The organism is Steroidobacter sp., assembly GCF_036402275.1.
Taxonomy (GTDB): domain Bacteria; phylum Pseudomonadota; class Gammaproteobacteria; order Steroidobacterales; family Steroidobacteraceae; genus Steroidobacter.
In genome coordinates, this window is record NZ_DASWTF010000014.1 from 173,015 (window position 1) to 229,621 (window position 56,607).

The window sequence follows — 56,607 nt, forward strand, 5'->3', positions numbered from 1 at the left end:
TCACGACGGATCCCTCGCCGACCGCCGACGCTACCCGCTTGACCGAGCCGGCTCGCACGTCGCCCACGGCGAAAATTCCTGGGCATGAGGTCTCGAACTGGGTTCGCGCACCGGCCGCCTCGCCACTCAAAACGAATCCCTTGGAGTCGAGCTCGTATCGCGGCGACATGCGCATCGGCCAGCGGCACGCGCTTCATCGTTTCGAGGTCGGATCCGATGCTTTCCATCTCGTCATATTGCCGCCGCTGGAGATGACACGATAGCGTCAGCTCATGCAACACTGAGTCGCAAGATCTGCAACGCCACCGCATAGCTTTCTCGGATCGTCCGTCAGCCATTACCCTCAGCGTTAGTGGCGTCCACGGGGTCTAACCTAGTCGCTGCCGGGTATTCCTAGTGGTTTACAGCTTACCGCCGACTACGCTCAGGCCTACATCGACACAGCAAGGGGGCAACCGACAAGCCATGAGTTCGGCCGCGGTACCAGCGGCCGAGCCTCTGATCGAGATTGTCCGCGCGACGCTGAGGGATTTGCGACACGCGGAAGCGGACACGCTTCCGCTGACACTGGAGAGCACACTCGATCACGACCTCGGCCTCGATAGTCTCGCTCGAATGGAATTGTTCACGCGGGTCGAGGAGCGCTTGCGCGTTCGGTTACCGGATTCCCTGTTCGAGACCGCGGAATCTCTCGGTGACATCGCCGCCGCACTACGCGACGCACCGGCGCTGAAGCCACTCGCGTCCTATTCGGCTGCTGAAGACACGGCCGCGAAAACAATCGCAGCAGCGCCGCCGGCGAGCATGAGGACTTTGAACGAAGTGCTCCGCTGGCACGTAGAGCAGCACCCCGATTTCCCTCAAATCACGATCCGTATCGACGATCGTGAAGAAATCCTCACCTACGAGAGCCTGTGGCGCGACGCCATTGCGATCGGCAGCGGTCTGCAGAAGCAGCGACTGCAACCTGGCGAGCCGGTTGCACTGATGCTTCCGACCAGCCGCGATTACTTCGGCGCATTCTTCGGCATTCTGCTCGCCGGGGGCGTGCCCGTGCCGCTCTATCCTCCAAGCCGTCCGAGCCAGATCGAAGAACACGTCCGAAGACACGCTGGAATCCTCGCAAACGCGCAGGCCGGCACGCTGATTACTACACCCGACATGCGACGCCTGGCAGCTTTGCTACGCATGCACGCACCCGCTCTGCACCGGATCACGACCGCGGATGAGTTGAGGACTCTGCATGCGGAGCCAATCCGAGCCGAGCACCTGCACGAACACTCGACCGCCCTGCTTCAATACACATCCGGCAGCACCGGACAACCCAAAGGCGTCGTGCTGAGTCATGCCAACGTGCTCTCGAATCTGGAAGCGCTGGGCCGCGCGCTCGATATCCGGCGGGGCGACGTGTTCGTGAGCTGGCTGCCTCTTTATCACGACATGGGACTCATCGGCGCATGGCTCGGCACGCTCTATTTCGGCCTGCGGCTCGTGGTGATGTCGCCGTTGGCTTTTCTCTCCCGGCCGTTACGCTGGCTCGAGGCAATCCAAAGCCATCGCGGCACGCTGTCGGCGGCGCCCAACTTCGCGTACGAGCTCTGCCTGAGACACGTGACCGATGACGAGCTGGCCGGCCTGGACCTGAGCACGTGGCGTATCGCGATGAACGGCGCTGAATCCGTGATGCCGGACACCCTCGTCCGCTTTCAAGAAAGATTCGCGGGCTGCGGCTTGCGGCCCACTGCTTTGACGCCCGTGTACGGTCTCGCCGAATGTTCGGTCGGCCTCACGGTGCCACCGCTCGAGCGTGGACCGCTGATCGATGTGATCGAACGCGAATCGTTCGTACAGCACGGGACTGCAACACCTGCCAGCCCCATCGTCACCAACACGCTCTCGTTCGTCTCCTGCGGTCGGCCGCTCACGGGGCACGATGTGCGGATCGTCGACGACGCTGGCCGTGAGCTCGACGAGCGCCGCGAAGGTCGGCTCGAGTTTCGGGGACCGTCGACGACACAGGGCTATTACCGCAATCCGGAGGCCACGGGCAAGCTGATCCGCGAGGGCTGGCTGGATAGCGGCGATCGCGCCTACATGGCGAATGGCGAGATCTACGTCACCGGACGTATCAAAGACATCATCATCCGTGCCGGCCGGCACATCTACCCCGACGAGCTGGAAGCTTCGATTGGCGCGATTCCCGGTGTGCGCAAGGGCTGCGTCGCCGTCTTCGGTAGCACCGATCGCTCGGCCGGCACCGAGCGTGTCATCGTGTTTGCGGAGACGCGCGAAGAGAACGCCAAAGAGCGCGAGGAGTTGCGTCAGGCGATCATCGCTGCAATCGTTCAGATGATGGGCGAGCCCGCTGACGACGTTGTGCTAGCGGCTCCTCACACCGTGCTCAAGACCTCGAGCGGCAAGATTCGTCGAGCTGCGACCCGCGAACTATACGAATCTGGCCGATATGGGCCCGCGCAGCGGCGTGCAACGTGGATACAGTTGCTGCGCCTCGCGCTGAGCGGTACGCGTCCTGCGGCACATCGAGCTCTTCGTCAGATCGCGAATCTTCTGTACGGCGCGTATTTTTGGACGGTCTTTGGTTTGGTGGGCATCGTCACATTCTTGCTCACGCTGCTGCCCCTGTCCGCACCAGTATTCTGGACGATCGGTCATCGCGCCGCGAGACTCCTGCTGTTCCTTGCCGGAATCCGCCTTACCGTCATTCACGCCGACGCTTCCGCATTCGTAGGGGGCAGAATCGTCGTCGCCAATCATTCGAGTTATCTGGATGGCCTGCTGCTGATTGCTGCCCTTCCCCAGCCCTGCCGCTTCATCGCCAAGCGCGAGCTCGCACGCACACCGGTCATCGGCAGATTCTTGCGACAGATCGGCGCTGTGTTTGTCGAGCGCTTCGACGTGCGCGCAGGCGTTGCAGATGCGCGTCGCATAGCGAAGTTGGCGGCTCGAGGAGAATCGTGCATCTTCTTCCCCGAGGGAACATTCGGCCGCGGGCCGGGCCTCTTGCCGTTTCACTTGGGCGCCTTCGCGGCTGCCGTCGAGACGAACCGCCCCATCGTGCCGATTGCGCTCCAAGGCGCTCGCACCTTGCTGCCCGACGGTCGGTGGCTGCCGCGACACTCGCCTGTTACCGTCAATATCGGCCCGCCGATCGTACCGCCGCAGGCGCGCAATGCGTTTTTGGCAACGATTCAATTGCGCGATGCCGCCCGTCGTTTCATTCTCGATCGTTGCGGCGAGCCGACGCGATGAGTGCGCTCGTCGATCGACATCAACCGCAGGCGCGAACGACGGGCGTTCTCTCCCGCCACGGGAATTAGCCCTGAATCCAGTATTTCGCGCCACTCGCACGCAGAAAGCTTTCACTCTCCCTACCTCGCAGCATGGCGAGCGTCGTCAGCGTTCCGGCTTGTGTGCAGGTGTCCGCTGCAACTGTGATGGAATGAGGTGCGTCCGGGACCGGCCAGCCCGTCAGTGCGTCGATGATGTGTGAATAACGCCGCCCCTGATGAAGTACGAACCTGCGCGAGTCCCCGCTGGTCGCAAGCCCGCCGCGACTCAGGTGTACGACGTGTACAGCCGCACCGGCGCGCGCCGTTGCTTCGATTCCGACTCGCCACGGCTGCCCGTCACGTCGTGGATAGCGTACTGCGACGTCGCCACCGAAGTTGACCAGACAGCTGGACCCCGGTGAGATCTCCTCGATGCGCGCCGCTGCCAGATCCACCGCATACTCCTTGCCGATGCCACCGAGATCGATCTGCATCCCCGGCTGTAACTGCAGGACGGGTTTGCGCCATTGAACCTTGTGCCAACCCACACGAGTCATCAGGGCATCGACCTGCTCTTGCGTCGGAACGACGCTGCCGCCATCGAACGTCCAGGCTTTGCGCAGCACGCCGGAGGTGATGTCGAAGCGCCCTTCGGACATCTTCGTCAGCGTCGCTGCGAAATCGATCAAGGCGGCGGACTCTTCATCGAGCACGACCGCGCGACCCGCGTTCGAGCCGATCATGTGCACGACGCTATCGGATCGGTAACGGCTGAACTTTCGTTCGATGCGCCATGCGCAGCCAGCGGCGACATCGACGATCTGCCGAGCGAGCGCTGCCGGCGCCTCTTCGATGAGCACTTCGCACGGCGAAGCCATTGCCATGAAGCGCCCCACCCAGTGCCCCGCCTCACGGCCGAGTGTGATGGACGCGCTTTGCGGGGGAGTCTCAGACATGACGAGCTGACTCGCCTCGACGTTACAACCCGAAGCGGTACCCGAACTGCGCAATCACCGCCTTCAAGTCCGGGACCTGTTCGCGGGCGAACTGGTTCCCGATCAGCTGATCGCGGTCGATCGTGCCGCTTTGCTGATAGTACTCCACGCGGGCACTCCATTCGTTCCCGCCCATGGTTCGATGCCCGAATTTCAACCCGAGCGTGACCGCGTCGAACTCGCCCAAACGAAAATCCGCTGACGCATACGCCGGCAATGCCGCGCCCTGGACCAGGCTCGGGTGATAGAAGTCCGCTTGCGACTGCATGTAATAGCGAAGCTGCGGCTCGACGTAGCTCGTGTCGCCCACTGGCCAGCGCAGCCGGACCTCGGTCGTGTTCGAGTCGATCCCCCAATCGTCGGTCATGAACCGATACGAGCCGTACAACACCGGCGCGCCGAAGGCGTGTTTCATTTCGGCATACAGGCTGTGCTTCGCACGGGAATCGGGCCGGCCCTCGTAAAGATAGACACCGGTTGGTCCCAGCACACCCGGCGCCGGCGTGCGCAAGATCGCGTCGCCAGTGACGCCGTCGACGACGCTCAGGATCTTGTAGGGATCGTTCAAGTAGCCGCTCGACTGGCTGTAAGAATAGTTCACGCGCAGCAGCGTATTGCGCGACAGGACTTGAGTGACGCCGAGCAGCACGTCGATCACGTCCTTACTGTCGCTGGTGCGTTTGTTGCTCTGATCGCCCACATCGAGCATTTGCGACAGCGGCAGAGGAGCGCCGCCGACGGGATCGATGTCATCTTCCGAATAGGCCAAGCCGGCGGTGACGGTCGTGTTGCGTTTGTTGAAATCGCGTGCCAGCGAAACATTCGCGCCGAGATGAGTGTAGTCGTATTCCGTTGAGAAGCCGAGGCCAGCCGACAACGTGTATAGTCTCGCGAGCGGTTGACTCCAACCCACATTGAGCGCGAAACGCGTGTCCAGGAATGTGTCATCGAGCGGCGCCTTTCCGGCCGGGGTCGTGTAGACCGCGCGTCCGGAAGGGCTCGTGAATGTCTGCGGTGTATCGGTTGCGATCGCGCCGCTCGCAGAAGCGCCGGTGAGCGTATCGGCCGTCAGCGTGAGATTCAGTAGTCGCTCATCCTCGAAGGCGCGTTGTGCGCCGATGGTCGCGCTCACGTCCTGCACGCGATCGTCGCTTTCGCCGTAGTAGAGCAACGCTGTGTCGAACGACCAGCGTTCGGCCTCCTCCGCCATGACGGGCGCCGCAGCGCTGGCGCCGAGCAAAGCGCAGGTGGCCGCGGCGAGCGTGGCGCTCACATTGTTATCGTCGCTCATTTTCCTCGCCTCAATTACAGCCGCAGCCACCGCCGCCGAAGCCGCGCCCGCCGCTGGACGCCTCCTTGCTGAAATAGATGTGATCGTCGATGGCCGCATCCACCGGATTCGTATCCAGAGACATCTCGGGGCGCGCGAGTACGTCACGCTGCCACGGCTCCACTCCCACGCTCGCGCAGCCTTGGAGCGCAAGGCACGCCGCAAACAAACCGAATGCTTTCATGTGATTTCTCCCGTTCACTGATTCATTGCGCGAGTACGATCCGCGGCATCGGCAAGCAAGCGTTCCAGCTCCGCTTCGCGCTGCTCGCGCATGCCATTGCGAAAACCAATATGGACGTGAAGCTGCTGCCCATCCCGACCGATGACGTACGAGCTAGGCATGCCAGGCACCTGGTAGTGCTCGGCAAGCGAGCCCTCCGGGTCGTACACGATCTGGAAATCGGCGGGTGTCTGTTTCAGAAAACGATCTGCGTCGGCCCGCTCGCGATCGACGTTGACGCCGATCACCACCAGCCCGCGGTCGCGGTACTTGGCCTGCATCTCATTGAGCCATGGAAATGACTGCCGACAGGGCACGCACCACGAGGCCCAAAAGTCGATGAGCACGACCTTGCCTCGGAACTGCTCCAGGTCGAGAGCGTCGTCGGTCGCAAAGACCGCGGGCGCCAGGCAGGCGAGCGTGGCCAACACGATGAATCGAGAGAACTTAACACACGACAGGCGGGCGCCGGATGGGTTCATGATTTCCTGAAACGGCCGTTCATCGGTCGTTAGACGTAGCCCCGCGACAAATCAATCGCCGTCCGGTGTGGACGCAACTGGCACATCAGTCGCTCCAAGTCTGGTCGAGCGCGTCAAATCTCTGTCCGCGCGACTTCAGTATCAAGATGCAAAAGGCTCGCGCGGACGGCGCACTCGGCCCAGGCAAACCGCAGAAGATGAACGAGTGACCGAAATGCCGCTCACCGCGCCTTGGCCATGAGCTCCATCACTTCACGATGCCGTCCCTCGTCGGCGAGCTCGCGGCCAGGACGACGCGGCGCGTCGGCTGCACGTTGCAGGTAGCGCAAGGCGTCACGGCACTCGTCACGATCGCACAGATACTGCGCGTAGAAATAGTTCGCATCGACGCCGTCGGGATTGAGCTCGAGCGCTTTCGACAAAAACTCCTGCGCCTTGTTATCGTCGCCGAAGCCCAACGGAAAGCCCGGCACCTTCGCGTACAAAGCGCCGAGGCTGGTGTAGGCCGAACCGTCCAGGGCCTTGTCGTCGATCTGGAGCGCGGCTTCGAGCACGTCGCGGGACTTTTTGGCCAACTTCAAAGCGCCCAGGCCACCCTTCGCGCCCGCATAGGTGCTCAGCACGATCCCTTCCCAAATGAGCGGCTCCGCGCGTTGCGGATTCTCGGTGGAAAACTCGTGCGCCTCGGCGGCCAATGTCTCGAACGCCTGCACCTTCTCCTGCTTCGACGTGATCTGATAGTTGACAACGGCCCATTGCTGCTGGATGTGCGCGAGCTCTGTATCGAACGGAGTCTGCGCGTAAGCGACACCCACACTCAGGCCAACGAGCGGCACGATGCCGCGAAGTATGCGAACACTCATGAAAATTCCCTCGGCTTGGCGGTGCTGTGCACGAAGTTGGACGTTGGCCGTCCTACAGTTGCGGATGTGGATCGGCTGGCAAAATTTCGGATCGTGGCCAGCTTGTGAAGTAGCACCATGTCCACTACACGCGGCAGTACCGCGTTCACGCGAGCGAAAAACTTCTCGGGCCAGCCGATTACCTGTTCGAGCTTGTCGGCTTGCAGCGCCTGGACGATGTGGCGCGCGACCTCTACGGGGTCGTCCGAGGCGTTGCCGAGCATCTCGTTCAGATCGTTGAGCGCATTGCTGTTGAACGATGTGCGCGTGGCGCGCGGAGCGAAATAGTGGACCCGTATGTCGGTGTCCGCCAGCTCGCGCCGGAGTGCTTCGGAGAAGCCCCGAAGACCGAACTTCGTAGCGCAGTACACGGTGTTACCTGCGAAGCCGATGCTGCCGAATACGGATCCTATGTTGACGATGTGTGCTGCTTCGCTACGCCCGAGACACGCGCTCAGACGACGGCACAGATCCATCGGCCCGGTGAGGTTGGTTGCGATGGCGGTCTCCAGCGACTCCGCGGACTGGCTCATCAGCAAAGTGAAATCGTTGACGGCCGCGTTATTGATGAGAATGTCGATGCCGCCTCGCCAGCGCGACGCAAAGTCGCAAAGCCTGGCGCGGTCCGAAGCGCTGGTGATATCGGCGGCAAAGATCGCCGTGCGCTCCTGGTCCGGATGGTGCTCCACGACCGCCGACAATGCCCCATGATCGCGACCGCTCAGCAGCACCTGCGCGCCTTCGTCCAACAACCTGACGACCAGCGCTCTGCCGATGCCGCCGCTCGCGCCCGTAACGAGAACGCGCTTGTCTTGCAGATTCATGCCGCTCTCCCCTCGGTGGCGGTGACTGACCGCTCGTCCAGCTCACGGAAAATGTTTCCATAAAGACGAAACATCACTCGCGCGCATCGCTCGACAGCGTTCCGATCCTCCTCATCCGCCAACCGATTCAGGATGGCGTACAGATCCTGCACGTGCTGCTGATCCAGCTGGCCGTGACTGCGCAGGTAAGTCATGGCCTTGTTCGGCAGCTGCAGCGACGCCTGGATCCGATCCGCCGCGTTGGATGCGAGCGCCACGCTGGCGCCTTCGAGCACGAACACCATGCCGAAGAAACCGACGGGATTGCGGCGCATGGCGGTGTCATAGGCATACGAGACCATCGCATCGGTGGCCATCGAGGGTTGGCTGCTGGCCGCCGCCGATGCGTCAGCTCCCGCGGCTTCGATGTCATTCAGGATCCACTGCTCGTGACCCTCCTCCTCTTCGGTGTAATGAATGATTTCCTTGCGCAACCAGGCCAGCCGGGCCGGCAAGCGCGACCCGACCGCCATCAGCAGCGGCACCGTATGCCGTACGTGATGAAATGCCTGGGTGAGGAACGCAATGTACTCGTCGCGTTCGATCTGCCCGGCGAGCGCACGATGAATGATGGGTGCACTGGTCAGGTACTCGCGCCCCGCCGCGGTGCGCGACGCAAGCAGCTCATGAAATTGCAGGGACGTTGCGGCGTTCATGGTCATATAGGGAATCGATGAGTTGGTGATATTTCGCCGCGATCTCCGTGCGGCGCAGCCGGCCGTTCGCGGTCAGCAAACCGTTGGCGAGCGTCGGCGCTTCGGGGAACGACGCCCAGCGGCGCACGCGGGCGTAGTCGGGCAAACGAGAGTTGGCGCGCGCGATGGCCTCGTCGATCGAGTGTTCGCTCGTCTGTGGACTTGCGACCACGAGCGCTACCGGGTGCGGCTTCGCCTCGCCGCTGACCATGGCCTGCACGATCGCAGGGTCCGATGCGATCTCGCTTTCCACCCATTCCGGCGTGATGTTTCGGCCCATGCTGGTGATGAACATGTTCTTCATGCGACCACGCACATGGACGAAGCCGTCGGCGTCGATCTCTCCCAGATCGCCTGTGCGCACCTCGGCGTCCGTATGCTGTGAGCCGCCCAAGTAACCCACCATCGTCGCGCCGCCGCTGACGCAGATCTCTCCGTCATGATCGATGCGGACTCGCGCATGCGGCAACGGCCGCCCTACACTGCCGGGCCGGTCGTGACCGGGAATATTGAGACACACCACCGAGGCGCATTCACTCAAGCCGTAGCCCTGGAATACAGGCAGACCCACGCTGCGCCCTTCTTGCAACAGCTCCATGGACACAGCGCCGCCGCCGACTGCTATGAATTTGAGTGACGCTGGCGGGCGCCAGCCACCGCGAACAGAGTAAACGAGTACGCGTAACAGTTCGGGTACGAGAATCATGCTCTCAGGTGAAGTCGCGTCGATGGCTCGCAAGAGCAGCGGCACTTGCAATCCGGCGTAGCTCACTCCCATCGTATGACACGGCCGCGCCACCACCTTGGCGCCCATCGTCAGGGGCACGTACACGCCCGCGATGTTTTCGAGCAGAGTGGCTAGAGGGAGGATGCAAAGGTGAGTCCGTATTCCGAGCCCGGCTGTCGCCGCCACCAGCGACTCCGTCACGGCATGGATCGCGCTCTGTCCCAGGCATACGCCTTTCGCCGCGCCAGTGCTGCCCGACGTGTAAGTCATCTTGGCGATGCCCGCAGATTCAGCGACGGAGCGTCGGTCACGTTTCAACAAGGCGAGGCCGGTTCGATGAGAACTGGCGAAATACGAGAATTCCGGATGATCGGCGGTGAAGCGCCCCGATTGATCCGTAAGTATCCACTCCAGGTCGGCGTCGTTCAGTACGTGCCGGACTTGCTCGCGCGTGAAAAACGGAGGTAGCGGAACAATCATGGCCTCGCACGCAAGTAGCGCGAGATCGCTGAGTATCCAACGCGCGCCGTTCTCGGCGAGCAATGCACAGCGACGCACTCCCATGGACTGAAGCCAGCGCCGCTCGGAGTCGACCGAGCGCTGCACGTCAGCGTAGCTGAGCTGGAGCGCGCCATCGTCAATCGCGGGTAAAGAACCGGCCGCTTTCATCAATGCGTCGAGCAGCGTGATGGACATGTTCATTGCCTATGGCGACGGTGCAGACTCAGACCGTCCGGGAGATAGCCCGCCATGACTCGGGGATGTCTGTCGTAGTAGCGCCCCCAGTCGTCGCCCGTGTTCTGAGCACGGACCGCGGTCGCCACCGCGAGGTCGAGCAGCGGAGCGTGATAGCTCGTAAGCAGCTCACGCACTGTATCGGTCGCGGTGAATACGATCCAACGATGGCCGCGATCGAGCAAAATGCGCGGCAGGTCGAGCACCAGGCGCATCGCCGAGCGGCAATTGACGCCAGCGAGATTGCCCACTTCGACGATCTGCGAACGACCGATCTGCTGTCCGGAAGATGACGCGACGGCCTGCTCGATGGGAACGTCCAGATAACGCTCCAGGAACAACGCTTGGCCGGCGGCGCTGCGAAATCCCGCTGCGCTACAGACGGCGCCAGTCTCGTTTCGCAGGCCCAGCAAAGTAGGCATGAAGGAGCACACGTGCGCGCCATGCCTCGACGCGAAAACGTCACGTATGAATCGCTCCAGCTCTTCGCGCCGCGGATCGTCGGCCTGATACAGCGAGAGCTTCGTCATCTTTACGCCACCCAATGCTTGATTGCAGGGTAGGACGTGGCGCGCCGGCCCAATCAATCGGGCGCCGGGATGACAAATCGTTCGATGGCGGTGTCCGCGATGACCGACAGGCCCGCCGGCCCGTCAATCGTCCACGTGATCTCGCACCAGCAGGACCGGCGCAGGCGAGTGTCGCATCACGAGTTCGGCGTCGCTGCCCATCGCCAACCGTTTCAGCCCACGCCGGCCGTGAGTACCGAGCACGATCAAGTCGGCGCTCCATTCCATGGCCTGCGCGACAATCTCGTCCGCGGCGTGCGCGCCGATCTTCTCTATCATCTTATCCTCGAACGGCACCCCCGCCTCGCGTGCCCGAATAGCGGCATGCTCGAGGATCTTCCGACCCGCGCCGCGTATCTCATCCGCCAACGCCTGATAGTAGGCTGTCGAGGCGATCTCGCCCTCCAGAATCAGCGTATTCAGCACATGCACGAGCAGTAAGCGCGCGCCAGTGGCGTTCGCCAAGCGGATCGCTTCATCCAGTCCGCGCAGGGATGTCGCGCTGCCATCGATGCCGACGAGAATTCTTTGATACACGGTAGCTTGCCTCGGTGACGTGTCTCACGCCGATAACGTTCGCTGCAGCGTAACGGCACCGTCGGTGGCGCCATATCGGGAACGCCGCTTAACTACTCTCGGGAAAACCGCTCGCCGAAGGCAAGATCGAGGTTGCGAGTATCGATCCGGTGGTTGCGATGGAGCGGACTGGGAATCCCGCGCTCGCCGAAACCGCTATAGAAGTTCGCCGCCGGCTGGCGTACGTCATCGAGACATTACAATCGACGAATTGAGCGGATTCACGGCTTCTGTTCAGGCAGCCGCACCATCGAGGACCTTGCGAATGTGAGCCGACAGCTCTTCGGCATCCACTGGCTTATGAAATACGCGGCACGCAGTGATCGACGCGCAACGGGGGCTCACTCTCATCGTATCCCCGCTGAGCACCACCGCAGGGATCTCGCGGTGCTGGCGCTCGCGCAGCTTCTCGATCAAATCGGCGCCGCTGAGCGCTGCATTGAGCTGAAAATCGCTGACGATCACATCCGGTGACTGCTCCCATTGCTCCAATATATGGAGCGCGTCTTCGGGCGATCCGGCGGATCGCACTTCATGACCGTCCATCTTGAGGAACAGTGCGGTGGCGTCGCGCACCGATGCCTCGTCGTCCACCAGCAATATCCGGCCGGCGCGCACGCCGTTCGCCACGATCGGCGCCGGAGCCTGCACCGGCTGAAAGCTCGGAACCGCCGCATGCAGCTTCAAGCTGAAAGTCGTGCCCTCGCCGGGCCGCGAGCTCACGCCGATGGGAACATCCAGCAACTTCGTGAGCCTGCTCACGATGGACAGACCCAGGCCGAAGCCCTCGCGCCACTGCTGATTGCTATCGAGGATCGGATGAAACTCCTCGAAGATCCGCCCCAGCTGATCTTCGGGAATGCTTCGTCCAGTGTCGGATATTTCCAGTATAACGGCCTCTGCTTCACGCCGAGTGCGCAACGACACCCGCCCTCGGTCCGTATGACGAATCGCATTGGCGACGAGATTTTGGAGTATTTCACGCAGCAGGGTTGGATCGGTGCGCACAGCTTCGTTACATGCGGCGATCTCGAGTAGCAACTGCTTCGCGCGAGCTTGCGGAGCAAACTCGGCTTCCAGCGACGCGAGCAGGCCGGCCAGCAGCACATCCTCGGTATGAGTCTGAATTACCCCCGACTCGATCATGCTGATGTTCAACAGCCGGTTCACCAGGCTCGACATCGCGGCGAGCGAATCTTTCTGAGCAGCGACGATCGCCTGCGCGGGCCCGCTCAGCTGCTGACCGCTGAGCGCCGCGTTCAAAAGCGACAGGGAGTGCAACGGCTGGCGCAGGTCGTGACTGGCTGCCGAGAGAAATCTCGTCTTGCTGGCGGTCGCTTCGGCGAGCGAGGCGTTCAGCTCATCGAGTTGACGCATGGCCTGCGCCCGAGCCGCCATGTCTCGCTGGATCCTGAGCAGCATCATCAGCATGAGCGCTCCGGCGCCCGTCAGAAACGACACGATGATGAGAAAATTCCGCTGCAGGCTGTCCTGCTCCTGTTCCTTGCGCCGGCTCAGCAGGCGCTCCTCTTCTGCCGACATCGTCGCGAGGCTGCCGAGGACCTCTCTCATGGTGGCGATGTCCTGGTCCGTCTGGAGGTATGCGATGGCCGCTTCCATGCCCTGCGCCTTCCGCAAGCGTAGCGCGTGATCGAGCTGCGCGCGACGTTGGGCGACCGACTGTCGCAGGGTTTGCAGGCGCTGAGTTTGCCTTTCGTTATCGACGATCAAACGCTGCAGCTCACGCAACTGAGCGTCCAGCGCGGCCATACCGGAGCTATAGGGCTCCAGATAAAGTTCCCGACCGGTAAGCAAGTAACCGCGCTGCCCCGTCTCCATCTTGAGCAGCGACTCACGCACGGAATCGAGAGCGACTCGGACTTCTTGGGCGTGATGAGCCAGATCGGACGTGGTCCGCACTTCCCGCAGGCTCAGATGCGCCATCCACAGGACCACGGCGAGCAAAGCAACGCTGACGACGACGCTGGCGGCGTTCTTTTTCCCGAAACCCGTCAGTGAGGCAGACCACACGCGCATGTGAGCGAAGACCCTTTTGAGCATGACTTATAGCAATGCGCCTCTAACGCCACGACGCGACATCCACGGGGATCATCAGGTCTTCCCCTTAGCTGTCGCTCGAGCGACCAGGCGAAGCCTCCTAATCGGTGCTCCACCACTCCACGAACTCGCGGAAATCGATCAAACCGTCGCTGTCCGTGTCGATTTCATGGAAGCCGATGCGCAGGTCCGTTCCGGACATGCCTGCTTCCAGGCCCTGCATCAGGCGGGCGAATTCCTCGAAGTCGATGCGTCCATCCCGATCCTGGTCCGCCGACGCAAACTCCTCCTTCATCTCGCGACTGCCGGAGAGATGTCGACCTGCGGAACTGCTCGAAATAAACATGTGTAAACCTCTAATGAGCGACATGCGTGATGCTGCCGCCGGATTGTCTCTGCCGGTACGCGAGCGAGTAGCCGCGTGGTCGTTCGGCGCGTTCACGATACGTCCTGCGCTCGACAGGAGTCTTGAACCCGCGTGGCTTCACGACGAGCACATCGCAGCTGATCTTGTCGATCAGACGTTCCGCGGTGTTGCCGATAAACACCCGCTTCAGACCACGACGGGAAACCGCGCCCATGACGACCACGGCTGCTGCATGTTTCTTCGCGAGCCGAGGCAACTGAACGGCCGGATCGCCACGCACGAGCGCGGAGTTCTCGGCAGGAATATCTGCCTTCTTTTGCAGCCTGCCGATGGCGCGTTTGAGATTCTGTTCATGAGCCTGCTGCTCTTGCTCCGACATCGCGATCCAATACGCCTCGATGGGCGTGTCGACGATGGCGCCTTGAGGCAACTCGAATGCGTGACAGAGCACGACCTTGTCTGGGCGCGCACCGGCCGCTTCGATGGCCTGCGCGACGATGCGATCGTCGAGCTTCGCGGGCTTGGCGTGCGCATGCAAAGGATCCACTGCCGCGATGACCGGCGCACGTGGATTGAACTTCTCCGACTTGCTCAACCACAGCGGGCACGGACAGTTGCGGATCAGATCCCAATCGATGTTGCTCAGGAACAGCCGAGCCAACCGGCCCTGGCCGCGGGTCTCCATGACCAGCAATCGTGCGTGACAGTCCAGAGCTTCTCTCACTAGCGCATCCTGGACGGGATAGTCACAACGGACGGCGATACTCACGTCCAGGCCACGCAATTCCGTTCGGCTCGCGAGCGTTTGTAACCGTTCAGTCCGGTTGTCCAGATCGGCCTGAGCTGCTTGTCGAACAGTCGCCCCCGCCCGCGCCAGCGCACCCTGCGGTATCGCCAGCACGTGGACCAACCTCAGCGGCGCGTCATACAGCTTCGCCAACGACGCTGCCTTGCGCAGTACCGATCTTGCCGAGCGGTCAAGCGTCCGTACCGCGACGAGAATCGGGCGAGCGTTCCGGGTCCTCTTCATGCTTCTGCTCCAAGTAGCCATGGACGTGATTGCGGCTTGCCAACAGCGTAGCAACGCCCAGGAAAAAGCCATTAAGGAGACCCGCTTAACCGTTCTCGGGAACGTGCGCCTGCATGAGAAACACTCGAGTGGGAGAGCCACGGATCGACTGCGCAGATCCCCTGAGTAGTGCTCCCGATGCTGCACGGCTACGTTGCCTGTGTGGCTACTCCGCTGACATCGATGAGGCGCTTTCCCGAGGCGACATCCAACGAGCGATTACCGCTCGTGCTACTCCTGCTATTGATCGCAGTCTGGCTTGCGCTCGCCCTCGAACCGGTCAGCCGTCAGGACTGGCTCCTCGAAAACATTCTCGTGCTCGTGACCGTGCCGGTACTGGTCGCCACGCGACATCGCATGCGCTTCTCCAATGGCTCCTACGTGTGCCTGTTCATATTTTTCGTGTTGCATTCGATCGGCGCTCATTACACATATTCGCTCGTGCCGTACGATGCCTGGTGGCAGACGCTCACGGGCAGCACGCTGAATCAGATGCTCGGCTGGGAGCGCAATCACTACGACCGACTCATTCATTTCTTCTACGGCGTGCTGCTGCTGCAGCCGTCGGCCGAACTGTTGGGCCGCTATGCCCCGGCTCGCGGCGTCTGGCGATCGATCCTGCCAGTCCTTTTTGTAATGTCGCATTCGGTCGTCTACGAGCTGGTCGAATGGATCGCCGCTCTGATCGTCGCTCCGGAGCTCGGGGAAGCTTACCTTGGCACCCAAGGCGATCCCTGGGATGCGCAGCAGGACATGGCGCTGGCGACGCTCGGCGCTATCGTGACGACATTGCTCATCCGACTCACGCGCAAGTCAGATCAGCCCGGCCCTGCCCGATAGAACCAGTATTTGGTCAGCTCCGCCGCGGTGACATAGGCGGCGGTGATGGCGATCAACACGCCGAGCACCTCGATCGGGATCGGCACGAAGCCGAGAGCGCCGACGAATGGAAGGTAGGGAATGGCGGGGGTTAGCGCCGCCAGGATCAACGTGGCAACCAGCAGGACCGAGCCGGGCCTGCTCTTGAAGAAGGGGCCTCGGGTGCGCACCACCAGCGCGATCATCAACTCCGTCAGTAGCGATTGCACGAACCACGCCGTCTGGAACACTTCCGCCGAGGCGTGAAAGATCCAAAGCAGCGCGCCGAAACACAGCAGATCGAACAGCGAGCTCAACAGCCCGAACTCGATCATGAAGCGGCCGATGAAGCGCATGTCCCAGCGGCGCGGACGCTCGATCGCGTCGCGATCCACGTTGTCGTCCGCGATGCCTACGGCGGGAATATCGGAGATGAAATTGTTGAGCAGGATCTGACTGGCGGTGAGCGGCAGGAACGGCAGGAACAACGACGCGAGCGCCATGCTGATCATGTTGCCGAGGTTGGCGCTCGTGGTGGTCAGCACATATTTGAGCGTGTTTGCAAAGGTCCTGCGGCCCTCTTCCACCCCGCGGCGGATCACGTCCAGATCGCGCTCCAGTAACACGAAGTCGGCCGCCTCGCGCGCCACGTCGGCGGCCTGCTCGACGGAGAGGCTGGTGTCGGCCGCATGCATCGCGGGAGCATCGTTGATGCCGTCGCCCAGGAACCCCACGACGTGCCCGGCTCGCTTCAACGCCCGGATGATGCGCTCCTTTTGGTTCGGATCGAGCTCGACGAACAGGTCGGTGCGTGGCGCTTCACGCCATAGCGCCGGATCGTCCAGCTTGTCGATCTGCCCTCCGGTCAGCACGCGCTCGTTCTTCAAGCCTACCAACACCGCGACATGCTCCGCGATCAGCTTGGAATCGCCCGTGAGGAGCTTGATGGCAATGCCCAGCCCACGCAGACTCTCGATGGCCTCCCCGGCGCCTTCTTTTGGACGATCCAGGAATGTGAGAAAACCGGCGAAGCAGAGTTCGTGCTCGCAGTCGCGCCCGTATCTGTCACGTTTGGCGAGCTGCTTGGTGGCCACGGCAACCACTCTGTGGCCGCCTCGTCCCCAATCGTCGTAGCGCTTCTGCAGCTCGGATCGGACTCGCTGATCCAGCGGTGACCCATCCGCGAGAAACGCGCAAGCCTCGAGCACCTCGTGAAAGGCGCCTTTTGTGACCAGCAGAACTTCACCTTTGCGCTCGACGACCACGCTGACTCGGCGGCGCACAAAGTCGAATGGAATTTCTCCGAGCTTGCTCAGCTTGCTCACGTCCGGGCGACAGGCGTTCAGAATCGCGTCGTCCAGGGGGCTCGCCAGTCCCGTTTCGAGCGCCGCATTGATCGCGCCCAACTCGACGACAGCCTGGGACATCGCGCCATGCACGTCGTAGCTGCCTTCCAGACTGATGACGCCTTCGGTCAACGTCCCTGTCTTGTCGGTACACAGCACATCCATGCTGCCGAGGTTCTCGATTGCATTGAGATGGCGAACCAAAACGCCGCGGCTCGCTAACATCTGTGCACCTCGGGCCAGATTGACGCTCAGAATCGCCGGCAGCAGCTCTGGACTCAGCCCCACCGCCAATGCCACGGCAAACAGCAGTGTCTCCACCACCGGTCGATCTGCGAGCATGTGGGCCGCGAACACCAGGAGCACCATTCCCAGCATGGCGCTGGTGAGCAAATAGCCGAATCGCGCGACGCCGCGATCGAATTCTGTTTTCGGTGCTTGCAGCCCCAGCTGCTGCGCGATCGCACCGAACTGGGTGCTCATGCCCGTGGCCACCACCACGCAACGCAGAGTGCCGCTGCGAACGTTCGTGCCGAGATAGACGCAGTTGAACCGCTTGCTCAGCGGCGTATCGGCAGGCAGCACGCCCGCTGATTTCTCCACCGGAAAGCTTTCGCCGGTCAGCGCCGACTCGCTGACGAAACAATGGTCCGCTGCGATGACCCGCGCATCGGCGGGGACGAGACTGCCCGCCGACAGCAGGACGACATCGCCCGGAACGATCTCATCGATCGCTATCGATTGTTCCCGACCGTCGCGCAGCGCCTTGGTGCGCGTTTTTATTCGCTGGCCCAATGCCGCCGCTGCCGCGTGAGCCGTGTATTCCCGTCGATAGCCGATGACTGCGCTGGCAGCCAGAATGGAGCCCACGATCGCTGCTTCCACGAGCTCCCCGCTCGCCGCCGCGATTACCGCCGCGAACAACAGCAGCAACAACAGCGGACTGGCGAATTGGCTCAGTAGAATACTCAGGCGCGACAGTCGACGGGTGCTACGCAAGTCGTTGCGCCCAAACTCACGCAAGCGTCGTTGTGCCTGTTCGGAGCTGATCCCCGATTTCGTAGCGCCGAGTTCCTTGCAAACCTGATCTGGAGTCAGCACCCAGTATTCATGTAACGGCTCGAGCAAACCAGGCCCATTGCCTGTAAGCAGCCGCCGCGCAAGCCACTTGCCCGGCATGGTGGACAGCGTCGCGGCCTTGAACACAGCGTTCGCTCGAGCTTCGGATATCACCCGGTGGCGTACATGGCCGTGCGGCCCGCCAGGTTCAAGTAAGCGGACGCGTCGGAATGCAGCGATGCAACCCCGCTCGCTTGAGACCTCATCCGCCGCACGGTCTCCGTGACCCGGCGCGGCGTGCCGAGATCGCTCCAGCCGCACGCGGGCACTCTCATCACTCGTAACGAACTGGCGGAGTGTTGCAGGATGCTACGAGAGAAATCGATAGTCGGCGAACGAGCGTACAGATCCGCAAGCCGAGACGTCTGCGAAGAGGCCGGTACGGAAGTGACGATGTGCCGCATCTCGCCGACGAGATCCGGACAGGTTTGCTCGAAACGCCGCAACAGGCTCTGACCTCTCGCGGCGAAGATGAACGAGTTCCACATGCCGCCGTGCGCGATCAGCGAGCGCGCGGTAGAAACATCCGGCTTCTCCAGGAAATCGCGGACGGCACTCACGTCACCGGCTCCTTCAGCAACGATATATCCGAGTTCCGGGTCGGCCTCTTCGGCGGCCATTCCCAGCAGCAGGATGCCTTCTGGAGTCTCTATGATCTCCGCCATGGCCTCCCGCAGGCTGGCGCCCAGCACCAGCTCGTTACTCACATAGTGGTCGGACGGCAGGACTAGGATGCTGGCCTCTGGATCTCGATGCAGGATGTGAAGCAAGGGCAGGAGAATGCCCTGCGCCGTGCCGCGATTGCTGGGCTGACTGATCAGGTTCCGCGAGGGAACTCTCAGATTCAGGTCCTGCCACCAATGGCGATGATGCTCCGACACGGCGATGGTGATTCGCTCGGGCGATGTAACCAGACCCGCGCGCGCCACGGCGTCGTGCAACAACGAGCCGCTGTGACCCAGCGAGCAGAATTGCTTGGGAACCGCGATGCCCGACGCCAACCGGGTGAGCGCCTGCAGCCGCGTGCCCTCGCCTCCGGCCAGGACCAGCGCCCAGTTGTGGCCGGCGTCCCAATGAGTATCCCAACGCTCTTGTGACATCGAACTTCCCCTAGGTGTTGGCTGCAGGAGAGACTGTCAGCTCTCGCGCTAGCAAACACCCCCGGAAGGGCCGTGAGAGGTTACGTACTACACCGGAGCCGGTGCGTGAGTTCGACGGTGGATCCTCCGGCCACGACGCATCAAAGTATGGCCATGCTGCTATTCGCCCCTAAAGCCTCGTTGGCACTCGCTACTCGCATCGCCGAGGCGCTGGGAATGTCCCTGTCGCCCAGCGAAGAACGTGAGTTCGACGGGGGTGAGCACAAGATGCGTCCCATGGTCGAGGTAGCCAACGAAGACGTCTACGTCGTGCAAAGCCTGTGTGGCGACGCCAGCGCCTCCGCGAACGACAAACTGTGTCGATTGCTGTTCTTCGTCGGCGCTTTGAAAGATGCCGGCGCTGAACGCGTCACCGTGGTAACGCCCTATCTCGCATACGCCCGCAAGGACCGACGCACACAGCCGCGCGATCCGGTGACCACCCGGTACGTCGCGGCGGTCATGCAAGCCGTGTGCATCGATCGCGTAGTCACGCTGGAAATTCACAATGAGGCGGCGTTTGACAACGCCTTTCGGTGTCCCACCGTCCGCCTGGAGGCGGCCGACGTATTCGCTCCGGAGATTGCCACGGAAGTCGGAGATCAGCCGGTGATCGTGATGTCGCCGGATATCGGTGGCGTCAAACGCGCCCAAAGGTTCCGGGAACGCCTGGCCCGCACTCTGTCGCGGGAGGTCGATCTGGCGTTCATGGAGAAACGCCGCGCCAGCGGGGTCGTGTCCGGCGAAACGGTTGTCGGCGAACTGAGGGGCCGCGCGGTAGTCATTTACGACGACATGATCGCCTCCGGCTCGACGATTTTGAGAGCCTGTCAGGCCGCGCGCGAGGCCGATGCCAAATCTGTGTACGTCGCAGCGGCGCACGCCGCATTCCTGCCATCTGCTTCGAAACTGTTCGAAACACGCGCAGCGGACAGCGTTCTCGTCACGGACTCGATCGCACTGCGCCCCGAATTCAACCCATGGCTCGGCGCCGCGCTACGCGTGTGTTCGCTTGCTCCGCTCGTGGCCCGGACCATTCAGGATCTGGCGCGCCATCGCCCGTAGGCGGCTCCACCACTGAGAATTCGCTGCGATACTCACTGACCCGCTCAGGGAACCTCCTCAAGCGCTGCCCCAGTCATCCGCTATACAAAACTCCGGCGGATTCTTCGAAGGAGTTGGCATGAACACACGAGCCATGCTGTGCGGGTGCCTGGTGGCAGCGGCGCTAGTCACGCCGGCGCACGCGGACGACAAGGTCCCGCGTCACTGGATCGCACGCATCGGCGTGCATCCCATCAATCCCAAGCCGAACAATCATGCCGAGTTCACCGTCGACAACGCCGCGAGCTTGTCGATCGGCGCGACGTATCTGTTCACCAAGCATTGGGCGGTCGAATTGTTCTCGGCCTTTTCCAATGCGCACGACGTTCACGACCCGGATGATGGGCGAGCGGCGCGTTTCTCCATGATCCCCGCGAGCGCGACGCTGCAGTATCACATCACTGACGCCAGCGGACGCTTTCGCGCGTATGCCGGCGCCGGCCTCTCGTATGCCCACCTCGGGGATGAGCGGACCAAAGGTTCGCTCGGCGGCCAAACGCTGGCGCTCGACAATTCGAGCGGACTCGCGGCAGCGATCGGCCTCGACATGGACCTCGGCTCGAAATGGTTCGTGAATGTCGACGCTCGCTGGATGGATATCGACTCCTCCGTGAAGATCGACGGGCAGCCGCGCGGCACGCTCGATCTCGATCCTTACATGTTCGGTTTATCTCTGGGCCGACGGCTTCGTTAGGTGACCGCATGGACGTCAGGACTTGGGCGCTCGTTTGTCTGATGTTGCCGACCATGAGTGCGAGCGCCGAGCCCGAAACGACGGAAATGCGGATCGTCACCAAGATCCGGCTGAGCGACTGCTGCATCGAGTATGAGGGCCTCATCACCTCCGAGGCGAACGACGGTGTGTACGAGCTGTACCAGGATGCCTCTCCCAAACCGACGACGCTGATCATCGAAAGCAATGGCGGCGGCGCAGGGGCCGCCATGCAACTCGGCAACTGGATACTCGACCACGAGCTCGACGTGCGAGTCGACACTTTCTGCTATTCCAGCTGCGCGAACTATGTCTTTCTCGCCGGGCGCAACAAGGTGCTGGCCTCGCATGCTTCGATCATGTGGCACGGCGGCGTCACCCAGCCAATCGATCGCGCCGAGCTGGAACATCTGCTCGATGACATGCTCGGCGCGCTCGAAGAAGGGGCGCGCGATGAAATCCTGGCCGAGCGTTCACGGGAGCGCTTGCTCGAGCAGATGGAAGCATCGCGCCTCGAACTGGTCGCGCGCGAGACGCAATTCTTCCATCGTATCGGCGTCGATCAGCGCATCACCGTGCTCGGACATCTGTTCGAGCGCGAGTTGCTCGCCAACGATCATGACTACAACGGCTGGGACCTGTCGCTGTCGGACCAGGAGAAGCTCGGCGTGCACGGCATCGAAGTCGTTGGCGACGTGGCCTGGGAACCCTGGCCAGCGCGCGAAGGCTTGCAGGTCTATCGCGTCAGCCTCGATCGACTGCCCGGCTTCTCGCCCGTAACCCGGTGAGCGCTCACCAATGCAGTCCATGCATGACTTTGGCGAATGTGATGGCCGCGTCGGTCGGGGGCGCCTCCTGCGTCGCGCCTGAGGCTGCGGCCGAATCGGGAAACATGCGGAACGCCGCACTGTTCACGCTATCGGCAATCCTCGGTGCGAACAGCTCCAGTAGTCTCGCGAACATTCCCAAACGAGTCGCAATGCGCGGCGACTGGTGCACGATTGCATCCAGGACCAGCTCGGCTGCCTGTTCCGGCGTCAGCGCCGGCAGCTTCGTATAGGCCGTCGTAGGCGCAATCATCCGCGTGCGGACCAGCGGCATGTTGATGACGCTGAACCGCACGCCGCAATCCCGGTACTCGGAAGCCGCGCAGCGCGCGAAGGTTTCGATGGCCGCCTTGGATGCGGCGTAAGCGGAAAAGCGAGGAGCGTTGCTCAGCACGCCGATGGACGAGATCACGACCACCTGACCGCTGCCCTTCGCTGCCATTCCTGGCAAGAGCGCGAGGGTCAAACGTACCGCGGCGAGGTAATTCAACTTCATCAGGCGTTCGAAGTCGTGCAGGCGCTGGTAAGAGGCGGCAATCGAGCGCCGGATCGAATGCCCCGCGTTGTTGATCAGAATGTCCACGCCGCCGTGCTCGGCGAGCAAGCGCTGCACGAATGCATCGCAGGCGGCGGCGTCCGTGATGTCACAAACGTAGGTATGCACCGTACCGCCACGGCCCTGAATCTCTGCTTTGGTTTCTGCCACACGCTGCGGATCTCTGGCCACGATGATCGCGATCGCACCCGCATCGGCCAGCCTGAGCGCGGTGGCGCGACCGATGCCGGAGCTGCCGCCGGTGATCAACACCCGCTTGTTCGCGACCCTGCCCGCCAGACTCCGATCGTGCCTGAGATCGGGATCCAGATGGCGTTCCCAGTAGTCCCAGATCCGCCAGCCGTATTCCTCGAGGCGCGGCAAGGTTACGTCAGTGCCCTCCAGCAAGGACCGCGTGCGCCGGTTGTCGAATAGCGTCGGCATATTGACGAAGGTGAGCACGCTGCGCGGCAGATGCAGGTCGTCGAGCAGCTCATCCAGAATGGTCCGCAGCGGCTCGAAGGCGCTCAATGCCACCGAAAGATCGATCGGCAACGATCGAAGCAGCTCGGTATCGACCCGCAATCCCATCATCGGCGCGTGACCGGCGCGCGCGAACAGGTTCAGCACTTCGCCAGCATGGCGGGGCTGCGGATCGGTGAGATGAAAGCAGCGAAAGGCCTGATCCGGCAATTGCGACAGGCGCACCATGGCCGCCGCTACGTAATCCACTGGCACGAGATTGACGTAGCCTCCCTCGAAGCCGATCGTCGGCAGCCAGCTGGGAACGTGACGGCGCATGATCTGCAGCGCCTTGAAGAAATAATAAGGGCCATCGACTTTGGTGATGTGACCGGTGCGCGAGTCGCCGATGACCATCCCCGGCCGATAGATGCGCCAGGGAACGTGAGTCTGCCTGCGCACCAGCGCCTCGGACTCGTGCTTGGTGCGGAAGTATGGGTGTTCCAGATGACAAGCCTCTTCGAACATGTCCTCCGTGAACACCCCGTCGTAAAGTCCGGCCGAGGCGATCGAGCTGACGTGGTGAAAGTGGCGCGCGCCCATCGCCCGAGCGAACTCCAACGCATGCCGCGTTCCCTCGACGTTCGCCTGCGCCAGCTCCTCGCTGCTCGCTTCGATATCGTAGAGCGCGCCCAGATGAAAGAAATGTTCGATGGGCTGGCCAATCCGGGCACGCTCCGCTGGCGCGATCCCCAATTCGGGCTCCCGCAGGTCTCCTTCGATTGCGATGACTCTCTCTGCCCCCGCCCCCCACCATTGCCGCAGGTCATCGAGCTTGGGCACGGCGGACTTGCGAGCCAGTACGTACACCGGGCCGGTCACATGCGACAGCAGCTCCCGCACGAGATAGCGGCCGATGAAGCCCGTCGCGCCGGTGACGAAACAACTCATGAGTCCCCGCAAGCGATGCCGATGATCGCAGGCTAAGAAGCTCGCGCGAATTCAAACATCGGGACTAGCCCGTAACGACTCAGGGGCAGACGCGCTTTACATGCCAGGCCCGATGGCGGTTCCATGCGGCTATCAAGGAGCAGCATGAATCATGTCCGGCGAATCGATCAGCCCGGTGGATCTGGCATGGCTGCGCATGGACAGCCCGACCAATCCCATGGTCATCGTCGCCGTGCTGATCCTGAGCGAGCCGCTCGCCTATGCGCGGCTGAAGCGCGTGCTCGAACGACAATTACTGACATTCGAGCGTTTTCTGGATCGGCCCATCTGCGATGCGCTCGGTGGGCATTGGCAACGCGATGAGCAGTTCGAGCTCGCCTTCCACTTGCGTCGCCTGAAACTGCCACCCCGGGCAGGCGAGTCTCAGTTGCAAGCTGCCGCGAGCCGGCTCGCGAGTACGCCTCTCGATCCAACGCGCCCGCTTTGGCAGTTTCACCTGGTTGAACGTTTCGGCAAGGGCAGCGCCATCGTCGGACGAGTGCATCATTGCTACGCCGACGGCGTAGCGCTCATGCGTGTGCTGTTGTCATTGACCGAGGCGGCGCCCGGTGCGTCATCTGTTCCCTCACCGGCCAGCAAGCACGTGAACGAAGCGTCCCAAGCGCCACGATCCCTGCTCGCGCCCCTCACCGGCGTGCTGGGCTCGGCGGAGACGCTCGCCCAACGTGCGATCGAAACAACGGCTGAAGTCCTCAACACGTCCCTGCAGGCGCTGGCTCATCCCACTCAGGCGGCGAGCCGGGTACAGCGGATTGCCGACGCAACGCGCGAACTGGCGAAGATCGCGCTGCTGCCTCCGGATCCGCCGACGCCGCTGAAGGGCCGGTTGAGCCGGAACAAACAAGTGTCGTGGGCCGAACCGCTGTCTTTCGCGGAAGTAAAAACGGTCGCGCACGCGCTGGGCGTCTCCATCAACGATGTGCTGCTCTCGACGGTGGCCGGTGCGCTGGGCGCCTATCTGGAAAGCGGCGGGACCGCCATCGATTCGATGACACTCAAGGCGCTGGTGCCAGTGAATCTGCGCCCCGCGGACCAGACGCCGCGTCTGGGCAATGAGTTCGGCCTGGTATTCGCGAGTCTGCCGGTCGGCGAGCGCCATCCGCTCGCGCGACTGTATGCAGTGAATCGCGACATGGACGCCTTGAAACATTCCTCGCAAGCCGTCGTCGCATTCTGGTTGTTGACGGCGTTGGGCGTGTTGCCAGACATCGTCGAGCACGAAGCTATCGAACTGTTCACGACCAAGGCCAGCGCGGTCATATCGAACGTGCCGGGCCCGCGCGAGCCGCTCTACGTCGCCGGCGTACGCATCGAGCGCCAGTTCTTCTGGGTTCCTCAGGCAGGCAGTATCGGCTTGGGTGTCAGCCTGCTGACGTACCATGGCGCCGTGCACTTCGGCGTGATGGCCGATCGTCATCTCATTCCCCATCCCGAGCGGATCACGGCGCGTTTCGTCGGCGAATTCGAGCGCCTGCTGCTGCACGTCCTGGCCGGAGTTCCGCCTCCCGCGCCGCCCCGCCCTGCCGCGAGCACTCCGTAATCGCCCGTGGGTTTTCGCTATACCTTCGGTCGAGTCTCGACTCGCACACTCGGTCACGTTGCCTGCACCGCTGCACGCGCAACCAACTTAGATGCGACTTTTCTGGAGGATCGAACATGGCTACTCGAAAGAAGAGCAAAGCGAAGCGCGCGTCCGCTCAACCGGGCAGTGCTTTTTCGAACGTGATCGACGTCGGACAGCAGATCTGGCTCGCCGGGCTCGGCGCCGTGGCGCGCGCGCAGCGGGAAGGACCGAAACTTTTCGAAACGCTCGTGATGGAAGGCAGCGAGCTCCAGAGCACCCAGCGCGAAAACGTGCAGGAGCGCACGGCCGACCTGTGGAAAGGACTGCGCTCGCAACTCGACAGCCGCACCGCGGGCGTTCGTGGCAAAGCGAGTGAAACCATGGACAACCTGGAGGACATCCTGCAGGCGCGCGTTCTCAAGGCGTTACAGCAGCTCGGCGTGCCCACCTCGCACGAGATCGACGCTCTGGCCCGCAAAGTGAAAGAGTTGAACAAATCGGTGCAGGCGCTCACGCAAGCCAAGACCGGCAAGGACGGCGGACGCAAAGCTCCGACGCCCACCGACCAGCAGGGCGCCGCAGTCTGAGCGACGACCCATGTTGCAAGTGGAACCCGCCGCCAGGAAGCGACGCAGTCAGCAGCGCGTCGCTTTGGCGCTCGCTGGCGGCGGGCCCTTGGGCGCCTTCTATCAACTCGGCTGCCTGCATGCGCTGGCTGACTGCACCGACGGCCTCGATCTCACCCATCTGGATGGCTACGTCGGTGTGAGCTCCGGCGCGGTGATCGCCGCTGGCCTTGCCAACGGTATCGATACGGGACAGATGGTGCAGCTGTTCTTTGTCGAAGACGGCACGGAGCGCTACCCCTTGACGCCCGGCATGCTGATGCGACCTGCATTGAGCGAATATTGTGACCGCGCCATACGCCTGCCCTCGCTGCTCAAACGCATCGCCAGCAACCTCACGAAAGATCCGTTCGGCCAGAACTGGGCGGCGCTGCTCAGCCCCCTGGCCGAAGCCATCCCCACCGGGGTATTCGACAATCGTCCCTTCGAACACTACTTGCGGGAGTTGCTCGGCACCGGCGGACGCACCAATGACTTTCGCAAACTGCACGCGATGCTGCGGATCATCGCTACCGATCTGAACACGGGTGAGGAAGTGCGCTTTGGCGAGCAGGGCTACGATCGTGTGCCGATCTCCGAGGCAATCCGCGCCAGCACCGCCCTGCCCGGTCTGTACACACCCGTTCGCATCGGCGATCGCACACTGGTCGATGGCGCCTTGTTGCGCACGGCGCATGCGTCGCTGGTGCTCGAGAATCGCGCCGATCTGGTGATCACCGTGAATCCGCTCGTGACATTCTCCAACTCACGCAGACACAACGGCCATTCGCACGATCTTGCCGAGGGCGGGTTCATCACCGTGATGAACCAGACGTTCCGGGCATTGATTCAGTCGCGCATGCAGATCGGCATGGCCGCGTACCGCGAGCGTTATCCGTACAGCGACCGGCTGTTGTTCCAGCCGGATCGGGACGACGAAATCATGTTCTTCACCAACATATTCCGCTACTCGGAGCGCTATCGCCTGGCGAGCCATGCGTATCAAATGACTCGACACGATCTTCTGGAGCACGCCGATCCGCTGGAGCGCGTATTGAAGCGCCACGGCGTCACACTGCGGCTGGATCGCCTGCGCGATCCGCAGCGCTGGCTCGCACCACGCGGCGGCATCTCTCTTGGCACTGGAACGACAGCAGATCTGAGTCACGCGCTCGACCGCCTGTCGCATTGGCTCGACGCTCAGCAGGCTTCATAGCCGGGATCGCAAATTTCGGGGGGCTCGCGATGAACAAGCCATGGCTCAAACATTATCCACCGGGCACGCCCGCCGAGATCGAGCTGGACCCGAACGCAACGCTGATCGATATGTTTCTGGCCAGCTGCGTGCGTTATGCGACTCGTCCGGCGTTCCACAACTGGGGAACGACGCTCACTTGCTCGGAGCTGGAACAGCGTTCGCGGGCGTTCGCCGCCTGGCTGAGAGCGCATGGCTTTCACAAGGGCGATCGCATCGCCTTGATGCTGCCGAACGTTCTGCAGTATCCGGTCGCGATGTTCGGCGCCTTGCGAGCGGGACTCGTCGTCGTCAACACCAATCCGCTATATACGCCGCGGGAGCTGGAGCATCAGCTGCGCGACTCGGGAGCGGCGTGCATCGTGGTGCTGGCCAACTTTGCGCACGTGGTCGAGCGTGTGCTGCCGAATACGAATGTGCGCACCGTCGTCACGACCGAACTGGGCGACCTGCTGCGGTTTCCCAAGGGCACCGCCCTCAGCTGGGCCGCCCGGCATCTGAAACGGCTGGTGCCGGAATATCACATCCCGCAGGCGATTTCGTTCCGGCAGGCGTTGGAGACTGGCGCCCGCCTGACGTTCACTCCGCCTTCGATCGCGGCCGACGATCTGGCATTCCTGCAATACACCGGCGGCACGACCGGCGTCGCCAAGGGCGCGATGCTTTCGCATCGCAATCTCATGGCGAATCTGGAACAAGTGTCCACGCTGTGGCGCTCGTACATTCACGATGGCGCCGAGATCGTCATCACCCCGCTGCCGCTGTATCACGTCTTTTGTTTGACGTGCAATTGCCTGACGTTCTTCAAGCACGGCGGGCTGAACGTGCTCATCACGAATCCGCGCGACATTCCGAGCTTCGTCGCCGAACTGGCGCGTTGGCGCTTCACCATGATCACCGGCGTGAACACGCTGTACAACGCGCTGCTGGCGCATCCTCGCCTGGCTCACGTGAACTTCTCGAAACTGAGAATGTCCGTCGCGGGCGGCATGGCGCTGCATCCGGACGTGGCCGAACGCTGGCGCAAGCTCACTGGCAACACGCTCATCGAGGGCTATGGGCTCACCGAAGCGTCTCCGGTCGTCGCCTGCAATCTGCCCGAAGCCTCGCGTCTGGGCAGCGTCGGGGTGCCGCTGCCGTCGACCGAAATATCGATTCGCGACGAGGGTCGCGAAGTGGATCCCGGGCAGCCGGGCGAGCTACATGTACGAGGCCCGCAGGTCATGCGCGGGTATTGGAATATGCCGGAAGAGACCGCGCAGTGCCTCGATAAAGACGGCTGGCTGCGCACCGGCGATGTCGCCACGCTGGATGAGGACGGCTTCGTTCACATCGTGGACCGCAAGAAGGACATGATCATCGTGTCCGGCTTCAAAGTGTTCCCGAACGAGATCGAGGCGGTGCTGACCATGCACGAAGCGATCGTCGAGGCCGGCTGCATCGGCGTCCCCGACGATCGCTCCGGACAGGCGGTGAAAGCGTTCGTCGTGACGGAATCGACGCTGAGCACGGAGCAGATCATCGAGTTCTGTCGCGAGCGACTGACGCCCTACAAGGTGCCCAAATACGTGGAGTTCCGTGCGACGCTGCCGAAGACCAACATCGGCAAGATCCTGCGCCGGGCTCTGGTCGAGGAAGCGAGCAAGGAGTCCCATGGCGCAACCGGCACCGCTGATCATTGAATGGATCGCGCGCAGATCGATCGCGATCCAGAACGACGCGAGCGCCTGCGGGTGTTATAACCGTCGAGCCGCGCCGCCGTGAGCCACGCCATGTCCGCAACCGCCACCTACGACTTCATCATCATCGGCGCAGGCAGCGCAGGCTGCGTGCTCGCCCGGCGTCTGTCGGCTCAATCGCATCGCCGCGTGTTGTTACTCGAAGCCGGCGGTCGTGACGTGAATCCGTTCATTCACATGCCGGCGGGACTGGCTCAGCTGGTGCACAACCGCCGTATCAACTGGAACTATTACACCGAGCCGGAGCCCGAGTTGGAGAACCGCCGGCTGTACTGGCCTCGCGGCAAGGTCCTCGGCGGCTGCAGTTCGATCAATGCGATGTGTTATGTGCGCGGTCAGCCCGAGGACTACGACGATTGGGCTCGCGACGGTGCGATCGGCTGGGGCTACGACGATGTCCTGCCGTTCTTCCGCAAGGCGGAGCATCAGCAACACGGCGCATCCAGATATCACGGCGGCAGTGGCCCTATGTGGGTTGAGAACCTGCGCTCGCGCAACCCGCTTACGGATACGTTTGTCGCCGCCGCCGTGGCCAGCGGCCTGCCTCGCAATGACGACTTCAACGGCGAGCGGCAGGAAGGCGCCGGTTACTATCAGGTCACGCAGCGTGGCGGCAGGCGATGCAGCGCCGCCACGGCATATCTAAGAGCGGCGCGTAAACGGCCGAATCTCACAATACTCACGCATGCACTAGTCGAGCGCTTGTTGATAGACCGCCGGCGCGTAGTGGGCGTGGATTACCGCATCGGCTCCAGGCGTTATACCGCCTTCTGCGAAAGCGAGGTGCTGTTGAGCGCCGGAACGGTCAACTCACCGCAATTGTTGATGTTGTCTGGCATCGGCCCGGCGGATCATTTGCGCAGCCTCGGCCTCGATGTGATCCTCGATCAGCCTTCGGTCGGCGAAAATCTGCAGGATCATCTCGATATCTGCACTCTCTACAAGAGCACCCGGCCGGTCACCTACGACTTCAACCGGCTGCAGGAACTGCGAGTGCTGTTTCAGTACTGGCTGAAGAAACGAGGCGCTGGCGTATCGAACATCGCCGAGGCCGGCGCCTTCGCGTGCAGCTCCAGCGCGGCTCGCGACAGGCCCGACATTCAGATGCACTTCGTTCCGGCGCAACTGGACGATCACGGGCGCAATCGTCTTCCCGGACACGGCTTCACGCTGCACGCCTGTCACCTGCACCCTCGCAGCCGCGGTCGCATCGGGCTGCGCTCGAACCGTCCCGACGAGGCGCCCCTGATCTACGCCAACTATCTGCACGATTCGCGTGACATGCAGGTCATGCTGGAAGCGCTGCGCTTCTCCCGTCAGATACTGCGATCGCAAGCGTTCGACGAGCTGCGCGGCGAAGAGATACTTCCAGGCATCACCGACGGCAGCGACACGGAGCTGACGCGCTTCATCCGCCACAAGGCGGAAACCGTATATCACCCGGTCGGCACTTGCCGCATGGGCGGCGACTCCAGCGCGGTCGTCGACGCAACGCTGCGCGTCAGAGGAATCTCCGGACTGCGCGTGATCGACGCCTCCATCATGCCGAAGATCGTCAGCGGCAACACCAACGCGCCCACGATCATGATCGCCGAGAAGGCGGCGGACCTGATCCTCACCTACGGCTGAGCGCGCCGCTGAACTTCGGCGCTGACGAACGCCGCCGCCTTGGCCAGGCTCGCCAGCTCCCGGTACTGCGTCTCGGGTATCTCGATGCCGAACTGCTTGTGCAAGCCGATGGCGAAGTTCAGCGTGTCCATGGAGTCGAAGTCGAACTGATCCCGGAAGGGCACGTCGCGCTTCAGGCGCGAAGGATCGACGTCTGGCGCGACCTGCAGAAACACCTGCAGTACCTTTTGCTCTATCGCGGAGGCATTCATAGCTGCTCCGGCGCCTGCAGGGCGTTACGGATCGTCGCCAGGAAACGCGAACCGGCTCGCCCATCGGTGACGCGGTGATCGGCGGCCAGCGAAATCGGCACGGTGAGCTCCGCCCTCACCTGCCCGTCGACCACCCAGGGCCGCTCGCGAACGGAGCCGATCCCGACGATCGCGACCTGTGGCGGATAGATCACGGGAATCACGAAGTCCACGTCCTCCTCGGCGAAGCTCGTGACCGTGATGGTCGGCATCGACAGCTCGCTCGAGCGCATGTGACCGGCGCGCACGCGCGTAGCGAGGTCACGCAGCTCGGTCATGATCAAAGGAAGAGACTTCTGGTCCGCATCGAGAATGGCCGGGGCGACGAGGCGGCCGCCGCGCATAGCGATGGCCACGCCGAGATGCACATCGCTCGAAGCCTTGAATGCATCTGCTTTGTAGAACCCGTTGAAATCGGGCATAGCCTTCGCGGACTGCGCGACAGCCTTGAGCAGCACGGCCGCCGGTAGCAACCGCGATTCGATATCGACCGTCGCGTTATACCGATCCAGAAAGTCCCGAGCCTTCGCGAAGCTGCACACCAGCGACAGATAGTAATGAGGAATCTCCCGTTTCGAACGAGACATTGCACGCGCGATGATCTGTCGCATGTCGTGTGCGGGCTCGGCAACGGCGGGCTTGGCCGCCTGTGCCGCCTTCAGCACATCCTCGATAGTGATGGCATGCCCCATCCCCGTCCCCGCCACTCGATCCAGATCGACGCCCAACTCGCGGGCACGCGCGCGCGCGGCGGGAGAAATCTTGCGGCGATGTGATTCAGGCGCCGGCGCAGCGCTGACCGATGTCACTGATGGCGCTGACGTCGCCGGCGTTGGCGGAGTGACTGGTGGAGTCGGCACAGCTTCAATGATCTCGTGGGCCGGCGCCGCGCCACCATTCAACTGCGCGAGCACTGTGCCTACCGCCACGCGCGCGCCTTCGGAAACGAGCAATTTATCGACCACGCCATCCGAGAAGATCTCAACGTCGATGATGCCCTTGTCCGTTTCCACCAGCGCAACGATATCGCCACGCTTGACGGCGTCGCCCGGCTTGATGCGCCATTGCAACAAGGTCCCGGCTTCCATGTCGGGCCCGAGCGAGGGCATGCGGAACTCACCCGGCATGCTTCACCATCGAGGCTGCGAGCGACACGATCTGCTCGATCTGAGGCAGTGCCGCCTCCTCCATGTGCTTGGCGTAGGGAATCGGCACTTCCACACCGCAGATACGCTCGACCGGCGCGTCGAGCTCGTAGAACGCCTGCTCCATGATTCTCATGCCGACCTCCGCGGCCACACCGACGCTGCGCCAGCCCTCATCGACGATGAGGGCGCGATGGGTCTTCCGCACGGACGCAAGAAACGTCTGCTCATCCAGCGGGCGCAGGACGCGCAGATCGATCACTTCCGCATCGACCCCTCGAGCTGACAGCCGCTCGGCGGCGGCAAGACATTTATAGAGTGAGGCGCCGTATGTGATGAGCGAGATATCACGACCCGCGCGACGCACGGCTGCACGTTCGATGTCGGCCCGTTCGGCCTCGGCCGTCAGCTCGCCCTGTAGGTTATACAGATTCATGTGCTCGAAAATGATCACCGGATCGCGAAACGCGAGCGCCGCTCGAAGCATCCCGGCAGCATCGTCGATGGTCGCCGGCGTGACGATGCGCAGCCCCGGAATGTGGCTATACCAACCTTCCAGGCTGTGCGAGTGCTGAGCAGCGACTTGCCGGCCCGCGCCGGTGGCCATGCGGATGATGAGCGGAACCGCGCACTGGCCCCCTGACATGTGACTCAATGTCGCCGCCGTATTCAATATCTGATCGAGCGCGAGCAGGCTGAAGTTGACCGTCATGATCTCCACGACCGGCCGCATGCCGGCCAGCGCCGCACCGATGCCGGCGCCTACGAAGGCGGACTCGGAGAGCGGAGCATCACGGATGCGCTGCTCGCCGAATTCCTCCAGCAAGCCCTTGGTGACTGCGAAACAGCCGCCGTACTTGCCGATGTCCTCACCGATCACGAAGACATCCGGTTGGGTCAGCAAGACCGAGCGCAATCCTTGTCGCAGGGCCTCACGATACGTCATCGTGTGGACCGTGCCAGGCAGTGCGCTCATGCCGGCTGCTCCGCGTATAGGAAGCGTGTGAGGTCCTCCACGCGCTCTAACGATCCGTGCTCGGCAAACGCCACTGCTTCGTCGACCTCGGCGTTCGCGGCCCGTTGCAGCTGCAGGAAGTCTGCTTCGCTCATCAGATTCGCAGCCTTCAATCGCTGCGTCAGACCGATGATGGGGCCTTTGCTCTCCCACTCCTTCACCTCGGCCTTACTACGATAGAGCTGCGGGTCATACATCGAATGGGCGCGAAAGCGGTACGTACGCGCTTCGAGGAAGGCGGGCGACCGTTCGTTGCGCACGTAGTCGACCAACTCGCGGGCCCGTGCTTCGACCGCAAGGACGTCCATGCCATCGACGCTCTCGGCGCGCATGCGATAGCTGGAGAGCTTGGTCACGAGATTCGTTTCCGCTTCCGAACGGTCCAACGCCGTGCCCATGGCGTAGTAGTTGTTCTCGCACACGAACAGCGCCGGCAGGCGCCACAGCGAGGCGAGATTCATGGATTCGTGAAACTCGCCCTCGGCCATCGCGCCTTCGCCGAAGAAACATACGACGACGGCGTTGCGGCCCGTCAGCCGTGCTCCCAACGCAAGGCCCACCGCCAGCGGCAGGCAGCCGCCCACGATGGCGTTGCCGCCGTAGAAGCGCCGCTCCCGATCGAAGATATGCATCGATCCGCCCCGCCCTCGGCAACAACCTTCGAGCTTGCCGTAGAGCTCCGCCATGATGGAGCGCATCGGAATGCCTCGCGCGATGGCATGCCCGTGCTCGCGATACGTGCCGGCGATGTCGTCTTCGGACCGAAGTGCTTGCATGACACCAACCGCGACGCCTTCTTCGCCGTTGTACAGATGCAAGAAGCCGCGGATCTTGCCGGCGCTATACAGCTCGGCGCAGCGATCTTCGAAACATCGGATGCGCAACATCTCGGCAAGCAGATGCAATCCGTGCTCTCGAGTCGGAAGTGCGCTCACGAGGTTGGCTCCAATGTGGAGAGATCGCCTTCGGGCTGTCCCAACGCTCGCGCGCGCAACAGTCGTCGCATGATTTTGCCGCTCCGGGTGCGAGGCAACGAGACGACGAAATCGATGCCTCGTGGCGCAATCGCGGCTCCGAGCAGCCGTCGGCCGTGCGCCGTGATGGAGCGTCGCAGTTCGTCATCGACGGCGTAATCGGGCTTCAGCTCGATGACTGCTTGCACGATCTGGCCTGCGACCGGATCGGGCAAGCCGATGACCGCCGATTGCATCACTGCCGGGTGCTGGTTCAGGGCGCATTCGACTTCGAACGGGCTGATCAGATGCCCCGAGGATTTGATGATGTCGTCGCTGCGGCCGACGAACCAGAAGTAGCCCCGCTGGTCGCGATACGCCTGATCGCCCGAGAAGTACCAGCCGTTCGCGAAGCTCTCGCGATACCGCTGCTCGTTGTTCAGATAGGCAGCGAACATCGACGGCCAGCCCGGTCGCAGCACGATCTCGCCCACCACATCGGGGCCCAGAATCTCGACCGTTCCATCGTCGCGACGGCGTCCGATCTCGGCGTGAACGCCGGGCATCGCGAGTCCCATGGCGCCGGGCCACACGGTCTGCGAAAGGAGGTTCGCGATCATGATGGCGCCGGTCTCCGTCTGCCACCACGTGTCGTGCACGGGCATTTCAAACGCCTCCATGCCCCACATGACCGCTTCGGGATTGAGCGGTTCGCCAACGCTCGCGATCAGCCGCAGAGCCGGGTATTTGTGCTGCTTCACTGGCTCGCGGCCCGCCTTCATCAGCATACGAATGGCAGTGGGCGCCGTGTACCAGACATTGACCTGGTTCTCCGCCAGCAACCGATACCAGCGCTCGACGTCCAGCTCTTCGCGATCCACCAGCAAGGTGACGCCACAGCTCAACGGTGCGATCACGCCATAGGAAATACCCGTCACCCAGCCAGGATCGGCCGTGCACCAGAACACGTCCCCGGGACGCAGATCGAGGGCGAGCCTGGCGCTCGAGTGATGGGCGATCACAGCGTCGTGAACGTGCACCACGCCCTTGGGCTTGCCCGTCGTGCCACTGGTGAAATGCAACAGCGCCGGCGTGTCGGGACTCAGGGGAACCGTTTCGAACGTTTCAGAGAGGCCGGACAGCGCTTGTGCGAGATCCTGCGTGCCGAACGGCAGTTCCCCTTCTGCTTCCTCACGCACCAGAAAAACGTGTTGCAAGGACGGCAGGGTATTCCGGATGGGCGCGACCTTGCGTTCATACAGATTCTGCGTCGTCACCAGCACTCGAGCACTGGCTAATTCAAGTCGCGACCGCACCGGCTCCGGCCCGAAGGCTGAGAACAGCGGCGTGAACACCGCGCCACATTTCAGCGTACCGAGCACTGTCGCATACAACTCGGGACAGCGGCCCAATAACGATGCGACCACCGTTCCGGGCTCGATGCTCGACAAGCGCAGCAGATTGGCGAAACGATTCGCGCTGCGTAATAGCGCGTCGTACGTCAGCTCGGTGCGCGCGAACTGCGCATCGACGAAACGCAATGCGAGTTTATTGGGCGTGAGCTTGGCATGCCGGTCGATGGCCAGCATCGCCATGTTCATCTTGTCGTCGTTACGATCGAACAACTCGGCGCGCAACCGGTCCCACGAGAAATGCCGGTACATCGCCCCGTAGTCCCACAAGTTCGCCGCGCGAGCCGTGCCCAAGGACTTCTCGATCGGCCCCGAATGCCCAACGGCGGTGTTTGCAGGCTGCATCGCCACTCCTCCACCAACCCGCTGCTACTGTCCCGCCGACCGGAGACGGATCCCATGCGGAACTCCTCGGAAGCACTGCGGGGAGTCGCGTAACCCGCATGAGAGACGCCGTGTGCACGACTTTCCGGTCAAAACAGCGTCAGGGCGCGCTGACGACAAGGACTTAACAATTGATACAAGTGGCGATGGTTGTATGATCTGCCGTGGGATTCATGCCTGCCGGCTCGCCGCCGCAGGAGACGAGCCGATGACCATCCACCAGCCGTTGCTCGCAGACCTGGTCGAGTTCGCCCCCGACGCCATGTTGATCGTCGACGCCTCGGGGCAGATTCTGTACGCAAATCAGCGGGTCACCGACCTGTTTGGCTACTCCCGCGAAGACATCGTCGATCGCAGCGTCGACCTGCTGCTGCCCGAGCGCTTCCGCGCTCGACATGCGAGCCATCGTCGCAATTTCAGGGAAGATCCGCGGACCCGGCCGATGGGCGCGGGGCTCGAGTTGCTGGGCCGTCGCTCGGATGGTAGCGAGTTTCCGCTGGAGATCAGTCTGAGTCCGCTGCGCGATGGGATGGCAGCCGCTGCCATTCGCGATGTCACCGATCGTAAACGGGTCGAACAGGAACTCATCAACGCCCGCGAGGCCGCCGATCTGGCACGTGAAGAAGCCGATCGCGCCAACCTGAGCAAGAGTCGTTTTCTGGCAACGGCGAGTCACGACCTGCGCCAGCCCCTGCAAGCGCTCTCGATGCTGCACGGCACTCTCTGCCGGATGAACCTGCCTGACAACAGTCGCGAGGTGCTCACTCAACAGGGCCGCTCCATCGACGCGATGAAACGCCTGCTCAGCGCCCTGCTCGACATCAGCAAACTCGAATCGGGCGCCGTGAAACCGCAGCTCTCGGAATTCCCGATTCAACAGTTGTTCGAGCTGCTGAGCACCGAATTCTCCACCGCCGCCCGGTCCAAAGGTCTCACTCTGATCGTGGAGCCCACGACCCTACATACCTGCACCGATCATTCCCTGCTAGAACAACTGCTACGCAATCTGATGTCCAACGCCATCAAGTACACCAGCTCCGGCGCCGTGACACTGCGGGCGAGCCGAACCGCGACCGGCGTGCGCGTCGAGGTCCGGGATACGGGCGTCGGCATTCCCGAGGACCAGCTCGCTTATATCTTCGATGAATTCTTCCAGGTCGGCGTCGCCAGGAATACGACGCGCGAAGGTTATGGGCTAGGCCTCGCGATCGTGCAGCGAATCGCCAGGCTGCTCGGCTTGCGCATCCAGGTGGAATCGGAAGTGGGCAAGGGCTCCGCTTTCATGCTCGAGTTGCCGCGCGTCCAGCAAACGGAGCAGGACAGCTCCGTGCATACCTCCGGATCCGGTGCTCAGCTCGTGCGGCACGCACCGAGCGGCAAGATTCTGGTGACCGAAGACGAACCCAGCGTGCTGCACGCGACGCGACTCCTGCTGGAACTGGAAGGCTATCAAGTCATCGCGGCCAGCAGCCGTGACGAAGCCCTTCAGCGCGGTCGCGACCATCCCGACATCGACTTACTGGTCAGCGATTATCACCTTAAGGAAGATCAGACCGGATTGAATGTCATCGCCGGCGTCCGCGAGCAACTGTCTCGAAATATTCCGGCGATCCTGGTGACCGGCGACACTTCCACCGCCATGCGAAAGCTGCCGAGCGATCGCCAGCTGCGCCTGGCCAGCAAACCCATCGATGCAGAGGAACTGCTCACGCTGATGGACGAGCTGCTGAAAGCACAGCGCACGGCCTGATCGTCGGTCGTCCGTCAGGCGCCGCTCCGCGCGACCAGCCGCGTTCCCTCCCCGATCCGATCGTTGGGATGCAAGACGATGCGCTCACCGGTCGTGAGGCCGCTCGCGACTTCCACGTGCGTATCGTTGTATTGCCCGACCGCGACGTGACGTAAGCGCGCGATATCGTTCTCGACCACGAACACAGCCCAGCGCTCTCCATCTCGAAACAGCGCCGGCTGCGGCACTTGAACCGCCCTGTCGCTTTCCCACACGACGATGCTCGGCTGCACACGATAGCCATGACCCAACCGGCGCCAGCGCTCGCGCGGCTCGGTCAGGTCGATCAGCACGTTCACGCGCTGTTCCTCGATGCCGAGCGCCGATACTTTGGTGTAGGCAAACGGCTCCACGCGTCTCACCACCCCGGCGAGCGCGCCCGGGCCGCCCCAGCCCTTCACGAGCACTCGCTGACCGGCGCGCACGCGGACTGCCTCTTCGGACAACAGATCCACTTGAATCTCCATGTTGGCCGGATCGCCAATCTCCAGGATCGGCGTGCCCGCGGCCACGACCATCTCGCTCTCCTGTAACACGCGCAGCACCGATCCGGACACCGGTGAGTGGACGATGACGCAGTCGCAATCCTTGGCCGCCTTGGTGACTTTGGTGGGATTCAGCAGCCGCGCCCGCGCCTGTGCATACTCGGACTCTCGCATACGCAGGCTTGCGTTGGCTTCTGCCACTGCCGCGATCGCTGTCTTCGCGCGGCGCTCGGCTGAATCGAGATCGTTCTGCGAAATGCTCTGCCTGCTCGCCAACGCACGCAGCCGCCGCAACTCCGATTGCGCGAAGTCTCGCTCTGCTTCCGCGCGCCCCAACTGCGCTTTGGCGAACTTGGTGGCTGCATCGGCGGCATCGACGCCTGCGCGCGCCTCGGCAAGCGAACGCTCATCGAGAAACATCGGCACCGACGGCTCCAACCGCGCGATCACGGTTTGGTTCGGGATCACATGATCGCCCGCCTTCAGCTCCACTCTGCGCATCAACCCGGCCACCGGCGCGGACACCACGAACACGTCGCGTACGCGCGCCTCGCCTTCATCGCTGATGGTGACTTGCAGAGCCGCCTGCCGCACTTCGGAAACGTCGACGGCGACTGGTTTGGGCCGGAACAGCCACAGCAACGCCGCCACCAGCAGAAGAACGAGCGGCGCCCAGATGATCATTCGGCGAACGTTGGTGGCTGCCATGGGTTATTCGCGAGTCTTGAGTACAGCGATGAGGTCGAGGCGATCCAGGCGACGGCGGACCAGCACCGCCGACAGCGCCGCCGATGCAATGGTAATGATCATGGCCCACGCGTAGCTGGAACCGTCCAGCACAAACGGCACCCGGTACAGTTCCGTTTTGAATCCGGCAACGATCAGCCGCGCCAGCATGCGGCCGATGAAACAGCCGAGCGGCAAGGCAAGTGCAGCGAGCAAAGCGATCTCACCCAGCAACAGATATGAGATCTCCGCTCGCGTGAACCCTAGGACGCGCAGCGTGGCAAACTCTCGCCCCCGCTCCGACAGAGCAATGCGGGCGGCGTTGTATGTGACCCCGACCGACAGCGCGCCCGAGAACACGATGAAGAACGAGACGAATATCATGAGCGTGCGCGCCATGGTTTCATCGAACATCTGAATGTTCGCCGCCCGCAGCGACACCGCGCTCAACCTGGGCAGAGTCTTCAATTCCGCCAGCAGCGCTGGCAGCTGCAGTGAATCCACCCGCAGATGCATGGCGGACACCGTCTGCGATTCCCGAAGCAGGCGCGCCAGCGCCCGCTCCTCGATGTAGGCCGGTGAGCCGATATATGTTTCGAACGTGCCCGCCACCGGAATCTGCAGCACCTCGCGGCGACCTTCGAGGATCTCCACCGTAACCCGGTCGCCGATCTCTACCTGCAGCATCTCGGCGAGCATCGAGGAGATCATCAGCCCTTGCGGCGGCAACGTCAGGGCCTTGCCGTTCGAGTCATACACTCGATACAAGCGTTGCTGCATGGGCAGCGCCTGCAGCGACTCGCGCTGCTCGCGCCATCCGTATCGCAGCTTCGCCGGGACGACGCGCATCGGCTCGACGACTCGCACGCCGGGAAGGCGCGCCACATCGTGAGCGACTTCGATCGAGCGCGGCTCGGCGAAGATCATGGTCACATCCTGAGATTGGGCCTGCCGGAAATACACATCGACCATGTGATCGATGGCGTCCAGCCACTGAAACGAGGTGATGAGCACGGCCACGGCCATGGCAATGCCGCCGCACGTAGTCAGGGTCCGGACCGGCCAGCGCCAGACTTGACGAATGATGATTCGTGTCAGCTGCTCCAGCCGCTGCGCAAAGGCATATCGGGCGATGCCCAGCTGACGGAACATCGGCGGCGCGGGTGGACGCATCGATTCCGCCGGCGGCAGCGACGCCGCTGAGTACACCGTGCGCAATGCGCCTAGCAAGGCGGCGCCAAAGCCGATCAGCGCCGCAATCACGAACGCCGTGGGCGCCGGTCGATACAGCAGGAAAGGAAAGTGATAGAACTCGCCGTACAGATTCGTTTCATACCAACCGAGCCAGTAGCCGGCCACCCAGCCCAGCACCACGCCGAAGGCGCCGATCGCCAGCACGAACTTGGTGTATTGCCAGGCGATCTGCCCTCGCGTGTACCCGAACGCTTTCAGCAGACCGATCTCGCTGCGTTCGAGCGCGATCAGGCGCGCCAGCACCATGTTGGTCAGAAAGGCCGCGACCAGCAGGAACACGGTGGGCAGAATCCGGGACAAGGTCCGCAGCTGCTTGATCTCGTTCATCAGGAACCAGTTCGAGAGCTGATCGGCGCGCTCGTAAGCGCCGATTCCGCCGTAGCGATCGAGAATCCGATCCATGGCCTCGATGACATCCTGCGTGCGAGCGCCGCGCAGAAGACTGACGCTCACATCGTTGAAAGCGCCTTCGAGGTCGAACGCGGCTTGCAAGGCAAGCTCCGGCAGCCACAGCACACCGAAACGCCTGTCATCTGGCATCAGCGCCCCCGGGCCGATCGCATAGACGAATTCGGGAGACAATGCCGTACCCACCACCCTCAGCTCGCGCCAGGTGCCGTTCAGCACAGCCTTGATCGTATCGCCGGCATATAACGACTGCGCGCGCGCGAACGGCTCGGAGATCAGGACCTCATCGTCGGAGTTCGCCGCCGGCATCCGTCCGCTGCGCAACATCAGCAGGTTCAATCGTGAAGTCGTCAGAGATGGTAGTGAAACCAGCTGCCCCACGACCGGCTCGTTGAAGCCTTCGATGTCGAGAATGGCGCCCTCGACGACCCGTCCTTCGACTGTCTGCACCCCCGGAAGCGCTGCGATGTCCGCAAGTAGCCGAGTCGGCGCACGCTTGACTCGTGCAAACACGTGAGCAAAGCGATACCGCTCGTAGTATGCGCGAGCCGTCTCATCGAGAGCCTCGACGGTGGAAAGGCCCATGACCAGCACGCCAATGCCCGAGGCCATGATCAAACCGATCGCAAGCACCTGCCCTCGCATGCGCCATAGATCGCGCCAGAGCTTCTTGTTGAGCGCGCTGGTCACCACGACAGCTCCTTGGCGGCGCGGCGTGTCGTGTTTCGAACCTCATGATGAATCTGACCGTCGCGCATGTAGAGGACGCGGCTCGCCATCTCCGCGATGACCGAGTTGTGGGTGATGAGCGCCGTCGTGGTGCCGAGCTCGGCATGAATGCGTTCGATGGCCTCGAGGACGAGTACCGCGGTGGGACTGTCGAGCGCGCCGGTCGGCTCATCGCACAACAAGAGATCGGGCCGCTTCGCGATGGCGCGCGCGATGGCTACGCGCTGCTGCTCGCCGCCAGAGAGCTGTGCGGGAAAGTGATGTAAGCGCGCGCCGAGCCCGACCAGCTGCAGAGCGTCTTCCGGCGGCATGGGGCGTCTTGCGATCTCAGTGACCAACGCGACGTTCTCGAGCGCCGTCAGGCTGGGAATCAGGTTATAAAACTGGAACACGAACCCGACGTGCTCCCGGCGATAACGCGTGAGCGCAGCATCGTCGAACGCAGTGATGGGCTCACCGAGAAAGCGAACCTCCCCGCTGGTCGGCGTATCCAGGCCGCCGAGGATATTGAGGAGCGTCGATTTGCCGCTGCCGGACGCGCCGAGCAGGACGATCAGCTCTCCAGAGGCAAGGTCCAGATTCACCCCACGCAGCGCCTGGACTTCGACTTCGCCACTGCCGTAGATCTTGCTCAGCTCACGCGCCTGCAAGACCAACTGCGCATCGATATCGGCAGCTTGCGTAGACATCCATGACCTCCCTTTTCTCAATGTGCGCGGGCGCGAGCTTGGTCGCATTCCGGAACTTCCGGCAGTGGACAGGGGATATCGCGGAGGGCGCCGGGCCGGCCGGACGCGTAGATAAAGGACAGGTTTTTCCGGAAGCGGCAGCTATGAGCGACTTCAGAGACCGAATCGACGCGGGCCAGACGCTTGCCGCGTTGTTGGCCGCCTACTTCGAACGTGAGGATGCCATCGTTCTGGGGCTGCCCCGCGGTGGCGTGCCAGTCGCCTTCGAGGTGGCAAGAGCACTCCACTTGCCGCTGGACGTGATGGTGGTGCGCAAATTGCGGGCGCCTGGCCAGCCCGAGCTTGCGATTGGGGCCATCGCGTCCGGCGGCATTTCCATCCTCAACGAGGACGTGGCGCCACTACTCTGCGATGCGGTCCAGCTGCGCACCGAGCTACAACACCAGAGTCACGAACTGCAGCATCGCGAACGGCTGTACCGCAACGATCGCCTGCCATTGGCTCTCAAGGGACGCGCTGTGATTCTCGTCGACGATGGATCGGCGACGGGCGCATCGATGCGAGCAGCCATCCGAGCCGCTCGAAAACTGGGCGCGGCTCGCGTGATAGCCGCGGTTCCCGTCGCATCCTCCGAGGCCCTGCGCCAAATGCGCGCCGAGGCGGATGAAGTCGTGTGCGCGCTCGAGCCCAATCTGTTTCAATCGGTCGGCCAGTGGTATCGCGACTTCGAGCAGACGGACGATAGCGAGGTTGCCGCGCTGATCGCTCAGTCCCGGGCCAAACCCCATCGGGTGGCAGTCGAACACTAGATCGGAGCGACCGCCGATCTCGCGTAGCGCCCGGCCAACTCGATGTATGCACGCGCTTTCTCGGTCCACGGAGCAAGCGACGCGACCGTTGGATCCAGGACGTGCCAGGCGAGGATCTTGGCGCGCACCAGCGCCCGGCAACCCAGATAGACGTCGAGCAAGGAGCGCGAGAACACGTCGCCAGAGACATTCTGATAAGCGGTCACGACCTGATCGGCCACCTCAGGCGCGCCAGCCACATCGCATTCCAGGCGCAGGAACGCGAGCTCTTCGGCCGGATCCAGCGTGCGCAGTTCACGCGAGAACTCCAGCGAGTCGATGACACAAGGCGGCGCGAGACAGATGTGCTCGGGCCGCAGATCGCCGTGACACTCCACGACCCTCCCCTCCACCGCCCGGGATCCCAATTCGAGTTGTAAGGACTCGAGCGCTGCATCGACGCTCGCAACCGCCGTGGTGACCCTCGTCGGATTCAGGTTCAACTCCGGAGCCAGCAAAGTCTGGCGCTCCGTTGCTGTCCGCTCACGCAGCCGGGAGACGTAGTAATCCGCTGGCATGAAATATCGTTGCTGTCGCTCGTAGAATTGCGCGAGCAGCGATCCAACCGCGGCGAGCGCCGCTGGCGTGACTGTCTTGTCGACGATCGCGCGATCGAGCATGCAGTGCGAAGGCAGTCGTTTCATCCACACCAGCCAATCGACCACGCTCCCCTTGCCCCCGACTCTGAGCTCACCCTGCTCATCGAGGATCAGTGGCACGGCTCCGAGATAAACATCAGGCGCGAGACGCCGATTCAGACATACCTCATCCAGGCAGTTGCGATGGCGGTCCTCGACGGAGCGCAGGTCCAGCAACGGATACGCAGCCGGCTTTTTCATTTTGTACGCATGCTCGCCGACCAGAAATACCCAGGCGAAATGCGTTTCGATCAGCTCCACCGACGCCGCCGGCACCGGATACGACGCAACGTTGCATAGCGCAGCCAGCTTCTGCGAAGTGCCCAACCCAACGGTGCTGTCGTCGGCGGCGTACATGCGCCTCAACGGAGATACGCCTCGGTCGCGTACCGGCGCATCATGCGATGACTGTTGAAGTAGGATGCGTTCTTGCTGATGGCCCCCTTCATGATCCGGAGCCAGCCGGTGCGATCGTCGGCGTAATACAGAGGCAACACGGCGCTTTGCAGCTTGTCGTATAACGAACCCGCGTCGCCGTCGGCGACGCCGGAGGTCCGCACCGCCCAACCAGTGGCTCCCTCGATGCAGCCTTCCACCCACCAGCCATCGAGCACCGACAGGTTCGGCACGCCGTTGAAAGCCGCCTTCATGCCGCTGGTGCCCGACGCCTCGAACGGCGGCAGCGGCGTGTTCAACCAGACATCCGCGCCCGCCACCAGCAAACGCGCCAATGCGAAATCGTAGTTCGGCAGATAGACGGCCTGGATCACGTCGGCTACGTCCTGCAGACAACGATGAATGGTCTCGATCAACCGTTTGCCGCCGTCGTCGCGGGGATGAGCTTTGCCGGCCAGCACGATGTGAAACGGCTGACGGCGTGCGATGGCTTTGAGCCGCTGCAGATCGTTGAACAGCAGGTCCGGCCGCTTATAGGCAGTCATTCGCCGCGCGAAGCCCAGTACCGGCAAGCGCGGGTCGAGCGCCTTGCCGGTGTTCGTTCGAATGTAGTCGAGCAGTTGTTGCTTTGTCTGAAGGTGCGCGTTCCATACCTCGTCGTCGGGGATCGCCCCATCCGCCCTCACCAGCAGTTCCGGCTCGTGACACCAGCTCGGGATGTAACGATTGTAGAGTTGACGGAAGCTTTCGCTGGTCCAGGTGAACGGATGGACGCCGTTGGTGATCGCGTGGACCCGGTAGCCAGGAAACATTCGTCTGGAGACCTCGGCGTGCCGCTCGGCGACGCCGTTGACGTACTCGCTGAGATTGAGCGCGAGCCGCGTCATGTTCAAGTCGCTGTCTCCAGCGAGACGCTTGAGTGTGCCGAGCTCGACGAACTCGGCGCCGAGCATGTGGGCGACCAGATCGTAGCTGAAGCGATCGTGTCCCGCGTCGACCGGCGTGTGCGTGGTGAACCGGCATTGGGCGCGCACCGGCGGAATGTCGTAGCGACACTCTCCGGCCCGCAGATCTTCCGGCGGATACGCATGTCGCCTCAGCAGCTCGAGGCCGAGCAAGGCGCTGTGGCCCTCGTTCATGTGATATTGCCGGATCTGAAATCCCAGCGCGTGCAGCAGCCGCACTCCGCCGATCCCGAGCACGATCTCCTGCTTGAGGCGGTACGACTCGTCGCCGCCATACAAATAGTGAGTGATCTGTCGATCCTCGGCCGCGTTCTCCGGCAGGTCCGTGTCGAGCAGCAGCACGGGCTCGCGCGCGCCCCACTTGCTTTCGAGCACATACAACCAGGCGCTCACCCACACCAGGCGCTTTTCGATGGACACCGCCACCTTCGCTTCCAGCGCTCGGGCCCAGTTGCCCGGCTCCCAAGGATCGGGCCGATCGACCTGCCGGCCCTGCGCATCGATCTGCTGACGGAAATAGCCCGAACGACTCACCAAACTCACGGCAACGAGGGGCAGGCCAAGGTCCGCGGCGGATCGCATCGTGTCGCCCGCCAGAATCCCGAGGCCGCCGGCATATGTCGGGATCTCGTTGCGGAGCGCGATCTCCATCGAGAAATACGCCACCCGCGGCTCGTATATGAATTCATCGACCATCGCGGGACTCGCTCTCTATCGCCCATCACCTCAAGTTACAGGACCAGCAGCTCCGCGAAGTTCGGGCTCTTCACGACCAGCATGTCGCACGGCAGTTGTTCCAGCACGGACTCCGCCATGGTGCCGATCAGTAGCCGCTTCAGCCCTCGCCGCGAAATTGCGCCCATCGCCATGATGTCGATTTCGCATTGGCGCGCGAGACGGCAGAGCACCTCGATGACTCCGCCTGCTTCCAGATGAATGTGTGTCTCTGGCAGCCGATAGTCGGACGTGAGCGCGGTGAGCTCCTTGAGTTTTTCCTTGCGTTCCTCCGACAGAGCCTCGGCGGGAATATCTATCACCAGCGGCGGCACGGACACCGTGGCCGCCGCGATCATGGCGGCGGGAATGTAAGCGTGAATGGCGTGCACCTCGCCGCCGAGAGCCTGTGCAAATCTGGTGGCTTCATCCAGGATGCACCGATCCAGGAATCTCGGCTTGTCATCCATGTGGCCTGGATCGAGCGCCGCGCCGATGCGGTGCGCCTGCGACCAGGGCGCAGGCTTCACCAGCAGCAACGGAACCGGGCAGCCACGAATGAGCTCCCAATCCGTATTGGTCAAGAACGTGCGCTGCGCGATCGTGTGATGGTGAGTATCCTTGATCACCAGCTCCGCGCACGTATGTTTGACTCGATCGACCAACGCGGTGTGCAGCGGATCCGCGGCCACGACTTCCGTCGTTACATCCAGACCTCGACGCCGCAGCGGCTCGGCGAGGGACTCGAGCCAGGATGCGAGTGTCGGTTGGGATGGCGCTTGCGGCAACTCTGGCAGAAGCTGCGCCAGCCGCATGTTTCGCGCTGCCTTGGTGTCACAAATGAAGAGATCGAGGCGCGCGCCGAACTTTTCCGCCAGTAACGCGCCTTTGGCAACCGCCGGTTGTTGTTGCGCCGTGGGATCGACGATCGCCAGAATATTGCGGACCGGGTTCATGATCCATCCTCGATGGTTTAGCGCCAATGATCCGCTACGAGTCTCATCCGGGCCGGACAGCACCGGTACCGGTGGTTCCCCCTAAACTACCCGCACAACCCCAGGGTGATGCCTTCGCCCACGTGCGTGGAGACTGCAACCATGGCTGTCGAACACTCCATTTGCATGCGGCTGCATCGTCCCGGAGAAACATTGGTGCTGGAACGACGGCCAGTCCCCGACCCGGGGGCGGGCCAGGTCTTACTGAAAGTGAGCGCCTGTGGCGTTTGCCGCACGGACTTACATCTGATCGAAGGCGAGCTGCCGGAGCCGCGGATGCCTGTCGTGCCTGGCCACGAGATCGTGGGCACGGTGGTCGCTTGCGGTGAGGGCGCGCACTTCAGTCCCGGCACGAGACTGGGCGTCCCCTGGCTCGGTTACACCTGTGGGACCTGTCAGTTCTGTGTGAGCGGCCAGGAGAATCTTTGTGACAGGGCGGCGTTCACCGGATATCAGCTCGATGGCGGTTACGCCGAGCATGCCGTGGCGAACGCGCGCTATTGTTTCGAACTGCCCACGGCTCTGGATGACGCGCACGCCGCACCGTTGCTGTGCGCGGGACTGATCGGTTATCGATCCTGGCGAATGGCGGAACACGCGCGGCATTTGGGAATATATGGGTTCGGCGCTGCTGCCCATCTGGTGGCTCAAGTCGCGAGCCACAAGGGCCAGAGCGTCTATGCGTTCACACGGCCGGGCGATGTCGTCGCCCAACAGTTCGCCCTGCAACTCGGCGCGCGTTGGGCCGGAAGCAGTGGCGATCGCCCTCCAGTGCTCCTCGATGCCGCCATCATTTTCGCGCCAGTGGGCTCACTGGTTCCGGCGGCGTTGCAGGCGGTGCGCAAAGGCGGCGCCGTGATCTGCGGCGGCATTCATATGAGCGACATTCCCTCGCTGCCCTACTCGTTGCTCTGGGGCGAGCGGTCGATTCAATCGGTCGCCAATTTGACGCGTCGAGACGGCGCGGAGTTTCTGGCGCTCGCGGCCGAGATCGGCATCCGGCCGCAGATTGAGACCATGCCGCTGGCTCGCGCCAACGAAGCACTGGCGCGACTGCGCGCCGGCGCGCTCAGCGGCGCAGCAGTCCTGATTCCCTAAGCAAAGCTGCGCTGCTGGGCTTCGGCAACTTCCATCTCGGCCGCGTACCAATCTTCGAGCTCATGCCCCGGCTCGAAACCACGCTTTTCCGCCCGGAGATAAGCGGCGATTGCAATCATCTCTCGTCGCTCGGCCGCACGGCTTGCCGCTTCAGCTTCAGCCATACGGACGATCTCCGCGTGATCGACCTGCTGTTTGCGTCGAGTCCTGGCCTTCGGCACAACCGTGCCGGCCTGTGCCTCGCGTAGGCTCTTCGGTTGCGAGCTCATGACATCTCCTCCTGTGGGCGGCAGGCGGCCGGCTCCGCCTGCCGACGCAATGAATCATTTCACTTCGACGGCAATGGGCTGCTCGGGCTTGGTCGGTGTGGTCTTGGGGATGCGAACGCGCAGCACGCCCTCCTTGCACTCGGCCTGAATGGTCTTGGCGTCGATATTGTCGGGCAACGAGAAGCTGCGGGAGAAAGAACCGTAGAAGCTTTCCACGCGGATCTGGTTCTCGTCCTTCTGCTTCTTTTCCTGACGACGCTCGCCGGAGATGGTCAGCAGACCCTGCTCGAAGGTGACCTTCACGTCCTCCTTTTTCACTTCGGGCAGTTCGGCCTTGATCAGATATTCGGTATCGGTCTCGCTGATGTCGGCGACCGGGCGCCAACCTCCCTCGTCGGCTTCGAAGCGGCGCATGGCGCGCGAGAAGAAAGGCGAATATTGCCGAAACATATCCTCGACTTCGCGGAAGGGTTCCCAACGTGTGATGTTCATGTCGCGTCTCCGATGAGTGTGGTCCGACGATCAGCGAGCCGAATGGTTGGCTCACGCAGGAACGCTCACCATTCGGGGAACGCCGTAAGCGCTACGTGATCCTTGCGAGCCGCGCCGCGACTTGTCGCGATCGTCTCAGCGGATCTCCGGATGAGCAGATCCACGCGCACTGCGACACTTGGCGCCTCGGAGCAGCCTGCAGAGAGCCGCGGTGACACGTCAGATTCGCCTGGGAATCGTCGCGATCGGTGCATTGTTTGCTGTGGCGGCGGCCACTGCCGAGCCGTTGCTTTGGGTAAAGAACGGCCGGCCCACGGCGCAAGCGGAAGAAATGCGACGAGTGCTGAGCGAAGCCGAGCAGCACGGGCTGCCGTCCGCCGCGTACGGAAGTACTTTGTCCGGCTCTGAGCTGCAGTCAGTGACCCGTGGCGACGCCGATGCGCAGGTGCTGACGCGATACGATGCCGATCTGTCCAACCTCACTGCCCGGTTCGTCACTCATCTGCGCTACGGCCGGGTAAGCGCCCGTGCGGCGGGTTTCGACTTACCCGCCGTGACTGACACCGCCGACGCGGCGGCAGCCGCCCGGCGGCTCGCCTCCTCGAAAAGCGTCGATGCCGAATTGGCGTCGCTGGAGCCGCGCCCGGTTCCCTATCGCCTCTTGAAACAAACATTGTCCCGATATCGACGACTCGCCGAGCACCGGACGAATCGGCCCCTGCCGCCGCTTTCCGGCGGGAGCCTGCGAGCTGGCGATGAATATGCCGGCGCGATGCAGTTGCGCCGCCAGTTGCTCGCCCTTGGCGATCTGGCAGCGATCGAAGCCGATGCAGACTCCGCCACTCTCGATGCTGCCCTGGTGGAGGCGCTGAAACGTTTTCAGAGCCGGCACGGTCTGGCGCCCGATGGCGTGCTCGGAAAACAAACGTTGGCGGCTTTGAATGTCCCGCTGCGCCAGCGCGTGCGACAGATCGAGCTGTCCATGGAACGTTGGCGCTGGCTGAGCGCGCTGCCGCGGCCCGAGGTTGTCATCAACATCCCTCAGTTCATGCTGTATGCGCTGCCTCGGCCGTCACGCCCCGACGAGCAGTTGCTCGAGATGACGGTGATCGTCGGTCGTCCAAAGCACCGCACGCCAGTCTTCACCGCCGCGATCGAAGAAGTGGTTTTCAATCCCTATTGGGACGTGCCGTCGAGCATCATGCGTAACGAGTTGCTGCCGAAGATCCGCAAGGATGTACGGTATCTGGAGCGCAATCATTTCGAGATCGTACGCGGCGGCGGCGATGACGCCCGCGTTCAACCGCCCACGCCAGCGGCCATCGAGGCGTTGGCGGCGGGCCAGTTGCGGCTGCGACAACGGCCCGGGCCTGATAACGCACTCGGACCCGTCAAGTTCGTGCTGCCCAATCCCTACTCGGTCCGCTTGCATGGAACCGCGGAGCCCGACCTGTTCGCGTTCCCTCAACGCGCCTTCAGTCACGGCTGCATCCGGGTCAGCGATCCTGCGGCGTTGGCCCAATACGTGCTCGTCAACGCCCCCGGCAACTGGGACGCAGAGGCCGTCGAAACTGCTTTATGCGGCACGCAGCCACGACGCATAAAGCTCAACGCACCAGTGCGCGTCATCGTTTTCTACGCGACCGCTGCAGCCACGGTGTCACGCGGTGTGATGTTTTCGCCCGATCTCTATGGCCACGATGCGCGTCTGGAGAAGTTGCTGGCCAGCGCTCAGCAGTCGTAGACGATTGATGGGAAGTCAGGCCGCGCGCTGGCCGAGCCGCCGCATCCGTTGTAAGCAGGCATGTCGTTGCGCACTGGACAAGTTCGCCACGTTACCGATCAATGTGGCGCGCACCCGCCGGAAACCGACGAAGTGCAGAATGTTCCTTTGCAGGCTGCGCAAGCTGTGAGCGCGAAAATACCAGCGATACAGCCAGCCAGGCATCCCCATCGTGATCACGATGCGCGCGCTTTTGCCGGACTGCAGTTTCACGGGCCACCGCCCCTGCTGCCTGGTGCTGAATGCAAAGCCGGGCCGCAATATTTGTTCGAGTAGGGCCTTGAGCATCGCGGGCATCGAACCCAGCCACAGCGGATACACGATGACCACATGCGTGGCCCAGTCCAGCATGGACTGACAATCGCGGATGGGCTGCGACGGTTCGCCCTTCTCATAGTCGGCCTGGGTCCGCAGCAGCGGGAATGAAAGATCCGCCACTCGCAACGTCATCACCTCGTGCATGCCGAACTCGGCGCCCTCCCGATAGGCCTGGGCCAGCGCATGCACCAGCCGCTCGCCTGCCGGGTCCGGGTGACCATCGATGATCAGGATACGTTTAGTCATGGAGGTGTCGAGCGCGCCGGTTTCGGTGCGTCTTGTTCGAAGTTGGCCAGAACGTCGCCAGCCATCGGCAGACGCGACGCATAGTCTGCGATGGCGCTGAGCTGGTCATAGGAAAGTCGCTGCAGCGTATCCACGATCTCCAGGTCGACGCTATAGCGATGCTCAGCCGACAAGTCGCGCATCTGCATCAGCAGATATGAATAGTGCTGCCGGCGTAATGCGGGAGTGGCGCGGGCTTCGTTTCCTCCGCCTTGAGCGCCATGACAGTAGGCGCACAAGCCCTGGTAATAACGCTTGCCCATTGCCAGTTGCGAGCCGTCGCCGGTTTGCGGCTTGGGATTGGGGTCGAGTGTTCCGAGATAGGCCGCGATGTCACTCAAGCCTTGCGGCGTGCTCACCGGCTGTTTCGCCGCGATCCGATGCATGTCAGCTGACGTGCGCGCCCCCTCGGCCAGATCCACCAGCTGTTTGATCACATAGATGGGGAGCTGCCCGGCGAGTGACGGGATCACCTCGTCGGCGTTCCCATACGCGTTCGCTCCGTGGCACGCGCTGCAGTGCTCGCGATATATCCGCTTCCCAGCCTCCATATCCGGCTTTGCCCTCAGCGCGCGCTCGATGATCTCGGTGCTGCGTAGCTCCTGGCCAACAACAGGATTCGCGAGCAGCGCCGCGATCACCATCGAAAGCTTTAGCAGTGTTGCACGCATCAACGCTGGCCACAGTATTGGCACATCGACGCCTGAGGCACGGCGGCGAGCCTCGCGGCGGAGATCTCCTCTCCGCATGATTTGCAGAAGCCGTACAGGCCGCGCGCCATGCGATCCAGCGCGACATCGATATCCTCGATCTCGTTGACGGCTGCCTGACCGATGGCCTGCAGCGACTCATCGTTCTCCAGTTGAATGGCGCGATCGCTGGAATCGCTGCTGAGCGGCTCCAGTTGCCGCGACAGGTCCCGGCCGACCCGATGTTTACGTTGTTGCAGCTCGGCGCGCCGGGCCAGCAGCCGGGCCTTGATTTGTTCCAGAGCCATGCTATCGGTATTCATGGAACACGCACTCCCGTGATCGCGTCATGCTGCCAATGAGACCCGATGATCGTCGTGGCTTGGCGGGCCGCTCGCCATGCGGGGTTGGCCGTAGACCATAGGTGATCCCGCCGAGTGCCGGGCCGCGCGAGATGAACTAGGGTGAATATCTATGGTCACGCCATTGCGGATCGAGGAACTGCTGGTCCCCTCGGCGTTCCCGCACGAGGTCGGCGAGCTGCGCCTGGTGGAAACTCATATTTCGTGGGTCATCCTCACCGGGTCGCTTGCCTACAAGATCAAGAAACCGGTGAAGCTCGATTTCATCGACACGTCGACGCTCGAACGTCGGCGGCACTACTGTGACGAAGAACTGCGACTGAACCGGCGTCTGGCGCCGGAGCTCTATCTGCGAGTCGTGCCGATTACCCGCCGCGACGGTCAGGCGTGCGTCGACGGCGCGGGCGCAGCCATCGAGTACGCGGTTTGTCTGAAACAGTTTGCTTCGGACGCGGAGCTATCGGCGCTGCTGGCGCGCGGCGACGTATCGCTATCGGAAATACTGCAGCTCGGTGAAACCCTGGCCGACTTTCACCTGAGGACGCCTGAGTTCTCCGGAACACCTGCGGCGGAAGCCACACAGCGTCTGTACGACACCGTCCTCGACAACCTGGAGCAACTGCTGGAATACACCGAGCAGAACCGGACGACTCCCGACCTGCAGTTGTTGTGGGATTGGACGCGTAAAGCGATCGACGCACACGAGGCAACTTTCGAGCAGCGCGCCCGCAATCGTCGCATTCGGGACTGCCACGGCGACCTGCACGCCGCGAATATCGTGCGATTCGACGGTCGCCTGGTGCCGTTCGACTGTATCGACTTCGACCCGCAGCTGCGGCGTATCGATGTCATGAACGACATCGCTTTTCTGATCATGGACCTGCACAGCCACCGCCGTGAAGATCTCGCCGCCGCGCTGCTGAGCCGCTATCTGGAGATCACCGGCGACTATGAGGGCGTTCGTCTGTTGCCGTTCTACGCCGTGTATCGGGCCTTGGTGAGGGCGAAGGTCGACGCCCTCGCCGCCCAACAATCGCCTCACCTGGTCGAGCATTACACAGATCGCATGCGCCGCCGGGTACGCACAGCCGTCGAACTGACGCAGCGGCCGAGGCCCATTCTGCTGCTGATGCACGGCGTGTCCGGCTCCGGTAAATCGTGGTTGAGCGAACAGTTGGTCGCGCCGTTGCATGCACTTCGCATCCGCTCTGACGTGGAAAGAAAGCGCCTGCTCGGCGCGTCCACTGCTGTGGCCGGCATCAAACAAGGCAACTACGCGCCTGAGAAGAGCCACCGGATCTACGCACGACTGATGGATTGCACGGAGAGCTGCCTGCAAGCAGGCTTCAATGTGATCGTCGACGCCGCCTTCCTCGATCCCAGCGATCGGGAACTCTTCATCTCCCTGGCCGAGCGCATGCTCCTCACCTGCGCATTCGTCTCATGTCACGCCGACGCGACCACCTTGCTGAATCGGGTCGCTGCCCGAGCCGAGCGTGGGGCCGATGCCTCCGAAGCCGGTCAGTCCGTGCTGCAATCCCAGCTGCGGGATTTTGTGCCACTCGAAGCGGAGGGACAGCACCAGGTCATCACCGTTGACACTCGTGAGGCTGACGCTGTTGGGAAAGTAGTCAGAGCTATGCGCGGTGGGAAGTCATAGCGACAGGGTCGCCGAGCTGATGCGAGATCTTCATAGCATGCTCGGCGGGATCATAGTCGATCGTGAAGCCCAGACTGCGCGCCAGTGCCAACATCGCGTGGTTTTCCGGTAGCACGATGCCCGTCAGCTCTCGATAGCCGTGCATCTGTGCGAATCGCATGAGTGCTCGGATCAACAGCGTGGCGATGCCCCGCCGCTGCCATGCATCGGTCACCGTGACGCCCAGCTCCGCCCGCTCGGCTCGATCGGTCGAGCCGTAGCGTGCGACGCCGACGAATTGTTCTTTATCTGCGTCGCCGACGGTTGCAACCAGCGCCATGCGCCGGTCGTAGTCGACGTCCATGAACTGGCTGAGCAGCTCCCGGGATAAAAATTTGAGCGGCGTGAACACACGAAAGTATCGCGATCGTTCCGAGAGCGAGCCGATGAACGCAATCTCGCGTTGCTCGTCATCCCGACGCAGCGGACGAATCTTGATCGGCGCGCCATCGCGGGCAACCGCGGTCCAGGTCCAGTCGTCCAACGCTGGCGTTGTCGGTGGCACGCTCATGTCAACCTGCGTGCGCGGCCGCTCGCTTGTTCCGGACGCCCGCCCCGTTACGCACGATGACAGGTCGTGGCGCGGCGGTCGTCAGCGCCGGTACTTTGAATCCGGGCGGCTTGATCACAAGCAGATCGCAGGCCACCCGATCGATGACCCGCTCGGCGGTGTTACCGATGACGGGATGGGCCTCGATGCTTCGGGATACGGCGCCCATGACCAGCAGATCCACGCTGTCGCGACGCTCGATGGCGGCAATGATCTCTTCGGGCGTGCCCGCCTTCACCTCGCACGCTTCCGCGTCCACGCCGTGCCGCGCCCCCAGATCCTGCACTGCTTGCTTCGCCCGCTCGAGAACCAGCAAGCGCACCGGGCGAGCGAGGTCCGGGATGTGACATGCGTGCACAAGACTCACGTCGCCACCGAACTGCTCGCCCACGACGCGGGCCTCGTGCACCAGGCGCTCATCGAGAGCGGCGGGCTTGTCGTGCGCATGAAACGGATCGACCGCCACGAGGATACGCGGCTCGCGCGCCATTTCGGGGGATCTCACGAACCACACCGGGCACGGACACTGACGGATCAGTTCCCAATCGGTATTGGCTAGAACCCATCGCGCCAGCCGGCCGTGGCGATGGCTCGCGGTGACCAACAGGTCGGGCTTGGTTTTCAAGACCTGACGGACGATCGCTTCATGCGTGGGGTAATCCCAGGTGACGATGCATTTCACCGCACCGAGCCGCGAGTTGGCAACCAGCGCCTCCATCCGCTCGCGACGCCCCCGAATCGCGGAGGCGATGATCTGCTGCCGCGAATCCATCGGCACATCGTTCACCGGCTGCGGAATCATGAATGTATTCAACAATACCAATCGCGCGCCAGTGCGCAGGGACAGCGCCATCGCCTTCGTCAACGCCGGCTGCTCGCTCGCGAATGGATCGGCGACGATCACGAGCAAGGTTTTCCACGGTCGCTTATTCATTGCGGTTCCTCGTTTCGGGCGCTGGCTTCTGTAACAGCCAGACGTAGTCCGCCAGCCTGACGATGATCAGGCGCGTGGCGCGCTCGGCATCGGGACTGCCGAGCTCCAATCGGCTGAAATCCTCGCCCCATACGGGCATCGTGCGGCTGCCGTGCGCACCGATGATGTGGCGACCATCGATGATCCGCTCGATCCTGTCGCGTGGGTACACGCCCTTCGCACGCCGCGCGATGAGCGTCAGATCCGGCACCTCCACTTTTAAAGAGTTGGCGACCGGCCCATCGCCGCGGCCCTTCACCCCGTGACAACTGGCGCAAAAGCGGACGTACAACTCCTGCCCGGACATCCCGACGTAGTCCGCTGCGCCCGCCGCGACGTTCCATCCGAGTAGAGCAACCGTGCACAGGAGTGAGGCGGTACGCATGGTTGTCAGCTCTTTTGGATGGACCGCAGATACACGACCAGTCGATCGATGAGCGCATCCACTCGGGCGCGCTCGTCGGGATCGTTCAGCGTCTCGCTGCGATAGAATTGCCAACCCCACACTGGCATGTCCCGCGGCCCGTGCGCTGGTCGATCGAAGCGACCGTCGATGGTTCGACGCACATCCTCGGTCGGGAACTCACCGCCATCGCGCTGGGCGATGCGCGTGAGGTCAGGCACGTGAATCTTGATGAGTGGCGCGACTGGCCCATTTCCTTCGCCGCCCGCACCATGGCAGCTGGCGCAGAAAGATTCATACATTTCCACCCCTGACATCTGCATCACGTCCCGCTGCGTCGGCATCGGCGCGCAGGCCACGAGTGCCAGGGACAAGGCGGGAATCCACCAGAACTTCATGTTCAGCTCCTTTGTCACGCCAGGATCTCCACATAGCTGCCATTGGTGACGCCGGCCGCATTCGCTTCATCGGTGTCGAGGTGCAATTCCAGCCGGTAGTCCGGGGCGACACGCACGATCACGTCGCCGAAGGTCAGATCGCGTCCGTCGCTGTCTACTTTCGCGCTCACCACTTGACCGTGACGAAACCCGAGTTGCCGCGCTTCGTCCGGATTCATATGAATATGTCGACGTGCGGTGATCACGCCGTTCGATACCATCACTGACCCGGCGGGGCCGACGATCTGTAGCCCAGGGGTGTTCGCCACGTCACCAGAGACACGCAACGGAGCGGCAACGCCCAAGGTGCATTCATCGCTTCGCGACAACTCGATCTGATCGCGCTGTCGCGGCGGCCCCATGAGGCGCACGCGATCGATCCGGCCGTGCGGGCCGACGAGGCTCACCGTTTCCTGCGCCGAGTACTGGCCGGTCTGCGTCAGCCAACTGCGCACGTGCAGCTCATAGCCCTCGCCAAACAACTGATGCAGCGTGGCTGCGCTCAGATGCGCATGACGGGCAGAAACGGCGACCGGCACTTTCATTTCATCCCACCCGGGCGTGCCGCTCCACGCGTTGCTCGTTCTTGACCGAGCCGGTGATGTCGCACATGAATCCGGTGATGATG

The 56,607-nt window shown here is 62.8% G+C and carries 53 protein-coding genes and 1 pseudogene (2 of these 54 only partly in view); 15 read left to right on the top strand and 39 right to left on the bottom strand.

Annotated features, from left to right (window positions below):
- A pseudogene (locus VGD45_RS07760) lies at positions 1–169 on the bottom strand (hypothetical protein) (its annotated part extends 59 nt beyond the left edge of the window); the annotation flags it as partial.
- Between the two features lie 296 nt (positions 170–465).
- On the opposite strand from VGD45_RS07760, the gene VGD45_RS07765 reads away from it, so the two are divergent.
- Positions 466–3,270, top strand: a complete 2,805-nt coding sequence (locus tag VGD45_RS07765; protein WP_331154707.1) for an AMP-binding protein — start codon at positions 466–468, stop codon at positions 3,268–3,270.
- A gap of 64 nt (positions 3,271–3,334) precedes the next feature.
- Here VGD45_RS07765 and VGD45_RS07770 read toward each other — a convergent pair whose 3' ends face one another.
- From VGD45_RS07770 to VGD45_RS07830, 13 genes are all read right to left on the bottom strand, one after another.
- The gene (locus VGD45_RS07770; RefSeq protein WP_331154708.1) at positions 3,335–4,246 is read right to left on the bottom strand and encodes an FAD:protein FMN transferase; all 912 of its coding nucleotides are present in this window, start codon (positions 4,244–4,246) and stop codon (positions 3,335–3,337) included.
- Positions 4,247–4,268: 22 nt separating this feature from the next.
- On the bottom strand, positions 4,269–5,576 hold the full coding sequence (locus VGD45_RS07775) for a DUF3570 domain-containing protein (RefSeq protein WP_331154709.1): 1,308 nt from the start codon (positions 5,574–5,576) through the stop codon (positions 4,269–4,271).
- Between the two features lie 10 nt (positions 5,577–5,586).
- Entirely contained in the window at positions 5,587–5,799 is a 213-nt protein-coding gene (locus VGD45_RS07780; protein WP_331154710.1) for a DUF4266 domain-containing protein, read from the bottom strand.
- A 14-nt stretch (positions 5,800–5,813) separates the two neighbouring features.
- Positions 5,814–6,320 carry a TlpA disulfide reductase family protein gene (locus tag VGD45_RS07785; protein ID WP_331154711.1) on the bottom strand — a complete coding sequence of 169 codons (507 nt, stop codon included), beginning with the start codon at positions 6,318–6,320 and terminating at the stop codon, positions 5,814–5,816.
- A 221-nt stretch (positions 6,321–6,541) separates the two neighbouring features.
- Positions 6,542–7,183 (bottom strand): hypothetical protein, encoded by a 642-nt coding sequence (locus VGD45_RS07790; protein ID WP_331154712.1) that lies wholly within the window; start codon positions 7,181–7,183, stop codon positions 6,542–6,544.
- The gene (locus tag VGD45_RS07795) at positions 7,180–8,046 is read right to left on the bottom strand and encodes an SDR family oxidoreductase (RefSeq protein WP_331154713.1); all 867 of its coding nucleotides are present in this window, start codon (positions 8,044–8,046) and stop codon (positions 7,180–7,182) included. Before VGD45_RS07795 ends, VGD45_RS07790 begins: the two co-directional genes overlap by 4 nt.
- A complete protein-coding gene (locus tag VGD45_RS07800; RefSeq protein ID WP_414717565.1) occupies positions 8,043–8,723 on the bottom strand; it encodes a TenA family transcriptional regulator in 681 nt (226 codons plus the stop codon). The genes VGD45_RS07795 and VGD45_RS07800 overlap by 4 nt, the downstream gene beginning before the upstream one ends.
- The gene (locus tag VGD45_RS07805) at positions 8,710–10,203 is read right to left on the bottom strand and encodes an AMP-binding protein (RefSeq protein WP_331154715.1); all 1,494 of its coding nucleotides are present in this window, start codon (positions 10,201–10,203) and stop codon (positions 8,710–8,712) included. The genes VGD45_RS07800 and VGD45_RS07805 overlap by 14 nt, the downstream gene beginning before the upstream one ends.
- A 2-nt stretch (positions 10,204–10,205) precedes the next feature.
- Entirely contained in the window at positions 10,206–10,772 is a 567-nt protein-coding gene (locus tag VGD45_RS07810) for a thermostable hemolysin (RefSeq protein ID WP_331154716.1), read from the bottom strand.
- A 123-nt stretch (positions 10,773–10,895) separates the two neighbouring features.
- Positions 10,896–11,348: a universal stress protein gene (locus VGD45_RS07815; protein ID WP_331154717.1), complete on the bottom strand. Its 453-nt coding sequence runs from the start codon at positions 11,346–11,348 to the stop codon at positions 10,896–10,898.
- A 273-nt stretch (positions 11,349–11,621) separates the two neighbouring features.
- Positions 11,622–13,448 carry a CHASE3 domain-containing protein gene (locus VGD45_RS07820; RefSeq protein ID WP_331154718.1) on the bottom strand — a complete coding sequence of 609 codons (1,827 nt, stop codon included), beginning with the start codon at positions 13,446–13,448 and terminating at the stop codon, positions 11,622–11,624.
- Between the two features lie 97 nt (positions 13,449–13,545).
- On the bottom strand, positions 13,546–13,740 hold the full coding sequence (locus VGD45_RS07825) for an EF-hand domain-containing protein (RefSeq protein WP_331154719.1): 195 nt from the start codon (positions 13,738–13,740) through the stop codon (positions 13,546–13,548).
- Positions 13,741–13,801: 61 nt separating this feature from the next.
- Positions 13,802–14,842: a universal stress protein gene (locus tag VGD45_RS07830; protein WP_331154720.1), complete on the bottom strand. Its 1,041-nt coding sequence runs from the start codon at positions 14,840–14,842 to the stop codon at positions 13,802–13,804.
- Positions 14,843–15,064: 222 nt separating this feature from the next.
- Here VGD45_RS07830 and VGD45_RS07835 point away from each other — a divergent pair, with 222 nt between their 5' ends.
- Positions 15,065–15,721, top strand: a complete 657-nt coding sequence (locus VGD45_RS07835; protein WP_331154721.1) for a DUF2238 domain-containing protein — start codon at positions 15,065–15,067, stop codon at positions 15,719–15,721.
- On the opposite strand, the gene mgtA is transcribed toward VGD45_RS07835, so the two are convergent.
- Both mgtA and VGD45_RS07845 read right to left on the bottom strand, forming a co-directional pair.
- On the bottom strand, positions 15,700–18,291 hold the full coding sequence (gene mgtA / locus VGD45_RS07840) for a magnesium-translocating P-type ATPase (RefSeq protein WP_331154722.1): 2,592 nt from the start codon (positions 18,289–18,291) through the stop codon (positions 15,700–15,702). The two genes, VGD45_RS07835 and mgtA, sit on opposite strands and share 22 nt — an antisense overlap.
- Before the next feature lie 23 nt (positions 18,292–18,314).
- A complete protein-coding gene (locus tag VGD45_RS07845) occupies positions 18,315–19,304 on the bottom strand; it encodes a sugar phosphate nucleotidyltransferase (protein ID WP_331154723.1) in 990 nt (329 codons plus the stop codon).
- Between the two features lie 153 nt (positions 19,305–19,457).
- Here VGD45_RS07845 and VGD45_RS07850 point away from each other — a divergent pair, with 153 nt between their 5' ends.
- From VGD45_RS07850 to VGD45_RS07860, 3 genes are all read left to right on the top strand, one after another.
- Positions 19,458–20,408: a ribose-phosphate diphosphokinase gene (locus VGD45_RS07850; protein ID WP_331154724.1), complete on the top strand. Its 951-nt coding sequence runs from the start codon at positions 19,458–19,460 to the stop codon at positions 20,406–20,408.
- A gap of 118 nt (positions 20,409–20,526) precedes the next feature.
- Complete coding sequence (locus VGD45_RS07855) at positions 20,527–21,141, top strand: OmpW/AlkL family protein (protein WP_331154725.1); 615 nt, start codon at positions 20,527–20,529, stop codon at positions 21,139–21,141.
- A gap of 8 nt (positions 21,142–21,149) precedes the next feature.
- A complete protein-coding gene (locus VGD45_RS07860) occupies positions 21,150–21,947 on the top strand; it encodes a hypothetical protein (protein WP_331154726.1) in 798 nt (265 codons plus the stop codon).
- Between the two features lie 4 nt (positions 21,948–21,951).
- On the opposite strand, the gene VGD45_RS07865 is transcribed toward VGD45_RS07860, so the two are convergent.
- Positions 21,952–23,934 carry an SDR family oxidoreductase gene (locus tag VGD45_RS07865; RefSeq protein ID WP_331154727.1) on the bottom strand — a complete coding sequence of 661 codons (1,983 nt, stop codon included), beginning with the start codon at positions 23,932–23,934 and terminating at the stop codon, positions 21,952–21,954.
- Between the two features lie 151 nt (positions 23,935–24,085).
- Between VGD45_RS07865 and VGD45_RS07870 the strand changes: the two genes are divergently transcribed.
- From VGD45_RS07870 to VGD45_RS07890, 5 genes are all read left to right on the top strand, one after another.
- The gene (locus VGD45_RS07870; RefSeq protein WP_331154728.1) at positions 24,086–25,534 is read left to right on the top strand and encodes a wax ester/triacylglycerol synthase family O-acyltransferase; all 1,449 of its coding nucleotides are present in this window, start codon (positions 24,086–24,088) and stop codon (positions 25,532–25,534) included.
- Positions 25,535–25,650: 116 nt separating this feature from the next.
- Positions 25,651–26,145 carry a phasin family protein gene (locus tag VGD45_RS07875; RefSeq protein WP_331154729.1) on the top strand — a complete coding sequence of 165 codons (495 nt, stop codon included), beginning with the start codon at positions 25,651–25,653 and terminating at the stop codon, positions 26,143–26,145.
- A 10-nt stretch (positions 26,146–26,155) separates the two neighbouring features.
- Positions 26,156–27,379 carry a patatin-like phospholipase family protein gene (locus VGD45_RS07880; protein ID WP_331154730.1) on the top strand — a complete coding sequence of 408 codons (1,224 nt, stop codon included), beginning with the start codon at positions 26,156–26,158 and terminating at the stop codon, positions 27,377–27,379.
- A gap of 29 nt (positions 27,380–27,408) precedes the next feature.
- Complete coding sequence (locus tag VGD45_RS07885; RefSeq protein ID WP_331154731.1) at positions 27,409–29,100, top strand: AMP-binding protein; 1,692 nt, start codon at positions 27,409–27,411, stop codon at positions 29,098–29,100.
- Between the two features lie 90 nt (positions 29,101–29,190).
- Positions 29,191–30,786, top strand: coding sequence for a choline dehydrogenase (locus tag VGD45_RS07890; RefSeq protein WP_331154732.1), 1,596 nt, complete (start codon positions 29,191–29,193; stop codon positions 30,784–30,786).
- On the opposite strand, the gene VGD45_RS07895 is transcribed toward VGD45_RS07890, so the two are convergent.
- The 5 genes from VGD45_RS07895 to acsA are packed head-to-tail and all read right to left on the bottom strand — an operon-like array spanning position 30,777 to position 35,946.
- Positions 30,777–31,037 (bottom strand): acyl carrier protein, encoded by a 261-nt coding sequence (locus VGD45_RS07895; protein WP_331154733.1) that lies wholly within the window; start codon positions 31,035–31,037, stop codon positions 30,777–30,779. The two genes, VGD45_RS07890 and VGD45_RS07895, sit on opposite strands and share 10 nt — an antisense overlap.
- The gene (locus tag VGD45_RS07900) at positions 31,034–32,185 is read right to left on the bottom strand and encodes a dihydrolipoamide acetyltransferase family protein (RefSeq protein WP_331154734.1); all 1,152 of its coding nucleotides are present in this window, start codon (positions 32,183–32,185) and stop codon (positions 31,034–31,036) included. The genes VGD45_RS07895 and VGD45_RS07900 overlap by 4 nt, the downstream gene beginning before the upstream one ends.
- A gap of 7 nt (positions 32,186–32,192) precedes the next feature.
- Positions 32,193–33,197 (bottom strand): pyruvate dehydrogenase complex E1 component subunit beta, encoded by a 1,005-nt coding sequence (locus VGD45_RS07905; protein WP_331154735.1) that lies wholly within the window; start codon positions 33,195–33,197, stop codon positions 32,193–32,195.
- Positions 33,194–34,123 carry a pyruvate dehydrogenase (acetyl-transferring) E1 component subunit alpha gene (pdhA, locus tag VGD45_RS07910; protein WP_349263238.1) on the bottom strand — a complete coding sequence of 310 codons (930 nt, stop codon included), beginning with the start codon at positions 34,121–34,123 and terminating at the stop codon, positions 33,194–33,196. Before pdhA ends, VGD45_RS07905 begins: the two co-directional genes overlap by 4 nt.
- 44 nt (positions 34,124–34,167) lie before the next feature.
- Positions 34,168–35,946, bottom strand: coding sequence for an acetate--CoA ligase (acsA, locus tag VGD45_RS07915; RefSeq protein WP_331154737.1), 1,779 nt, complete (start codon positions 35,944–35,946; stop codon positions 34,168–34,170).
- 247 nt (positions 35,947–36,193) lie between these two features.
- Here acsA and VGD45_RS07920 point away from each other — a divergent pair, with 247 nt between their 5' ends.
- Positions 36,194–37,735: an ATP-binding protein gene (locus tag VGD45_RS07920; RefSeq protein WP_331154738.1), complete on the top strand. Its 1,542-nt coding sequence runs from the start codon at positions 36,194–36,196 to the stop codon at positions 37,733–37,735.
- 14 nt (positions 37,736–37,749) lie between these two features.
- Here VGD45_RS07920 and VGD45_RS07925 read toward each other — a convergent pair whose 3' ends face one another.
- The 3 genes from VGD45_RS07925 to VGD45_RS07935 are packed head-to-tail and all read right to left on the bottom strand — an operon-like array spanning position 37,750 to position 42,065.
- Entirely contained in the window at positions 37,750–38,967 is a 1,218-nt protein-coding gene (locus VGD45_RS07925; protein WP_331154739.1) for an efflux RND transporter periplasmic adaptor subunit, read from the bottom strand.
- 3 nt (positions 38,968–38,970) lie between these two features.
- The gene (locus VGD45_RS07930; protein ID WP_331154740.1) at positions 38,971–41,337 is read right to left on the bottom strand and encodes an ABC transporter permease; all 2,367 of its coding nucleotides are present in this window, start codon (positions 41,335–41,337) and stop codon (positions 38,971–38,973) included.
- Positions 41,334–42,065 carry an ABC transporter ATP-binding protein gene (locus VGD45_RS07935; RefSeq protein WP_331154741.1) on the bottom strand — a complete coding sequence of 244 codons (732 nt, stop codon included), beginning with the start codon at positions 42,063–42,065 and terminating at the stop codon, positions 41,334–41,336. The genes VGD45_RS07930 and VGD45_RS07935 overlap by 4 nt, the downstream gene beginning before the upstream one ends.
- A 143-nt stretch (positions 42,066–42,208) precedes the next feature.
- Between VGD45_RS07935 and VGD45_RS07940 the strand changes: the two genes are divergently transcribed.
- Complete coding sequence (locus VGD45_RS07940; RefSeq protein ID WP_331154742.1) at positions 42,209–42,874, top strand: phosphoribosyltransferase; 666 nt, start codon at positions 42,209–42,211, stop codon at positions 42,872–42,874.
- On the opposite strand, the gene VGD45_RS07945 is transcribed toward VGD45_RS07940, so the two are convergent.
- From VGD45_RS07945 to VGD45_RS07955, 3 genes are read right to left on the bottom strand one after another with little or no spacing between them, the layout of a single operon-like run.
- Positions 42,871–43,908, bottom strand: coding sequence for a hypothetical protein (locus VGD45_RS07945; protein WP_331154743.1), 1,038 nt, complete (start codon positions 43,906–43,908; stop codon positions 42,871–42,873). The two genes, VGD45_RS07940 and VGD45_RS07945, sit on opposite strands and share 4 nt — an antisense overlap.
- Before the next feature lie 5 nt (positions 43,909–43,913).
- Positions 43,914–45,608, bottom strand: coding sequence for an alpha-glucan family phosphorylase (gene glgP, locus VGD45_RS07950; protein WP_331154744.1), 1,695 nt, complete (start codon positions 45,606–45,608; stop codon positions 43,914–43,916).
- 35 nt (positions 45,609–45,643) lie between these two features.
- Positions 45,644–46,582, bottom strand: coding sequence for a universal stress protein (locus VGD45_RS07955; RefSeq protein ID WP_331154745.1), 939 nt, complete (start codon positions 46,580–46,582; stop codon positions 45,644–45,646).
- A 141-nt stretch (positions 46,583–46,723) separates the two neighbouring features.
- Here VGD45_RS07955 and VGD45_RS07960 point away from each other — a divergent pair, with 141 nt between their 5' ends.
- On the top strand, positions 46,724–47,719 hold the full coding sequence (locus VGD45_RS07960; protein WP_331154746.1) for a zinc-dependent alcohol dehydrogenase family protein: 996 nt from the start codon (positions 46,724–46,726) through the stop codon (positions 47,717–47,719).
- Here the strand turns inward: VGD45_RS07960 and VGD45_RS07965 are convergent.
- Both VGD45_RS07965 and VGD45_RS07970 read right to left on the bottom strand, forming a co-directional pair.
- Entirely contained in the window at positions 47,716–47,988 is a 273-nt protein-coding gene (locus VGD45_RS07965) for a DUF2934 domain-containing protein (RefSeq protein WP_331154747.1), read from the bottom strand. The two genes, VGD45_RS07960 and VGD45_RS07965, sit on opposite strands and share 4 nt — an antisense overlap.
- Before the next feature lie 54 nt (positions 47,989–48,042).
- A complete protein-coding gene (locus VGD45_RS07970) occupies positions 48,043–48,480 on the bottom strand; it encodes an Hsp20/alpha crystallin family protein (RefSeq protein ID WP_331154748.1) in 438 nt (145 codons plus the stop codon).
- 211 nt (positions 48,481–48,691) lie between these two features.
- On the opposite strand from VGD45_RS07970, the gene VGD45_RS07975 reads away from it, so the two are divergent.
- Complete coding sequence (locus VGD45_RS07975; protein ID WP_331154749.1) at positions 48,692–50,224, top strand: L,D-transpeptidase family protein; 1,533 nt, start codon at positions 48,692–48,694, stop codon at positions 50,222–50,224.
- A gap of 15 nt (positions 50,225–50,239) precedes the next feature.
- On the opposite strand, the gene VGD45_RS07980 is transcribed toward VGD45_RS07975, so the two are convergent.
- From VGD45_RS07980 to VGD45_RS07990, 3 genes are read right to left on the bottom strand one after another with little or no spacing between them, the layout of a single operon-like run.
- Complete coding sequence (locus VGD45_RS07980; protein ID WP_331154750.1) at positions 50,240–50,827, bottom strand: NAD(P)H-dependent oxidoreductase; 588 nt, start codon at positions 50,825–50,827, stop codon at positions 50,240–50,242.
- A complete protein-coding gene (locus tag VGD45_RS07985) occupies positions 50,824–51,537 on the bottom strand; it encodes a c-type cytochrome (RefSeq protein ID WP_331154751.1) in 714 nt (237 codons plus the stop codon). The genes VGD45_RS07980 and VGD45_RS07985 overlap by 4 nt, the downstream gene beginning before the upstream one ends.
- Positions 51,537–51,878 (bottom strand): TraR/DksA family transcriptional regulator, encoded by a 342-nt coding sequence (locus tag VGD45_RS07990; protein ID WP_331154752.1) that lies wholly within the window; start codon positions 51,876–51,878, stop codon positions 51,537–51,539. The genes VGD45_RS07985 and VGD45_RS07990 overlap by 1 nt, the downstream gene beginning before the upstream one ends.
- Before the next feature lie 151 nt (positions 51,879–52,029).
- Here VGD45_RS07990 and VGD45_RS07995 point away from each other — a divergent pair, with 151 nt between their 5' ends.
- Complete coding sequence (locus VGD45_RS07995) at positions 52,030–53,577, top strand: AAA family ATPase (RefSeq protein ID WP_331154753.1); 1,548 nt, start codon at positions 52,030–52,032, stop codon at positions 53,575–53,577.
- Here the strand turns inward: VGD45_RS07995 and VGD45_RS08000 are convergent.
- The 6 genes in view from VGD45_RS08000 to VGD45_RS08025 are tightly spaced (at most 14 nt apart) and all read right to left on the bottom strand, a layout consistent with a single transcriptional unit that may run on beyond the window.
- Positions 53,555–54,127, bottom strand: a complete 573-nt coding sequence (locus VGD45_RS08000) for a GNAT family N-acetyltransferase (protein WP_331154754.1) — start codon at positions 54,125–54,127, stop codon at positions 53,555–53,557. The genes VGD45_RS07995 and VGD45_RS08000 overlap by 23 nt on opposite strands.
- Before the next feature lies 1 nt (position 54,128).
- Complete coding sequence (locus VGD45_RS08005) at positions 54,129–55,100, bottom strand: universal stress protein (RefSeq protein WP_331154755.1); 972 nt, start codon at positions 55,098–55,100, stop codon at positions 54,129–54,131.
- Positions 55,093–55,524: a cytochrome c gene (locus tag VGD45_RS08010; protein WP_331154756.1), complete on the bottom strand. Its 432-nt coding sequence runs from the start codon at positions 55,522–55,524 to the stop codon at positions 55,093–55,095. Before VGD45_RS08010 ends, VGD45_RS08005 begins: the two co-directional genes overlap by 8 nt.
- Before the next feature lie 5 nt (positions 55,525–55,529).
- Complete coding sequence (locus VGD45_RS08015; RefSeq protein WP_331154757.1) at positions 55,530–55,940, bottom strand: cytochrome c; 411 nt, start codon at positions 55,938–55,940, stop codon at positions 55,530–55,532.
- Positions 55,941–55,954: 14 nt separating this feature from the next.
- A complete protein-coding gene (gene pduL, locus VGD45_RS08020) occupies positions 55,955–56,524 on the bottom strand; it encodes a phosphate propanoyltransferase (RefSeq protein WP_331154758.1) in 570 nt (189 codons plus the stop codon).
- A 1-nt stretch (position 56,525) separates the two neighbouring features.
- Positions 56,526–56,607, bottom strand: the 3' portion of a protein-coding gene (locus VGD45_RS08025; protein ID WP_331154759.1) for a CBS domain-containing protein. 371 nt of this gene lie beyond the right edge of the window; the window shows 82 of its 453 coding nt (coding positions 372–453); its start codon lies off the right edge, out of view; its stop codon occupies positions 56,526–56,528.

Coding starts and splice junctions, on each gene's coding strand:
- VGD45_RS08005 (WP_331154755.1), bottom strand. CDS start 55,100: ATGAATAAGCGACCGTGGAAAACCTTGCTCGTGATCGTCGCCGATCCA.
- VGD45_RS08000 (WP_331154754.1), bottom strand. CDS start 54,127: ATGAGCGTGCCACCGACAACGCCAGCGTTGGACGACTGGACCTGGACC.
- VGD45_RS07790 (WP_331154712.1), bottom strand. CDS start 7,183: ATGAGTGTTCGCATACTTCGCGGCATCGTGCCGCTCGTTGGCCTGAGT.
- VGD45_RS07920 (WP_331154738.1), top strand. CDS start 36,194: ATGACCATCCACCAGCCGTTGCTCGCAGACCTGGTCGAGTTCGCCCCC.
- VGD45_RS07980 (WP_331154750.1), bottom strand. CDS start 50,827: ATGACTAAACGTATCCTGATCATCGATGGTCACCCGGACCCGGCAGGC.
- VGD45_RS07990 (WP_331154752.1), bottom strand. CDS start 51,878: ATGAATACCGATAGCATGGCTCTGGAACAAATCAAGGCCCGGCTGCTG.
- VGD45_RS07765 (WP_331154707.1), top strand. CDS start 466: ATGAGTTCGGCCGCGGTACCAGCGGCCGAGCCTCTGATCGAGATTGTC.
- VGD45_RS07935 (WP_331154741.1), bottom strand. CDS start 42,065: ATGTCTACGCAAGCTGCCGATATCGATGCGCAGTTGGTCTTGCAGGCG.
- VGD45_RS07810 (WP_331154716.1), bottom strand. CDS start 10,772: ATGACGAAGCTCTCGCTGTATCAGGCCGACGATCCGCGGCGCGAAGAG.
- VGD45_RS07850 (WP_331154724.1), top strand. CDS start 19,458: ATGCTGCTATTCGCCCCTAAAGCCTCGTTGGCACTCGCTACTCGCATC.
- VGD45_RS07885 (WP_331154731.1), top strand. CDS start 27,409: ATGAACAAGCCATGGCTCAAACATTATCCACCGGGCACGCCCGCCGAG.
- VGD45_RS07955 (WP_331154745.1), bottom strand. CDS start 46,582: ATGAACCCGGTCCGCAATATTCTGGCGATCGTCGATCCCACGGCGCAA.
- VGD45_RS07835 (WP_331154721.1), top strand. CDS start 15,065: ATGAGGCGCTTTCCCGAGGCGACATCCAACGAGCGATTACCGCTCGTG.
- VGD45_RS08010 (WP_331154756.1), bottom strand. CDS start 55,524: ATGCGTACCGCCTCACTCCTGTGCACGGTTGCTCTACTCGGATGGAAC.
- VGD45_RS07770 (WP_331154708.1), bottom strand. CDS start 4,246: ATGTCTGAGACTCCCCCGCAAAGCGCGTCCATCACACTCGGCCGTGAG.
- VGD45_RS07775 (WP_331154709.1), bottom strand. CDS start 5,576: ATGAGCGACGATAACAATGTGAGCGCCACGCTCGCCGCGGCCACCTGC.
- VGD45_RS07855 (WP_331154725.1), top strand. CDS start 20,527: ATGAACACACGAGCCATGCTGTGCGGGTGCCTGGTGGCAGCGGCGCTA.
- VGD45_RS07865 (WP_331154727.1), bottom strand. CDS start 23,934: ATGAGTTGTTTCGTCACCGGCGCGACGGGCTTCATCGGCCGCTATCTC.
- VGD45_RS07900 (WP_331154734.1), bottom strand. CDS start 32,185: ATGCCCTCGCTCGGGCCCGACATGGAAGCCGGGACCTTGTTGCAATGG.
- VGD45_RS07845 (WP_331154723.1), bottom strand. CDS start 19,304: ATGTCACAAGAGCGTTGGGATACTCATTGGGACGCCGGCCACAACTGG.
- VGD45_RS07960 (WP_331154746.1), top strand. CDS start 46,724: ATGGCTGTCGAACACTCCATTTGCATGCGGCTGCATCGTCCCGGAGAA.
- VGD45_RS08015 (WP_331154757.1), bottom strand. CDS start 55,940: ATGAAGTTCTGGTGGATTCCCGCCTTGTCCCTGGCACTCGTGGCCTGC.
- acsA (WP_331154737.1), bottom strand. CDS start 35,946: ATGCAGCCTGCAAACACCGCCGTTGGGCATTCGGGGCCGATCGAGAAG.
- VGD45_RS07780 (WP_331154710.1), bottom strand. CDS start 5,799: ATGAAAGCATTCGGTTTGTTTGCGGCGTGCCTTGCGCTCCAAGGCTGC.
- VGD45_RS07795 (WP_331154713.1), bottom strand. CDS start 8,046: ATGAATCTGCAAGACAAGCGCGTTCTCGTTACGGGCGCGAGCGGCGGC.
- VGD45_RS07965 (WP_331154747.1), bottom strand. CDS start 47,988: ATGAGCTCGCAACCGAAGAGCCTACGCGAGGCACAGGCCGGCACGGTT.
- VGD45_RS07895 (WP_331154733.1), bottom strand. CDS start 31,037: ATGAATGCCTCCGCGATAGAGCAAAAGGTACTGCAGGTGTTTCTGCAG.
- glgP (WP_331154744.1), bottom strand. CDS start 45,608: ATGGTCGATGAATTCATATACGAGCCGCGGGTGGCGTATTTCTCGATG.
- VGD45_RS07970 (WP_331154748.1), bottom strand. CDS start 48,480: ATGAACATCACACGTTGGGAACCCTTCCGCGAAGTCGAGGATATGTTT.
- VGD45_RS07805 (WP_331154715.1), bottom strand. CDS start 10,203: ATGTCCATCACGCTGCTCGACGCATTGATGAAAGCGGCCGGTTCTTTA.
- VGD45_RS07825 (WP_331154719.1), bottom strand. CDS start 13,740: ATGAAGGAGGAGTTTGCGTCGGCGGACCAGGATCGGGATGGACGCATC.
- VGD45_RS07985 (WP_331154751.1), bottom strand. CDS start 51,537: ATGCGTGCAACACTGCTAAAGCTTTCGATGGTGATCGCGGCGCTGCTC.
- VGD45_RS07945 (WP_331154743.1), bottom strand. CDS start 43,908: ATGTACGCCGCCGACGACAGCACCGTTGGGTTGGGCACTTCGCAGAAG.
- VGD45_RS07875 (WP_331154729.1), top strand. CDS start 25,651: ATGGCTACTCGAAAGAAGAGCAAAGCGAAGCGCGCGTCCGCTCAACCG.
- pduL (WP_331154758.1), bottom strand. CDS start 56,524: ATGAAAGTGCCGGTCGCCGTTTCTGCCCGTCATGCGCATCTGAGCGCA.
- VGD45_RS07940 (WP_331154742.1), top strand. CDS start 42,209: ATGAGCGACTTCAGAGACCGAATCGACGCGGGCCAGACGCTTGCCGCG.
- VGD45_RS07830 (WP_331154720.1), bottom strand. CDS start 14,842: ATGAAGAGGACCCGGAACGCTCGCCCGATTCTCGTCGCGGTACGGACG.
- VGD45_RS07880 (WP_331154730.1), top strand. CDS start 26,156: ATGTTGCAAGTGGAACCCGCCGCCAGGAAGCGACGCAGTCAGCAGCGC.
- pdhA (WP_349263238.1), bottom strand. CDS start 34,123: ATGTTGCGCATCCGATGTTTCGAAGATCGCTGCGCCGAGCTGTATAGC.
- VGD45_RS07925 (WP_331154739.1), bottom strand. CDS start 38,967: ATGGCAGCCACCAACGTTCGCCGAATGATCATCTGGGCGCCGCTCGTT.
- VGD45_RS07905 (WP_331154735.1), bottom strand. CDS start 33,197: ATGAGCGCACTGCCTGGCACGGTCCACACGATGACGTATCGTGAGGCC.
- VGD45_RS07870 (WP_331154728.1), top strand. CDS start 24,086: ATGTCCGGCGAATCGATCAGCCCGGTGGATCTGGCATGGCTGCGCATG.
- VGD45_RS07860 (WP_331154726.1), top strand. CDS start 21,150: ATGGACGTCAGGACTTGGGCGCTCGTTTGTCTGATGTTGCCGACCATG.
- VGD45_RS07995 (WP_331154753.1), top strand. CDS start 52,030: ATGGTCACGCCATTGCGGATCGAGGAACTGCTGGTCCCCTCGGCGTTC.
- VGD45_RS07785 (WP_331154711.1), bottom strand. CDS start 6,320: ATGAACCCATCCGGCGCCCGCCTGTCGTGTGTTAAGTTCTCTCGATTC.
- VGD45_RS07820 (WP_331154718.1), bottom strand. CDS start 13,448: ATGCTCAAAAGGGTCTTCGCTCACATGCGCGTGTGGTCTGCCTCACTG.
- VGD45_RS07890 (WP_331154732.1), top strand. CDS start 29,191: ATGTCCGCAACCGCCACCTACGACTTCATCATCATCGGCGCAGGCAGC.